A 57,181-nucleotide genomic window follows, 5' to 3' on the forward strand; every position below is an offset into this window, starting at 1 on the left:
GGCTTTGATCTTGTTGAGGTCGTCGGGGTTATCGTTGGTGGGTTTGCCGCCGACGGTGGTCTGGCGGATCAGGGTGCGAGCGACCAGGTAGGGCGCGATGGTGTGCCATGGGGAGGCGTGATCCGCGGCGATGGCGCGGAAGCCGCTGAGCGCGGCGTCGTAGTTGGTGGCGTAGAAGTTGGCCGCCGCTATCTGGTAGGCGCGGTCTTGCTTCAACCATAGGTTTGCGGTTGCAGGGACGGGGTCCGGCATGGAGCCGGTGTTACTGCAGTTGGAGAAGACGGAGTCCTGACCTTGAATCCAGTCGAGGACTTCGGGAGAGGATTTGCCGTAGGCCTGTTGGCGGGCGTTGAGTGTGTTGGCGGCGTTGAGGAAGGCGTCGTCGAGGCAGTTAGTGAAGGATTCGTAGTTCTCGCCGGGAACTTTGCGGTCGGTCGTAAGGGGATTGAGTGTGCCAGGGATTGCAGCTTGATGAGCTTCGATCCATTGGTGCATGCCTGGAGATGGAGGCTGGGGCTCGGATGTGGGCTCGGCGCGATAGTCCTGCCAGTTGATGGCGTGTTCGGCGGCTTCGGCCTGGGACTGCTCTTGCGGCGTGAGGGGACGGCCGTTGAGATAGTCGTAGGCAATGACGAGGTGGCGGGCGCGGAAGGTGGGGAGGATCACGCCGAGTCGTCCAGCGGCATAGGCCTTGTAGGAAGCGTCGGGGCCGTAGAGGTGGACGAAGATGGCCTGGGGATCGCCCGGGCTGCAGCCGTTGCTGGGACGCACGATGAGGCAGAGGAGCAGGATGACGAGGGCGAGGTGTCGGAGGCGCTTCATGGGTGGAGCTCCTGGTGGAGAACGGCGTTGGGCGTGGTGTTGATGGCGGCGATCTGGTGCGCGGTCCAAGGCTGGGGCGCGAAGAGGTAGAGGCGCGAGGCAGCGGTGAGGGTAGGCCAGGACTCGTCGGTGGAGACGCCGGTGCTGGTGCGGCAGAGGGGTTGGCGGAGCCGGTAGTCGGTCTTGTCGGCGGTGGGTTTTGATGTGCCGCCGAGGCGGAAGTACATAGGAACGGCCTCGTCGATGGGCAGGCTGGCGAGCCAGTTGCCGGCAGCGTCGCCGGTGCTGCACCAGCTTACGAGCGCGGTGATCGAGAGAGGCATCGCGGCAGGCATCCGGGGACGAAGCTGATGAAGAATCGCGCTATAGAAGTCACGTTGCGAGCGGGTGGCGTCGAAGTCCACCTGCAGGGCGCGGAGGTTAGGCTGACGGGCAACGGTGGCGAGGGCTTCGGCGGTTGCGGTGCGAAGTGCAGGAGTGTCGCGGAAGGTTGTGGTCGGCTGGATGCGGACCACGGCCATCACACTTGCGCCGGGAGCGACGCGGAGGGGCTGGAAGCGAGGGCGGCGGGTGAGGTGGTCGCTGAGGGTGAGGGTCTCGGCGAGGTAGGCGACGCCGGTGCGGGTGGGATCGAGGGTGGTGAGGTCTTCGGGCTCCTCCCAGGCCCACAGGACGGTGGCGGGCATCGTGGCGGGGAAGTTGCGGGCGAGTTGGGGTGGGGCGAGGTCGTGCGTGGCGTGCGCGTGGATGCGCAGGGCCAGGAGCAGGACTGCGGTCGCGAGTATGAGGACGGTAGCTGGTACCTTCCACTTCATAAGGTGTTCCGGAGACCTGTTGATGTGTCGATGGGCAGCGGATGCTGTCTGTTGCTGCAAGTGTAGGGCATCGGTCAAGAGCCGCGAGGGTGTGGAAATTGGAGGGTTCAGCTACCATCAACAGAAGCCCAATGCAGACACCCACAATGGAACAAGTGCAGTTACCGATCAACCTGGATGACGTCGTCGCCGCGCGGGAGCGGCTGCGAGGGTCGATCTACTACTCGCCTTGTCCGCACTCGCAGGTCCTGTCCGGACTGACGGGGCAGCAGATCTACCTGAAGCTCGAGAACCTGCAGATGACGGGGAGCTTCAAGGAGCGCGGAGCGCTGAACCGCATCGCGCTGCTGACTTCGGAGCAGGCAGCTCGGGGTGTGGTGGCCGCGAGCGCGGGCAATCATGCGCAGGGTGTGGCGTACCACGCGACCAAGCGAGGGATTAAGGCGCTGATCGTGATGCCGCTGGCGACTCCGCTGGTGAAGGTGACGGCGACGCGGGGCTTCGGCGCGGAGGTAGTGCTGCATGGCGCCAACTACGACGAGGCTTACGTCGAGGCGATGCGGCTGTGCGATGCGGCGGGGATGACGTTCATCCATCCGTTCGACGACGCGGTGGTAATGGCAGGGCAAGGGACGATCGGGCTGGAGGTGCTGGAGCAGGTTCCGGAGCTGGAGGCGATCGTCGTGCCGATCGGCGGCGGCGGTCTGATCGGCGGCATAGCGTGCGCGATCAAGGAGTCCAAGCCGCAGGTGAAGGTGATCGGGGTGCAGACCTCGCGGCTGGCCTCGATGCTGGCGGCGAGAGCCGAGGGTCATCCGGTGACGGTCGATCCTTCGACGACGATCGCGGATGGCATCGCGGTACGGCGCGCTGGATCGGTGACGTTCCCGATGGTGGAGCGCTACGTCGACGAACTGGTGACGGTCGACGAGGATGAGATCGCCTCCGCCATTCTGGTGCTGCTGGAGCGGGAGAAGACGCTGGCCGAAGGCGCGGGAGCCGCGGCTCTGGCGGCGGTGTTGCAGGGCAAGAGCTCGGTGCTGACACCGGGATCGCATACCGCTGTGATGGTGTGTGGCGGCAATATCGATGTGACGCTGCTGTCGCGGATCATCGAGCGCGGTCTGGTGCAGGATGGCAGAATGATTCGCCTGCGGATTCACCTGCTGGACAAGCCGGGTGCGCTGGCGGATCTGACGCGGCTGCTGGCGAGCTATCGGGCCAACATCGTCGATACGCTGTATAACCGCGCCTACTATGGCGTGAATCTTGGCAATACGACGATCGATATCACTCTGGAGACGCGTGGCCGGGATCAGGTTGTGGAGTTGCTGGCGGCGCTGACGGCGGAAGGCTACGAGCATAGCCGCGTGCTGTAGGTGCTTGGATTTAAGTGATTCCCGTTTTGAATATTCGAGTGCTCAACGCTCGATTGAGTTCGCTTGATCGCCGCATCGACATGCTTCTTTGATTGAAAATTTGGTTTCACAAACTTGGTGGGGGGTATCGGGGGGAGTACCGGCTGGCTTTTCATCGGCGGTGGAGTGTGGGGGCTCTTAAACTGAGGCTGTATGGCTCTGTGCAAGAAAGTGCGAATTGGGTGGTGGCGGGGTGTGGGTTGCGCCGCGGTAGTCGGGTGCTGCGTGGTGGCGTGGAGCTCTGCGCAGGCCGCGTCGAAGGTGGGTACAAGTTCGAGGACGACGAAGAGTTTGAACCGGCGGGTCGCGTCAACTCCGTGGGAGCTGGCGGAGCGCGGACGGGATACGCTGGAGGCGATTCCTGAGGGGAACCGGATCAAGGCGAACTACACGACTGCGTTGAATGGATTTCGTGCGGTGTATCACGATCATCCGCAGGATGTGCACGCTCCCAACGCGGTCTTTGCCGTGGCGGAGCTGCTGGCCGAACAAGGCCGCGACCTGCGCGATACGAAGAGCCTGAAGGCTGCGGTCGGACAGTATGAGTTTTTGCGGATGCAGTATCCGGGGAGTTCGCTGCGGGTGGCGGCGTTGCTGGCGCAGGGGCAGATCTATGCGAACGATCTCAGCGACGAGGCTTCGGCGCGGGAGCGCTATTCGTTGCTGCTGAAGCAGTTTCCGAAGAGCGAACATGCGGAGGAGGCGCGGGCTGGACTGGAGGCCTTGAGCGCGGGATCGAGGGCGCAGAGCGCAGGGCTGAGGGCTCAGGTTCCAGCGTCCAGGGAGCAGGCGGTGGCGCGTGGCGACGCTTCTGGGGTGAGGCCGCTGGTGAGTTTGCCTGCGACTGCTGCGACGCGTGGGTCTAATGGACCTAATGGGACGAACGGGATTGGGACGGCTGCTTCCGCTGCTGCGCCTTCGGATACTGCAGACAGGAGTGGCACAGCGCGGCCGGTGGATGAGGATCTCGACCGGCAGAGTGCTCCGGCGCAATCTGCGGTTCCGGTGGCTGGTCCGGCCGTCGCAAAGACTGTCGTAAAGCGGTCGGGCAAGCTGGCGTTGGTCTCGGGGATTCGGCACTGGTCGACGCCGACGTATACGCGTGTGGCGATCGATCTTGGCGACGATGTGACCTTCGAGGCGGCTCGTGTGCCTAATCCGGACCGTATCTACTTCGATCTCCATGGGACGCAGTTGGCGCGGGAGCTAGTGGGGAAGAGCTTCGGAGTGACGGACGACGGGTTCCTGAAGAAGATTCGTGCGGCACAGTTCTCGAACGACATGACGCGGGTGGTGCTGGACGTCAACGATGTGACGGAGTACTCGGCGTTTTTGCTGCCGAATCCTTACCGGTTGATCATCGACATTCACGGCGGAGCGAAGACGACGCAGGCAGCCGCTGCGCCCGACTCCATCGCAGCCACGGCTCCGAGTGGCGAGAGCGTATTGCAGGCCCCGGTTCCGACGCAGGTTCCAGCGCCCCGCACGGCTCCGGTGGTAAAGCCCACGCAGGCCCGGCCTGTGCCGAATACGATCTTTACGCGAAGCTCCAGCGCGACGGAGATCGCTGCGTTGAGCGCGCAGCCGGGCAAGGTTGAGGCTACGAGCGTGCCCACCTCGCAGCCGATCGCGGCGGTGGTGGAGAAGCCGGGCTCAGGGTCCCGGGCGCAGGGTCCGGATGGGCAGATCGTCGGGGATGGAACCGCCTCCGCCGGAAATCAAGGTGTGAGCGGGTTGGTGGGCACGGGAGACACGGCGAGCAGTGTGGCTGTGCCGAGTGCTTCGAGCCTGACGAAGAAGGTCCGCAAGGGCAAGGCAGCGCGAGCGGACGACTCCGTTCCGGCGCGGGCGGCGGTGCCGACAGCGGATGGACAGACTTCGCTGGTGCGGGCGCTGGGGTTGAAGATCGGGCGGATCGTCATCGATCCGGGCCATGGCGGGCACGACTCCGGGACGCTGGGCGTCGACGGGATCGAAGAGAAGGATGTGGTGCTGGATGTAGCGTTGCGGCTGGGCAAGGCGCTGCACGACCGGCTCGGCGCGGAGATCATCTACACGCGGTCGGACGATACGTTTATCCCGCTGGAGACGCGGACGGCCATTGCGAACAAGGCGCAGGCGGATCTCTTTCTGAGCATCCACGCCAACTCTTCCAGCGACCCGAGCGCGCGGGGCGTGGAGACCTACTACCTCAACTTCACCTCATCGCCCGATGCATTGGAGACTGCGGCGAGAGAGAACGCGGTGTCGGATCAGTCGATCCATCAGTTGAGCGATCTGGTGAAGAAGATCGCGCTGAAGGACAAGATCTCGGAGTCGCGGGAGTTCGCGGGCGACGTCGAAGAGAGCCTGTACGGCGGGTTGCAGCGCGGCAATGCGGGTCTGAAGGATCGTGGCGTGAAGAAGGCTCCGTTCGTGGTGCTGATTGGAGCGAACATGCCTTCCATCCTGGCGGAGATCTCCTTTGTTACGAATCCGAAGGACGCAAGCCAGTTGCAGCAGCCGGACTATCGGCAGCGCGTCGCGGAGAGCCTCTATAAAGGTGTGGCGAAGTATGCCGGTGGGCTGAGCGGTGTGAGGTCGCCCACGGAGCGGGCCAGCGCGAAGTAGATCTACTGCTCCTCGTAGAGACGCGACCGTGGATCTTCACGGGATTTCGCCGAGGTATGGCCTCGCTTACGGATTCGCGGTGGTGTAGTCTGACCATTGATATGGGCAGGTTTCACATGGCCGGATTTAACTTCGAGTTTCGTGGGTTTCATTGGATGGGCCGGGTGGCCGTTGCGCTGATGTTGATGGGGGCCGCGGCGGGTGGTTTCGCGCAAGAGGTAAAGACCACGGTGGTGGTTCCTCCGGCTCCGCTGCTGCCGGTAAAGTTCGGGCCGTGGGAGCAATCCGGAGCTCCGACGACCGGCAACGATGGCGCTCAGGTAGATGCAGCGAACGCCGCTGCCTTGAAGGAGTTTGGGATCGAGCGGTTCTCCGTGGCGAAGTATGCTCCAGCACATGGAGCCGGGACCGTTGAGGTAAAGGCGTTGCAGTTTGGCGATGCGACTGGCGCTGCCGCTGCCTTTTCGTTCTACCGGAGACCGGAGCTGCACGGGCTTTCGGCAGGACAGAAGCTGGGAGCGAACGCAGCCGTCACAGGCAATGAGGCGTTGTTCTGGTCGGGATCCACGGTGGTGATGACGAGGTCCGAGCAGGGGCGTGCTGCGCTGGTGAACGAGCTTAAAGAGCTGGAGATCGCGCTGCCGAAGATTGGCGGACCGAAGGGCTCCGCACCGTTGCTTCCGACGTTGGTTCCGGCCAAAGGGCTGGAGGCCGGAAGCGTGCGGTATGCGCTGGGTCCAGAGAGCTACAAGGCCGAGGGCGGGATTCTGCCGCCGGATCTGCTGGCCTGGGATAAGAGCGCCGAGGTGGTGACGGCCAAGTACGCTGGTGGCGGAGTGCTGACGTTGCTGCTGTATCCGACGCCGCAGATCGCGGGCGACCGTGGCCGGGCGATCGAGGCGAATATCAACGCCAACCGTAGTGCGTTCGGGACCGTGAAGCTGCGGCGGGAGGGACCGATGGTGCTGCTGGCAACCGGAGGCTTCTCGGCGATGCAGGAGAAGGAACTGGTCGAGCAGATTCATCTCCCGGTGCAGGTGACCTGGGACAAGAAGATGCCGCTGGAGTTCCATGCGGAAGTCGGCAAGACCTATAGCCTGTTGACGAGCATTGCCACCTTCTGCGCCGTCGGAGCGCTCGCGGCGGTCATCCTGGGACTGTTCCTGGGCGGTGGCCGGGCGGCGATTCGGGTGTTGCAGGGCAAGCCGGCGGCGAGCGAACCAGAATTTTTACGGATCGATCTGCGGGGTACCGCCTCGCCGATTCACACCGAGAGCCCGGGAACCGGGCAGCAAACCTGACGTTTTGGCTGCTGATTTCTGCACCTGTGGTGGTGCAGGCTCCGAGGTAAGCCTCTCATTTGAGGAAGCTTTGAAAACTGCTCGCCGCGGTTCAGGCGAAGCTTAGGCGAAGACTGCGCGGGTGTTATCTGGTTTGCTACTCCCGTAACTAACTCCTAAATAATGAGTTATGGAGGGCAAGTTTAGTCCTTGACACCTGTTTGGGCCAAACTTAGTATTTCGCCAGAAAGTTCTGATGGCTTTGCCTCCGTTGGAACTATTCTCCCTAAAGAAGAGGCCACCTTGTTGCCGGGTGGCCTCTTCGTCTTTTCGGACGCATTTTTAGAGAGGATCGGGACCGAAGGGTCAATGCCACTTTGGTGGAGGTCATCGCGGTGTCGAGCTGTCCTCTGAACGGGCTTCCCAAGCCGCAGGAGACCGCTCCTGCCTTTAGCGACGCGTGTCTGTCTCCGTGGGTCCTCGGCCTGCGTATTGGCCTCTCAGCGAGGCTCGAACCAGATTCGACATCCGCAAGGGGCGCCTTGCCGGGAGTGACCGTCCTCCGCTCCTTGTGCTAGTTTGGCTGGGCAGGTTGAGGAGGTCGGACCAATGGCATTCAGTCGAAGGCGGATGTGTGGTTGGGGCGGGGCAGCCCTCTTGTCTCTGGCAGGGCTGATGGCGCAGAGCCAGGACACACGCCAGGTGACGGAGCCGAAGATTCCCGCAGCGTGCGTACAACTGGCTTCCAAGCTGACGGCAGTAGGGAACAAGCTGGCAGAGGCCGACGAGCATAAGCTCGATACGGCAAGGATTCAGGAGGAGCTCGATAAGTGCAAGCCAGGCATGGCGGTGGAGTTGAAGGCCGATGCGGGACACAATGCCTTCCTGACCGGGCCGCTGGGGCTGCGCAGCGGAGTGACGCTGCTGATCGACCGCGGCGTAACGCTCTTCGGCTCGCGGGACGCCGCCGTGTACGACATGGTGGCCAGGCCGGACGAGGAGCCGATGACTCCCGGCCTGTGCGGCACGATCGCAAAGACTGAGCCGGCGGTCTTTCCCGCTCCTCCGCGGGCAGCTACGGCGCGAGGCGGATGTAGGCCACTGCTCTCGGCGGTGAACGTGAAGGACGCGGCGGTGATGGGCGATGGTGTGATCGACGGGCGCGGCTACGCGACGATCCTGGGCAAGGACTACAGTTGGTGGCAGATGGCCCGGAAGGCCGAGCCTAAGAACGAGAAGTACTACAGCACACGGCTGTTGGTGGCGAACAAGGCGGACGGTCTGATCCTGTATCGGATCACGCTGCACAACTCGCCCAACTTCCACGTAAGCGTCAACGGCACAAACGGATTTACCGCATGGGGCGTTCATCTGGTGACGCCGACGGATAAGAGCATCGATGCTCGGAATACCGATGGCATCGACCCAGGCAGCTCCACGAATATCACCGTGGCCCATAGCTGGATCGACAACGGCGACGACAATATCGCGATCAAGACCGGCGTCTCGCACATGAGTGTGCTGGACAACCACTTCTACAGCGGGCACGGCATGTCGATCGGAAGCGAGACCTACACGGGCCAGAGCTTCCTGCTGGTGGACGGCCTCACGGAGGACCACACCACCAGCGGCATCCGCATCAAGAGCAGCGTGACGCGGGGCGGGCCGGTCCACGACCTGGTGTACCGCAACATCTGCATGCGCGGAGTGGCGAATCCTATCGCCATCTCGCCCTACTACACCAACCAGACGACCGAGGGCTTCGAGGATCCGAAGTACACGGGCGACCGCATTCCGGACTACAAGCGCATCACGATTGAGAACGTCATCAGCATGACGCCGGGCGATGTCCTGATCGCGGGGCTGGATGAGGAGCATCGCACCGAGGTGACGCTGCAGAACGTCATCGTCAAAGGGATAAAGCCAACCCAGGTCCACGCGGCCTTCGCGGGCATCACTACCATCTCGCCCGGGACGAACCTCGACTTTGGGCACGGCAATAACGTCATCGTCGCGGAGAAGAGTCAGGCCACTGCCGCCTCAAAGAGGACCCCGGGAGCATGCGAGAGGGCCTTTGTGCCGATGCGGTAGAGATTCTGAAGGAAGATTTTGCTAGATGGCTCCTCAGACACTAGAATGGGTGAGGCAGGCCGATGTAGCTCAGTTGGTAGAGCAACTGATTCGTAATCAGTAGGTCAGCGGTTCAACTCCGCTCATCGGCTCCATTTTATCTCCCCGTCTTCCTCCCCAAACATCCCATCCTCTGAAACCGCGTCTCTCTCGATGGCGATCTGTTACGCGAGGTCTCAGTTGAACTCGCCGGAACGGAAATCTAATCCGCGGAAGCGAGAGGGAACACCGAAACGACTCCCCATCTGATAGACTTTATCTTGTCGTTGGGCTGATAGATTTGGTGTCCAGGAAAGCCCGTTTGAGTCCAAATCAACGACAAGATAGATCTGAGCTGGAGACAACTCCGCTCATTCTATGGGACATCATCATCCGAATTGTTGAAGAAACAATCTGGGGACGTAGCTCAGTTGGTTAGAGCGCTGCCCTGTCACGGCAGAGGTCGCGGGTTCGAGCCCCGTCGTCCCCGCCATACATTCTAAGAACTTAGAAGTTATGGCAACCCAAAGTGACAATCCATCTAACATTACGAAAAAATAAATGGATTACGGGTTTTTACCTGTATGTGCCCATTGTTAGCGTGCCGTAAAAGCAGGTGCCTCTGTTCGGTCATCGCTTCTGTTTCGCTCGCCAACGCTTAAAGTCTGCCACCGTCTTTTCTTCGGAAACACCTTCGGCATCAAGGATCGCTTGCCAGCGCGCAGAGGCTTCCTTCAAAGCCGCCCGCTCTGTTTCGCTCCGCTTGCGGCTAGCAGCAATGAAGTAGCTGATGGTATCGCCGTGGTGGGTAATCGCTGCGGGGGCGCCCGATTCGAGCAAGTAGGTCGCCAATTTTTCGCGAAACTTTCTCGTGCCGATCTTCAGGGGCTTCATAGCAGGTCCTTGCGTGTACGCAAGTTTACCTCTCTTGCCCGAGTTGCATGAACAGGACAGCGGCGGATTACTTCACCGATCCCAGCAACGCGCCTTCGATCAGATTCTTGGCCATCACCAACTCCTCGTGGCTGACCGTATGGCCGCGGCCCTCGTAGCGTCGCGTCGTCACCGAGGCTCTCATCTCGCCGAGTATCCTCGCCGACTCCTCTACCCGCTGCCACGGCACATGCGGATCGGGATCGCCCGAGCCGAGGAAAGCCGGCATCCCCGCCAGATCACCGCTATGCTTCAGGTCGGAGCCGGGCGGACCGATCAAGCCACCCGTAAGGGCGATCAGCCCACCATACCGCAGCGGATAGCTGGCGACGAACTCCGTCGCCAGGCATGCTCCCTGCGAAAAGCCTCCCACCACAATCCGCTCGGACGGAATCCCCGCGTCCTGCGCCATCTGCACTGTGGTCTTCACCTTCTGCAGAGCAGACGAGAGCCAAGGCTCATTCTGCTCCAAAGGAGCAAGGAACGAGTACGGATACCACGCGTTGCCCGCCGCCTGCGGAGCGAGATAGGCAAACTGCGGAAGACCCATCGCCTCTGCGAGCGAGAGAATATCCTCCGCCGATGCGCCGCGTCCATGCAGAAGAACGACAGCGCCCGCCGCGCCCTCCAGAGATCTGCCCCAGTGGCGTACAGGTCCATCGCGATGCGGATCGCTGCTCATACGGTCTTCCCCGCTGCAGTCTGCAACTCAATCGGTGGCATGCTCTTGTGAAGCGTGATGGGGAGGATTCGCTTCTCGATCGCCTCGCGCCGTGGCTCCAGCCACTCAGGGATTCGCAGCTCCTCTCCCAGTGACTCAACCGGCTCATCGAGCGTGAAGCCCGGCGGATCCGTCGCCAGCTCAAACAGCACTCCACCCGGCTCGCGGAAGTAGATCGATTGAAAGTAAGTGCGGTCGAGAACCGGCGTCACATCCAGATGCTTGGCGATCTCTTCACGCCACTCCAACTGCGCGGCATCGTCGCTGGCTCGAAACGCGATGTGGTGCACGGTGCCCGCTCCGGAGCGTCCATAGGCGCCATTGGCATCGATCAGCAGATCGATATGATTGCCCAGCGCGCTCCCCTCTGAGGCAAAGCGCAGCCGGTTGCCCTCCTCTGCGATCTGCTTGAATCCCATCACATTCAGAATCGCAGCCGTAGCGTCGGCGCTCTTCTCGTACAAGGTCACACCGAAGAAGCCGCGAATCGCATGATCCGGCGGCACCGCCGCAAAGCGCGGAGCATTCGCCGCTCCAGCGTCCGCGTGTCCTACGATCTCGATCTTCATCCCATCCGGATCGGCGAAGGTCAACACCTCTTCCTCGAATCGCTTCCCTGTCCGCTCCACCGGCACACTTAGCTCGCTTAGCCGCTGCTCCCAATAGGCCAGCGACGACAGCGGCACACTGAAGGCGGTCTTCGTCACCTCGCCCACTCCGGTCTGACCGCGTGAAGCGCGAGGCCACGGAAAGAACGTAAGAATCGTTCCCGGTGCGCCGCCGTCATCGCCAAAGTAGAAGTGATAGGTGCCGGGGTCGTCGAAGTTCACAGTACGTTTCACGAAACGAAGTCCAAGCACCTCGGTATAGAAATCAAGGTTCCGTTGCGGATCGGATGCGATGGCAGTGACGTGGTGAAGTCCGACGATGGGACTCGGCATAGTGGCGTCCTTTCAAGACTCAAGGTTCAGGCGTCCCGGCGAAAACTTACCGGTACGGTTTAAAGATTATCCTCTGGCCCCCAGTGGCAGACATGGATCACAGCGCGCTCACCACCTGGCCCGCTCCCGGAGTATGACATAGCTTTGTGCACCGCACAGCGCGGCCAGCATGCTAAGACTCGCCACCAACGGCAGAAACAGTCCTAAGCAGAGACAGATCAGCACAACGTGGACAGCGAAGAGGCACGCCGTAACATTCAGCCAGCGGTCGAGTCTTAAGGAGAGCAGCATTGCGGTGAATTTATTCCGGAGGAACAGCGCCGTAACGCCGAGCAATCCATGAGGAAGCGAAAGGAAGACTCGATGCATTCTCTGAGAGTAGGGTTTTGCGCTCGCCGGAACCACCTCCTCCGGGGGCATCTCATTGCCCCCCTTTTGGGGGGAGAATTTCTAGGGGCAGCGTGCTATCTTCTTCCTTGCAGCGGTGCGACTCCCCAGGCCCATCTTCCGCATGCACCAAATACGTTTACAGATTTTCACAAAAGGATCGGCAAGCAACGGGTAGCCCCGTAAGCCATCCTGTTACGTTGATTCACCTTGGTTTATAAGCAGATTCGCCCTTGCGCGGCGGCCTCCTGACTCCTACCCCATTGAGGGGAGAGACTGCCCACGACTTAGGTTTCCGGCTACCGGCGACCAGCGCAAACTAACTCTGGATCCAAAGACGATTGGTTGCCATACTGGCAACGCTTCCCAAGGAGATGGAATGGGAGATAGCCTACAATCCGCAAATTTTTCTGCAGCAGCCCTCGACACGAGCATCACGTCTTCGTCACTCGATCTCGGAACGAGCTTCGATTCGATTCACGCGGCACTGCTGGAACAGATTCAGCTTCTCGAAGAAGAAAAGAACTCCCTCTGCCAACTCATAGCGGAGTTGCTCTTCAAAAATCAGATCCTTAGACAAGGAAACTGTCCCCCGGCCGCCTCGGAGAGCAACCTGCGGGCGGCCGTGCAGGGCAGGTCTTTCAAAGCATCTCAGCTTAGAACTATGGCTTCACCGTCACCATCACCACACCGTGGCTAGGCACCTCAGCCGAGTAGCTCCCCGTCTTCGAGCCAACGTCCTTATGAGCCCAAAGATCGCGCACCGACGCGTTTAGCTTCGACGGATAACCGAGATCCTGCCAGTCCGCCGAGATCGTCGCCGGCTTCTCACTGCGGTTCAGCAGCGCGACAGCGCGGCCGCCATCCGCCAGTTGCTTCGACCACACCTCGAGATCGCCCATCTTCTTCACACGATGTCCCTGAACCCCCATCGCGTCCTGGTCGATGGCGATCACTTCCTTGTTCATCAGAATCGCCTTCGTCTCAGGACTCATATTCCCGAGATCGTTCCCCGCCAGCAACGGAGCAGAGAACAGCGCCCACATGCTGAAGTGCGCACGGCTCTCCGTCGTGTTGAGCCCACCGTTCCCAACCTCCAACATATCCGGATCGTTCCAATGCCCCGGCCCTGAGTACGATTCGATTCCATTCATCAGATCCAGAATCTGCACCACACCATTCCCGCCCCAGTCCTTCTTGCAGTTCCAGCAGTCCTGGATGTCGCCCGTAGCCCGCCACATGTTGCCTATCGAACCCGCCCATAGCCACGGCTTGTTCGAACCCCACTCGCAGATGCTGAACAGGATCGGCCTGCCCGTCTCCGCCAGCGCATTGCGCATCAGCGTGTAGGAGGACTCCGCGTTCTGCCCCGGCAGCGTATTGCACCAGTCTTCTTTCAGATAGTCGACGCCCCACGCGGCATACTGCCTTGCATCCTGGTACTCATGCCCGATGCTCCCCGGCCGTTTCGCGCACGTCATCGTGCCGACGTCCGTATAGATCCCGAACTTCAGACCCTTGCTGTGGACATAGTCCGCCAGCGCCTTGATGCCCCCCGGAAACTTCTCCGCATCGACGACGATATTCCCCACCGCATCGCGCCCCGTCTGCCAACAGTCGTCGATCACGACGTACTGGTATCCGGCATCCTTCATGCCGCTCGAAGCCATCTGGTCCGCGGCCTCGCGCACGACCTTCTCGTTGATGCCCTTACAGGCAAACTTGTTCCAGCTATTCCAACCCATGGGCGGCGTACGCGCCACGCCATTGTCCAGAGAGTGCGCCGGCACTCCACCCAATGCCACCATAACCGCAGCTACGAAACCGCTTACAAACACACCACGCAAATTCATGATCTTTCGCCTCCGGGCACAAATATTCTCTTGTCGCCCCTTCGGCAAACATCATACGCGAGACCTCGCGTCACGAATTACAGCTCGAACATCAACTCATCCACGTAGCACCAGTACCAGTCCTCGCCTGGCTCTATCGATTGCACGACCGGATGCTTCACCGCATGGAAGTGCTTGGTCGCATGCTTGCCGATGGACGAGTCGCAGCACCCAACATGCCCGCACTCCTTACAGAGCCGCAGATGAACCCACGACTGTCCCAGCTTCAGACACTCCTCGCACCCGCGTGTATGTGGCTTTACCTGATGAATCGTATCGAGATGGCTGCACGTAGATCCCATGCGAGTCAGTTTACTCTCCAAGTCGCGGTCGGCAAAGCCACCACCCCGCCTCTACATAATCCGGAACCGCTCCTGCATCAGCCGTTGGAAACGAGGCTTCCAGATCAGGTCGTAGGCCAGCTCCTTGCCCGGAAACATCGACAGCGCGGCTTTGCGGCTGTCCGCGATCATCTGCGAAGCATCCTCGATGCTAAGGCTCCTGTCCTGGGCGATCACTTGCATGACCATGTTCATCATCATCTGCAGCCGGCGAATGAGCTTCTGCTCCTCTGCCTGTTCCGCTGCGCTCATTGCTGCGTCGGTCTTGTCGGAATCCGCTGACGGCGTAAGGTCCATTCCAGAGCCTCCACTGATCCACAAAATACACCTTAAACCACGCGGCTTCCAGCTTTGCTCAACGAAGGTCCTCTCCCCCGACAACCTCGCGAATCCCTCCATCCCGGTCCAGCAGAAAGGTCGTCAAGCCAAACTCATCCGTCCGGTAGAGCCTCGTATGCCCCTCGGCGATCCTCTCGATCACCTCCCCTCGCGGATGCCCAAAGGTATTCGCCCGCCCCACCGAGATCACCGCATCCGTCGGCCGTAGCGCCGCAAAGAACTCCGGCGTCGTCGAGGTCCGGCTGCCATGATGTCCCACCTTCAGCAGCGTCACCGGCGACAGTCCGCTCGCCACCATCGCCCGTTCACTCGGCGCCTCCGCGTCCCCTTCCATCAACACCGAAGCCTTGCCATATCGCAGACGCATCACCAACGAGTCATCGTTCTTCGGCTCCCCCGGATTCCCATATCCAACCGCTGGTGAAAGCACCTCGATTCCAACCCCACTCCACTCGACGCGATCGCCTGCATGGTAATGCCGCACCACCACACCCAGCTCAGCCGCCTCCTCCAGCAACGCACGATAGACCTGCGAGTCCGCATCCACCGAAACCCACAGCTCTCGTGGACGAAAGCTCCGCATCACCGCCGCCATCCCGCCCATGTGGTCGCTGTGCGCATGGCTCAGCGCGATCACATCCAGTCTGCGCATCCGCCGCGACCACAGATACGGCGAAACCACCTCCTCGCCCACATCGAACGCGCTCTGCGCCTCGGCACTCTCCTTCAGGCTCCCCACCGGACCACCCGCATCCACCAGCATCGTCTGCCCCTGCGGACTCACCACCAGCAGCGAGTCGCCCTGCCCCACATCTACCGCCGTCACCTCCAGCATCCCCGGAGACACCACCGCCGCCTCCGGCCAAAGCACCAGCACCGCGACCGCCGGCAACACCACCACCGCAACCCAGGCCCACCCCTTCTCCCGCCGCCGCACCGCCCAGCAACAAAACACCCAGGCCACCAACGCAATCGCCACCACCCAACCCGCAGGCCCAGGCACCCGCACATCGGCGACCCGCACCCGGCTCATCGCACTCACCGTACCCGTCACCCCATGCAGCAGCAGAGCCGTCGTAGCCCCTGGCAGAGCCGCCACCCAGGGGCTTACCAGGCTTCCCACAAACGTCAGCACCCCCATCGGCGCAAGCACCGCCACCATCGGCACGCTCAACATATTCGCAGGCAGTGCAAACGGCGTCGCCCGATGAAAGTACACCGCCATCGGCAACACCATCACCGCCTCGACCACCAACCCCAGCATCGCCAGCTCCGCAGCCCAAAGCACCACCCGCACGAATAAAGCTGGCACACCATAAGCCCACTCACCCAATACGCTGACCAACGCCTCGCCCCACACCCGCAGCATCACGCGAAACTGCGCCACCCGCGGCCTTAGCCGGAGATCAATCCACTCCTCCCTCAGCTTCCGCGCCGCCCGCGCATAGGGCACAACGCTGCGTTCGCCCAGTGGCACCGCAATCCCTCCAATCGCCATCACCGCCAGAAACGTCATCTGGAAGCTCGCCTCAAAGAGACTCCCCGGCGACCACACCAGCACCCCCAACGCGGCCGCGCCGAGCCCGTTCAACACATTGCGGTCCCGCGCCAGCAACCGCGCCACCAGGAAGATCGCCGTCATCCACAGCGCCCGCTGCACCGGCGCTCCAAACCCCGTCAGCACCGCATACGCACTCGCCAACCCCACCGTCAACAGCGTCGCGATCCACTCCCGCAGCCGCATCCGTCGCGCCATCCAGAACACCGCCGCCGCCAGCAGCGTCACATGCATCCCCGACACCACGAACAGATGAAACGACCCCGTTCGCTGAAAGCCGATCCGCTGCGGCTGCGTCAAACCCGCACGGTCACCAAACAGCATCGCCTTCAACATCCCCGCGCCACCTTCGCTTAGCCGCAACAGCGACGGCAGCCGACGGTTCACCGCCGAGCGCACATACCCATCCAGCCGCGCCACCGCCCAACTCTGCGCCGCGTAGATTTTGCACTGAACGCTCCCCGTACCCTCGCCAAGCTTCTTGAACCGCCCCGCCCGCACGCTGGCATGCGCCCCGATACCCTCCGTCAGCAGATAATCCGCATACTGCCATGCCCCCGGATCGCGATACCGCTCCGGCACACGAAGCTGCATCGGAGCCGCCACCCAATCGCCGCACTTCAAACTCGGCAGCGCATCTCCACGCGAAGTCACCGTCACCCGCAGCCCGCCCTCCATCGGCACCATCCGCGAGACATCCGGCGTCACCTCTTCAACCGCCTCCACCTGCACATCGACCGACATCGCCCCCGGAGGCTCCGCCTCATGCCACTCCGTCCCATCTGCGTCTTCATCCGCAGCCTTGCGCGGCGCAAGCATCCTTACCCGAACCACCCTGCCCCGCACCGCCCGGCTCAGACCATCCGCATACCGCAGCAAAGACCTCTGCTGTTGCGGAACCGGCTGCACCTCCGCCGCAGCCATCCCTACCACCATCCACACCGCCGCCAGCGGCACCAGCACCACCCTCAGATGCCCCCGCAGCACCACCACCGTTAACCCCGCCAGCAGACCCAGCGCCACCAGCAGCATCACCATCGGACGCCAGCTCCGCGCCATCACCTCGCCCACCGCAAACCACACCGCCGCGGCCAGCAAAGGCGCGCGCCGAAACTCCAACGCCTGCACCGGCGTACTCCCGCGCTCCCAAAGCTCCGGAGGCGGTATCTTCCCAAATTCGGTCGTCGAAGCTCTCCCTGCGGACCGCATCTGCCGTTATTTCACCACAGCCCTATTAAGTAAGCGCCACTAAGCTCCACGCCTCAAAACCACTACCGTCTCCTGGTGAAACGTCTGCGGAAACATATCCACTAGATGCAGCTCCACCAGCGCGTATCCGCCATCTACCAGCACCTTCAGATCCCGCGCCAGCGTAACCGGATCGCACGAGACATACACCAGCTCCGCCGCCTTCAACCGCACCAGCAACTCACAGACATCCGCCCCCAGCCCCGCACGCGGAGGATCCATCACCACCACCTCCGGCCGCTCCCGCTGAATCACCGTATGGCGCAAAAAATCCACCGTAGAGGCGCAGATCGCCTGCGTCCTCGGCCCCTTCAGCGTTCCGGCCAGATCCGCCGCCGCCGTCTCGCTACCCTCAACTCCCACCACCCTCTCAAACGCCTTCGCCAGCGCCTTTGAGAACAAACCCACACCCGCATAAAGATCCCACGCCAGCCGCCCCTCACGCCCCTCTGTCACCAGCCGCACCATCGTATCGATCAAAAAGCGATTCACCTGGAAGAACCCACCCCGGCTCACCCAGTAGTCGGCCCCTGCCGCACGATACAACAATCCCTCCGCCCCCCAGCTAGCCCCCGCAGCAGGCCGCTCCGTACGCCGGCTCCGCAGCGCCGACTCCTTTGCCAGAATCGAAACTCCCGCCCCCACCAGCTCCGGCACCACCACTCGCAGCCGCTCACACAACCCCTTCAGATCAGCCGACAACGCTCCCCGCACAAACAGCGTCATCTGCAGCTTCGTCTCATCGCCATTGGAGAAGAACTCAATCTCCACCGCACCCCGCAGCCACCGCTCAGCTCCCTTGTCCGTCTCCGCCAGCTTCAACAACGCACTCGCAGCCCGCCACAGCAGCGGAGCCGCAATCGGACACTCCTGTATCGGCAGAAACTCATTGCTCCCCCGCCGGTTGTATCCCAGCCGCAACGCCCCATCCATCTCCGCAATCCGCAGCCGTATCCTGTTCCGATACCCCCAGAACGCATCTCCATGCGACTGCACCTCAGGCAGCTCGACTAGCCCCACCCGCTCCAAACTCTCCCGCAGAATCCCCGCCTTCATCCGCATCTGCGCCGAATACTCTGCATGCTGCAACTGGCATCCACCGCACGCACCAAAGTGAACGCACCCCGGCGCAACGCGGTCGCTGGAAGCCTCAATCACCCGCACCAGCTCCGCCCCACCATAGGCATCCTTCTCTACCGAAAGCTCCGCCTCGACGATCTCCCCCGGCAGCGTGAAAGGCACAAAGACAGCCTTGCCAGCCTCCGCCTGGTGAGCCAGCCCAGCGCCCCCATAGACCACCTTTTCTATCTGTAACCTCATGAGTGGCTCATATAAAACAGGCTAAGCCGAGGCAGCTTGCGAGTCTCCAGAATCCTTTTCTGCAAAAACTGCTGCTGCACCTGCTTGATCTGCGTCGCCTGCATCTTGCCCCGGTACGGCGCAAGCTCCCGCGCCGCCTGCTCCCGCAACGCCACCAACTCTTCCTCCGGAGCCGAAGTAATCAGCGCGGCGAAGATCTTCTCCTCCAGCACCGTCAGCGTCCTGTCCAAATCCTCCAGCGATCCCGCCGGCTCCAGCCGTATCCCCATCGCCAGCGCCCGCAGCCGCGCCACCACCTCAGCCGCCACGCCATCCGCAGGCGACACAAGCTGCACACCCTCGATCCTCCCCGCGTTCTCCTCCAGATAAGCCGCCACCCGCTCCGACTCAAACCCGCTCTCTACCGGCTCCGCATCCACGACAGGCGCAGATCCAATCGCCGCCTCGCGCATCTGCTCCACCGTCTCCATCACGCTCTGCGCACACCATGCCAGCCCGTTCACCTTGCGAACCTTGCCCTTCGCTCGCAGCGCCTTCGCATCATGCTTATCGAACGCCGAGTCGATCCCGCGCAGCACTGCCTCCAGCGGAACACCTGCCTCACGCCATGTCTCAATCAGCGCCCAGTCCAGCGTCGAGAGCATCAGCAACGAACCGCGCCTCTGCTGAAAGCGCTCCTCGATCTCCGTAAAATAATTGAAATAATTCTGCATTCCCAGCGGTCCCTATTCATCGCCTCCAGCCCGTCAAGCCGCCATCTTCAGGCAGCTTCGGACATCTACCTCAGGCGCTCCGCCTTCTGCTGCGCTCCAGGGTGCGCTCATAGATAATCCGCAGCCCCGTCAACGTCAACATCTCATCCACCGCGCCGATGTACTTCGATCCACCGGCAATCAGCTTCGCCAGACCACCCGTAGCCACCGTCTTCGTCCCCGGCCCCATCTCTGCAATCATCCGTTCTAGAATCCCATCCACCAGCCCGATGTATCCGTAGTACAAGCCGATCTGAATATTATCGATCGTCCCCGTCCCAATCACCTTGCCCGGCTTTCGCACCTCGATCCGCGGCAACCGCGCCGCCTGCGAAAACAGCGCCTCCGCCGAGATCTCCAGCCCCGGAGCGATCGCCCCACCCACAAACTCGCCCTTCTTCGAGACCACGTCAAACGTCGTCGCAGTCCCCATATCGACGATGATCGTCGGCCCGCCATACTTCTCAAACGCCGCGACACAGTTCACGATCCGGTCCGCCCCCACCTCGCACGGATTGTCCGTCAGAATCGGCAGCCCCGTCCGCACCCCCGGTTCGATAAACAGCGGCTTCACATGAAAATAGAGCTCGAACACCTTGCGCAGCATCGAGTCCAGCGGAGGCACCACCGACGAGACCGCCACTCCCTTCACGATGCACATCTCCAGCCCGCGCAGCGCAAACAGATTCCGCAGCAGCACGCCGAACTCGTCCGCCGTCTGCTCCTTTGGAGTCGTGATGCGCCAGTTCGCAGTCAGCTCCGCTTCGGCCTCTTCGCCGGCCGCCCCATCGCCCGCCAGCCGGTAAAGCCCCATCACCGTGTTGGTATTACCCACATCGATCGCCAGAAACATAGTCGTGCCCACCTTCTATCGTGCCGCTTCCAACTCCCGCACCCCACCGGAGAGCACAGTGCGCTGCGTCCCATCCTCAGCCGCCACCAGCAAAAAGCCGTCCCCGTTGAGCCCATCCGTCACGCCAGTATAGCCGCCACCCTCATCCACCCTCACGCGCTTTCCTCGCACCCATGTGGAAGCCTCCGCAAACCGCGCCAGCAGCCCCGGTCCATCGTCCATCCCACGATGCCCTCGAACCAGCCGCCGCATCTCCTCGTCGATCCCCCGCAGCAGCGCCGCCAGCACCGCCTCCCGCGAGACCGCCGCGCCCCCCTCGAGCCGCAGCGAAGTCGCCACCGCCCGCACCTCCGCAGGAAACGCCTCATGGTTCAGATTGATCCCCACCCCAATCACCGCATACCGCAGCATCGCCGGCACACCCCTCTCCGCCGGAGCCACCGCCGTCTCCACCAGAATCCCCCCACACTTCCGCTTATTCAGAATCAAGTCATTCGGCCACCGGATATCCACCTCCAGCCCGCAGGCCTCCGCAATCGCCGCCTGCGCCGCCAGCCCCGTAGCCAGCGAGATCTGCAACGCCGTAGCCATCGGCAGCGTCGGAGTCACCAGCGCGCTCACATACAACCCATCCCCCGCCGCCGAGTGCCACGCATGCCCTCCGCGCCCGCGCCCCGCGCCCTGCTCATCCGCCACCCAGACGCCGCTCCGCGCCCCACGCTGCGCCGCCTCCAGCGCCACCGTATTCGTGGAGCCGACAAAAGGGAGGTGCAGCACCCGGCCCGCAAACTCCGTAGCCGCCACCCCCTCCTCGACCGCCTTCAAGTCGAAGCTCACTCCGGATTGCACTTAATAAATATCCGCCGTAATCCGCATACTCAAATCCACCGCCACCGCCGAGTGCGTCAGCGCGCCCACCGAGACAAAATCCACCCCCGCCAGCGCATACGCCCGCACCGTCTTCAAGCTCATATTCCCCGAAGCCTCAATCGGCACCGTCGGCAACGCCGCCCGAATCAGCTTCACCGCCTTCTTCACCTGCGACGGAGTCATATTATCCAGCAGAATCGACTCCGCCCCGCCCGCAATCGCCTGCTCCAACTCCGCATCCGACCGCACCTCCACCTGCACCACCTGCCCCGCCTTGCGGCCATGCAGTGCATGCTCCAGCGCAGCCGGGAGCCCGCCTCCCAGCGAGATATGGTTGTTCTTGATCAAGATCCCATCCTGCAGGTCCAGCCGATGGTTCACCCCGCCCCCGCAGCACACGGCGTACTTGTCCAGCACCCGCAGCCCCGGAATCGTCTTCCTCGTATCCAGCACCTTCGTCTTGGTCCCCGCCACAGCCTTTACAAACTCATTCGTCAGCGTCGCAATTCCGCTCATCCGCTGCATCAGGTTCAGAATCACCCGCTCGCAGGAGAGGATCGCCCGCGCATTATGCCGGATCACGGCCAGCGTCTGCCCCTTCTTCACCTTCACCCCGTCGAAGATCTCCGGATGGCTCACCACCTCAAACCGCCCCATCGGAGTGCTGCTCATCTTCCCAAACGTCTCCAGAAAGATCGGAATGCACCCTATCCCCGCCACCACGCAAGCCTGCTTCGCCACAATCGTCCCCGAGGCCCGCAGCCCCGCCGGAATCGTCAGTGCGGTAGTTACATCGTTCGCTGCCTTGTCCTCTGCCAGTGCCGCTTCAAGAATGGTTCGAATCCGTTTGCTTTTCCAGTCCATCCCCTCATCCTAAACCCGCGAGTTGCATCCTACATTGCAGATCTTCGTGATCCCTTATGCTGATGTCTCTCTCCCGACAGATCGCCTATCTCTTCCTGCTCGCCATCCCCATCGCCTGCGTCGCCTGGACCATCACCCACGAAGAGGTCTTCCGCGAACCCCGCGAGTGGTGCAAAGACCGAAGCCAGAACTGCAAACCCCTCGTCGCCCGAAAATTCTTCTACCTCTTCACCTGCGAGTACTGCTTCAGCCACTACGTCGCGGCCTTCTTCCTGCTCATCACCCAGTTCCAGATGCTCTACGAGGGCTGGCGCGGCTACGTCATCGCCTGGTTCGCCCTCATCTGGATGGCGAACATCTATATGAGCTTTTTCAACCGCCTCCGCCTCGACATCAAACACGAGAACGTAGAAATCGCCATAGAACAAACCAAAGTCCCAAACAACAAATAGGGCCGCAGATCTCCTTATCCATCACGCCTGCCACAGCATCTCTCACGCCCATCACAGCCTTAGGTCCCGCCACCAAAGCGGGTGCCCCACTCTTTTTGCAGTCTCATCGCAAATAGGGTGGGGTATCGTGCGAAGCACGACCGCACTCCTTCCCCGCCCCACAAAGCCCAACCGTCCTCTTTCCCAACCCCACAAAGCCCAACCGTCTTCCTTCCCCAGCCCCACAAAGCCCGGGTGCCCCATCCTTCGCGCCCTTGCGAAGGGTGGGACGTAAACTTTTCCACGATCCTTTGTATCCGCACCTAACTACTCAGGCGGCAAAGCCTCCAACCCAGCCTTCGTCTTCTCGTAAAGCACCCGAGTCTCCGCCGCCTGCTTCCGCAACCCTTCAACAATATGCGCCGGAGCCTTCCCCATAAACGCATCGTTTCCAAGTTGCTTCTCAGCAGCCATCAAACCCTTCTCATACTTCGCCAAATCCTTCGTCAACCGCTCCCGCTCCGCGGGAACATCGATCTGTCGCTCATACACCACAGCCACATCGAACTCCGCCGAACTCCGCGCACCTTCACCATGCAGCGCAGCCCCGGCAAACTCCACCTCACTCACCCGAGCCAGCTTCCGCAGCAGATCCACATTCCCCCCCGCAAGCGTAGTAACCGACTCACTCGCAAACACCCGCACCGGAGCAAACTCCTTCTCCGGAACACTCATCTCCTTACGCAGCCCGCGCACGGTGACGATCATCTGCTGCATCAACTCCATCGCGGTCACGCTGGCAGCATCCGCAGCCATATCCTCTGCCCTTGGAAACCGCGTCAACGCAATCGACTTCGCCGGCACCGCGTCGTCATAAAACGCATGCCAGATCTCCTCCGTGATAAACGGCATAAACGGACTCAGCATCCGCAGCGCCGCCTCAAACACCGCCAGCAGCGTCGTCAACGCAGCCTTGCCAGCAACTAGATCGGCACCCTCGCCAAACTCCAGCCGCAGCTTCACGATCTCGATATACCAGTCGCAGAAGTCGCCCCAGAAGAACTGGTACACCGCGTTCGCAGCCTCATCGAACCGATACTGCGCCAGCGCCGCATCCACTGCACCCGACGTAGCACTCAGCTTCGCCAGAATCCACCGCGTCTCCAGCGGAGCGCCGTCAATCTCCTTCAGCGCCTCCCCCAGGCTGCTCAGGTCGACCGCAACGCCAGCCTCCTTCGCCCGCTCCACATTCATAAACAGGAACCGCGCCGCATTCCATATCTTGTTCGCAAACGCCCGATACCCATCCGTGCGCTCTTCGCTGAACGCAATATCCGTCCCCGGCGAAGCCATGCTCGCCAGCGTGAACCGCACCGCATCCGTCCCAAACTTATTGATGATGTCGATCGGGTCGATCACATTGCCCTTGGTCTTCGACATCTTCTGCCGGTCCGCATCCCGCACCAGCGCATGGATGTAAACCTCACGGAACGGCACCGCATCCGCCAGCGTCCGAGCCGAACCATCCGGCATCGGCACATCCAACATGAAGTGGCAGCCCAGCATGATCATCCGCGCCACCCAGAAGAACAGAATGTCGAAGCCCGTTACTAGCACCTGCGTCGGATAGAACGCCGCCAGATCCGGCGTAGGCAAGCCGTCCGCAGAAGGCCACCCGAACACGGTGAAGGGAAGCAGCCCCGACGAGAACCATGTGTCCAGCACATCCGTCTCCTGCACAATCTCCGCCGAGCCACAGCTTCCGCAAGCCGTAGGAGTCTCCCGCGCCACCGTAATCTCAGCGCACGCACCACAGTGCCACGCCGGAATTCGGTGCCCCCACCACAACTGCCGCGAGATACACCAGTCATGGATGTTCTTCATCCACTCGTCGTACGTCTTGCGATACTGCTCCGGCGTGAACTTGATGTAGCCCTTATCGACCGCCTCAATCGCCTTGTCCGCCAGCGGCTGTATCTTCACGAACCACTGCTTCGAAAGCCTCGGCTCAATCACCACGCCCGTCCGCTGGCTCAGCCCAATCGCCAGCGTATGGTCCTTTACCTCCACCAGAAGCCCCAGCTCACGCAGGTCTTCGACGATCTTCTCCCGCGCCACATACCGGTCCAGCCCGTTGTATGGTGAGCCCGCCAGCAGCACCTGCGCCGACTCATCCAGAATCGTCAGGCTCGGCAGGTTATGCCGCTGCCCAATCGCAAAGTCGTTCGGATCATGCGCCGGAGTCACCTTTACCGCGCCCGTGCCAAACTCCGGCTTCGCCCAGTCATCCGTCACAATCGGAATCTCGCGATCCACCCCGCCATCCACGCCGCTCAAAGGCAGCCGCAGCCTCTTTCCATGCAGAGCCGTATACCGCTCATCCGCCGGATTCACCGCCACCGCCACGTCGCCCAGCATCGTCTCCGGCCGCGTCGTGGCAATCACAATCGAGCCGCTCCCATCCGCCAGCGGATAGCGTATGTGATAGATCTTCCCCACCCGCTCCTCGTGCGTCACCTCCAGATCGCTCACCGCCGTCCGCAGCACCGGATCCCAGTTCACGATGTACGCCCCGCGATAGATCAGCCCCTGCTCATGTAGCCGGACGAACGCCTCCTTCACCGCCACGCTCAACCGCTCGTCCATGGTGAAGTACTCGCGGCTCCAGTCCACGCTCGCGCCCAGCCGCTTCATCTGGTCCAGAATCGCGCCGCCATACACACCCTTCCACTCCCAAACCCGCTCCACAAATGCGCTGCGGCCCAGCTCCTGCCGAGTCTTGCCCTCGCCCGCAAGCTGCCGCTCCACCATCATCTGCGTGGCGATCCCCGCATGGTCCGTCCCCGGAACCCACAACGAAACCTCACCCGACATCCTGTGCCACCGCGTCAGAATGTCCATCTCCGTCTGGTTCAGCATGTGCCCCATATGCAGCCGCCCGGTCACATTCGGCGGAGGCAGCAACTGCGTGAACCTCTTCACGTCACCAGCCGCACCAGACGAAGCAGCATCAGGGGAAACAACATCGAAAAGACGCTCACGGACCCAGTACTCGGCCCAGCGTTCTTCGATAACGGACGGATCATATGCTTTTGGAAGTTCGTGGCTCATCGGTCTTTAAGCGTAGCATCCACAACGCAAACTCCCGCCTGTTGCCGTTGATGTTGTAGCCATTGCCGTTTTTTTGTGCCGTCATTCTGAGCGAAACGAAGAACCCCTGTATTTCGCTCTCACCGCCGCTTCTTGCCCCGGAGATCCACGACGCGAGAGCTTCAAAGGAATAAGCCCCTAAACAGAAGCCTCCAACCCACCGCCTGCAGTATAGTTATCCCCAAGAGGCGACCAGCCACCGAGGCCAATCATGACCCCGAAAGCCCCATCCCCCACCCCAACCCTGATCGCCACCCTCCTCCTGCTTCTGCTATCCGTCACCAGCGCCCAGGCAAAGTCCTCCGACGACCACGTCAGCGTAGGCAACACTATCATCGTCGCCGAGGACGAGACCGCCGGGGACATCGCCTGCGCCTTCTGCTCCGTCCAGATCCACGGTGACGTGCGAGGCGACGTCGCAGTAGCCTTCGGCAGCGTGATAGTCGATTCAGGCCGCGGCATCTCCGGCGACGTAGCCATCCTGGGCGGCAGCCTCAACCTCGCCGAGGACACCCACGTAGGCGGCGACGTAGCCATAGCCGCCGGCGACCTGAACGCCGCCTCGAGCGCCATCATCCGCGGCAGCCGCGCGATCCTCCCTGGCCACTTCTGGCTGCTGGTGCCTCTGGCCCCGATCCTCATCCTGATCGGCGTCATCTGGCTCATCATTCACCTGGTCCGCCGCAACCGCTACCAGTTCCCCGCCTACCCCAACGGCCGCCGAACATAAGAATCAAGCAAAAGAAAAGAGGCGCAGCCATATCAGGCCGCGCCTCGAATCAAATCCAAAATAAAGCCTATAGAAGCACCCAATACCTGAGGAAAGCCCCAACCAAATCGGTGTCATCCGCCTGATCGGTGTTAAGCCTTCCTGAACCTAGCACCGTCTAGAAGGGGTTCAGCTTCTTCAAACCCTTCTTCTTCTTATGCGTGCTGGAAGACTCATCGCCCTTATCGAACTCCGGCTTACCCTTCTTGCCATTGGCATTCGGAGTCTGAGCCGCAGGAGCAGCGCCCGCAGGAATATCGTTCACCGCATCCGGAGCAACTCCCGGCTTCTCGACCGGCGGCAAAGGCGCCGCGGCATTCGACGGCCCAACCGCCTTCAGCCCGCCCGTATCGGCTGGCGTGGCTGGCGTCGCCGTTGCTCCAGGAGAGAGAATCTCCACTCCTACCGCGTTCCCCCGTGCTCCCGCAGGAGCCGAGTCAGGAGCGCTGGTCATCGTCGAAGCGCCGCTTCCACTGCCGCTGTCCGCTCCCGCAGCCGGCACATCCTGGAAGGCCAGCGGAGCAGCCGGAACAGCCGGCGCAGTCGTCGTATCCGCAGCCGGTGCAGCCGCAGCATCAGGCGTCGTAGCCGCAGTCGTTGTAGCCGCCGGAGCCGGAGCATTCGGATTGACCGCCCCATTGAAGTCCTTAACGATCTGGTTGTAGACCTGCGGAGCCAGCGTCGGCTTGGCGTCCACCAGTGGTGGCTCACCCGTCGTCGCGGCCTGCACCACATCCGGCTTATGCAGAATCAGCAAGCTCAAGCGGTCCTGCAAACGATACTGCCGCCGGCTGTTCTCCAGCGCCGCGCTGGCCGCCATCTGATCAGGCGTAGGAGCCGGAATCGGCATATTCATCGCCGCCAGCCGGTCACGCGCATCCTCGACGTGAGGCGAAGCAGCATGCTCCAGAACGACCCTGCGATAAGCCGCGGCCGCCAGGTCGTCGTAATTCTTCTCCAGCCGAGCCTTCCCAGCCTCGGGCAGCTTCAAGGTGCGAACATAGCGCGCCTCAGCCTCATACGCATCGCCCAACCCAACCAGCGTGTCGTCCATATGGCTGAACTGCGGATAGCTATCGACCACCGTCTGGTAGCGTGCAATCGTCGCCGGCCAGTTGGAGTGCGTCGAATAGAACGCCCCAATCTCACTCTCACGAGTCGCCAGCACCTCCTGAACCTCGCGCAGCCGCTGTCGCGCCATCGGCACCAGCGTCGACTCCGGATAGTCCGTCAACATGCGGCGATACTCCTCCTCCGCATGGACGGCCTTCGCATAGTCGCGGTCGGGCTTATCCATCTGCCGGAAGTAGATATCGCCGATACGCATCTGCGCCTCGGCAGCCTCCGGAGCATTCGGGAAGAACACGCGGAAGTCGGCATACTCCGCCTCAGCCTGCGTCAGAGCCGCCGTTCCGCCCTCTTTGTACCAGCTATCTGCGATCGCCAGCTTCGCGCGCATCTGGTACTGCGAGTCCGGATAGGTGTTCAGCATGGTCTGCAGGTCCAGCCGGGCGACGTCATAGTGGCCCTTCTTCACCTGCTCCATCGCCTTGTCATAGAGCTGCTTATCCGGCAGCTTCGAGTCCACACCCACCAGCGGATCGGTCTTCTTGGTCTTCCTCAACTGCTGCTTGGTGTCCTTGGACTGAACGACCTTCTCTTCCTTCTGCTTCCGCGTCTTGCCCTGCGGCGTGGAGCTCATTGTCACGCTCTGCTGCGACTGGCTATTGGCATCGGCTCCGCTCGCATCAGGAGCAGCAGCCGCAGGCGTGGCAGGAGCAGTCGTCTGCTGCGGATCAGCGGCCTGGGCAGCGGCTTGCATCGGCAACACGGATAGCACGGACGCCATCACGAGAGCGGCTACGGAAACTCCGGCTCGTCGGCCGGCCTTCAGACTCGGAAAAAAGGAACGCTCAATCATCTACTGGTAACCCCATCTGCCCCGGGCGCGCACACTCGCCGCTCGCCTCCGGAACCTCGCTTTATTCTAAACTTCCTGCTCGTTCCGTGCCGCTTCCGCCGCCCGAGCCAACTTCAGGAATTCGACCGCGTTCTGCTCCGTCTTACCCGGACTGAAGATCGCCGAACCCGCAACCAGCATATCCGCTCCTGCTTCGACCACCTGCGCCACCGTGTCGTGAGCAACGCCTCCATCGACCTCGATCCGGAAGTTCAACCCCATCTCATGCCGTAACTCGGCCAGGTACGCGATCTTCTCCAGCGCCAGCGGCAGAAACTTCTGCCCTCCAAACCCCGGATTCACGCTCATTACCAGCACATAATGCACCATCGGAAGCACTTCGATCAGCATATCCACCGGCGTCGCGGGATTGATCACCACGCCCGGCAGACATCCATGCAGCTCGATCTGCTGCAGCGTCCGGTGCAGATGCCTGCAAGCCTCCTGCTGCACGCTGATCATCGTCGCTCCCGCCTCCGCAAACGCCGGGATAAACGCATCCGGATCCTCGATCATCAGGTGGCAGTCCAGCGGCAGCTTCGTCACCGGACGCAGCGCCTTCACCATCGGCGGCCCAAAGGTGATATTTGGCACAAAATGCCCATCCATCACGTCCACATGGACGATCGTGCCCCCGCCGCGCTCCGCCGTCGCAACCTCATCCGCAAGATGCGCGAAGTCCGAAGCCAGAATAGAAAATGCCAGTTCAACCATGTCTGAAAGTCTACCAGCGCCCACCCTTCAAAACGCCACTCCGGGTGTCCACCCCTTTGCCGTCTCCAGCCATCGCTATCAGAAAGCACGACTCCCTTTTCTTTCCCGACCCAACCCCAACCGCCCGGGTGCCCCATCCTTCGCGCTTTTGCGAAGGGTGGGACCACAAACACTCCCAGCCCAACCTTACCGTCCATTTCAGCCACAAAAGCGGGTGCCCCATCCTTTCGCGCACTTTGCGATAGGGTGGGGTATTCGCGCGAAGCGCGAACCAGCAAATCTTCCATTGCAAACCAAACTTCGAGGCCAAACCCAATCAAAATGAGGCTACGAGAGCCCATCCCCCAAAGGAACCTTCTTCCCACCCCGCCTCTTCACCACCGGAACCACTCTCTCCACACCCTCCCGCCCCTCATGCAGAATCCTCACCTTAGCCTCCGCCACAGCATCCCGCTGCGTCTCGGCCATCACCCCGGGCTCTCCAATAGCCATCCGCGCCGCCCCGCGCAAAATCCGCCGCACCGGCCAGCCCCCATCCAGATTCGGCAGAAACACCTCGCCACTCCGCTGCTTCTCCGGCCTGTAATACCAACGCCGCAACAACGAAAGATGGTCGCTCAACAAGGCCGTATCGGCCGCCTCGCCAATCTTCTCCCCCAGCCGCCCAATCGCCGCCTTCGCCCGTTCCTCCGGCGAGTCCTTCACCACTCCTGTTGAATCCTCCAGCGGCACCGCCTGCAGCATCAGCGGCTGCGCAAACAAGCTGCTCCCCACACTGGTCTGCTCCTTCACCGCCCTCACCCCTAACGTCGAAAGCCGCTCCGGCCCCGCCAGGCAGCCACCCTCCAGCAGAAACACCGCCGCCTCCTGAGCATCCACATGCTCCGAGGCCTCGATCTTCGCCGCCTCCTGCACAATCACCGCCCGCAGCTTCGGAACCGGCTGCACCAGCTCATCCGCCAGCGAGGTCGCGGCCTTCACCTTGTGCCACTGCGCATGCAGCGCCGCCGCCTTCTCGAACTCCATCGCAGCAGCAGCCTCCTCGCGCTCCAGGCCAATCGCGTCGATCATGCTTCCGCCATGCGTATCGAAGAACCGCTTCACCGCTTCTGCCTCGGCGGCATACTGCTCCGGTGTACAAGCCTCCTTACAAGGCTCCAGGCACTTCTTCATCTCCCCGTACAGACACCCCGGATGCTCCGGATACGGAGCCAGATCCTCATGGCACCGCCGCAGCTTGAACAGGTCCAACACCGCATCGCAGTACCGTTCCGCCGCCGCCCGAGAAGGAAACGGCCCATACATACTCCCGAGCGCTCGCCTGCTCAGCCGATTCGTCACATACACCCGCGGATGCGCATTCTCCACCGTCATCCGCACAAAGTAAGGCGTATGCAGCTTCAGCCGCCGCCGCGCCTGCGCATACCCAAACAGCGCCACCGCCGCGTGATACAGCACCAGCGAAGACTCGAACTCCGAGCCCGTCACGCAGTACTCGATCCGCGCCACCCTCTCCCGCAGATTCAGCCGCTTCGACTGCGCCTCCGGAGGGTCCAGCAACCGCCGCATCCTCCGCCGCATATCCGCCGTCCGCGTCAGATAAGGCTCATCGCCCTCCCGCGCCCCACACAGCGCAAACACCCCCGGCACAGCAGGCACCGCCCGCAGAATCTCCTGCGCCCGCTCCGGCTCAAACGCAACCACCACATCGAATTGGAAGCGAGCCGCCACTCTCAGAATTGTAGCCGCGCCACCTTTAAAGTGCCTTCCAGGGATTTAAAACCGCCACACCAGTGGACACGAAGTCCTCGACATTCCGAGTCACCACCGTCATCCCATGGACGAGCGCCGTAGCCGCAATTAGCCCATCCTCAACCGGGTGCGGATCGGGTACGTGAAGCTGAGCGCTCCGCAAAGCGACCGCAGTATCGATGGCAAGTATCCTTCCGTCGAATGTCGTCAACACATGGTTCTCAAACCAGGACCGAAGAACAGCACCCTGTCTCGCATCGTGGCGCTCAAGACGCCGAATGCCGAGTTCTAGCTCATGAACGGTGATCGCTGACAGATACAAATCGGACGGTTTCACCGTGCTGGCCCAGGACGCAACATTAGGGTCAGCTTGTCCCGTTCTGATCTTGCGAATCTCAGACACAACATTCGTATCCAGCAAAAACATCATGAGAAGTCAGCCACCCGCGGCAACTCCGTTCTTGGCGGAATCTCCAGTTCAATGTCCTCGGCTCCCGGCATGTAAAGCAAATCTGCAATGCTCGGCTCCGTCCCTTTCATCCGCTCATAGGCCTCAATCGTTAGCAAGACATGGGCGGGCCGGCCCCGGTCCGTGATAATGACCGGTCCATGGACAGCCGCCTTCTTCGCTCTGCCCGTATCCTGATTAAACTCCCGGCTAGAAATTGTAGTGATCGCCATTCATCGCCTCCAGGTGGCCATAGCAACGTAGATCCAAGCTACCTTAACAATTGTAGCAACATTTCTACAGCTTCTCTAAAAGCCGATTCACCGATACTCAGCCCCAACGCCCGGGTGCCCCATCCTTTGCAGTCTCATCGCAAAGGGTGGGATCCTCGCTCTCTCCCGCTCGGACGAAGCGCCTCAGTCTAGAAGTCAAGCTAAACTCAAACACTCCAATGATCTACAAATAAAAAAAGCAAATCCTACAGCAAAATCCTATGTCAAGTCCCAAAACAACCTAATCCATCCCAAATGAACAACATCCAAGTGGCACTTTAGTTTGGCTAAGCCTCGTAAAATAGAAGAAGAGTAAAAGAAGTAAGACCACCGCTCAGCGCGGCAGTACAAGTTCTTTGCAAATCTGGCAGTCGAAACCAACCCAGGCAGGGTCGAAGAGAGTTAAAAAGTCCAAGCCTAACGCAGGACAAATCAGGATTTGTCCCCAATCAAGGGGGGAGGGGGTGGGCCTAAGCTCCGGCGATCATCATACCCTCGACCCGCAACGTCGGAGCAGCACTCGCCCCACGGAACACCAGGTCGTTCCCAATCGCGACGATGTTCTTGTACATGTCCTTCAGGTTCCCGGCGATCGTAATCTCCTCCACCGGATAGGCCAGCTCGCCATTCTCGATCCACAGGCCGCTGGCGCCCTGCGAGTAGTCGCCCGTCACCATGTTCACGCCGAAGCCCATCACCTCGGTGACGTACAGGCCGTTCTTCACGTCGCCGATGATCTGCTCCGGAGTCAGCGTCCCCGGCTCCAGGAAGAAGTTACCCGCCCCAGTCCCAGGGTTCCCGGCCAGTCCGCGCGAGGCGTTCCCGGTCGACTTCATCCCCAGCTTCCGAGCCGTGTAGGTATTCATCACATAGTTCTTAAGCACGCCACGTTCGACGATCACCGTGCGCCGCGTCGGCAGCCCCTCGCCATCGAAGGGCGAAGTCCCAAACCCGCCGATCCGCACCGGCCCATCGCTTCCCACCTCGTCGAAGACCATCGTCCCGTCGTCGACGACCGTGATGTTCTCCCCGGCGACCATCTCCCCCAACTGCCCGGAGAAGAAGCTCGCATTCCGGTAGATCGAATCTCCCTCGGCGGCGCTGAAGATATTGCCCATAATGCCCTTGGCGATCTCCGGCGAAAACACCACCGGAGCCTTCTGCGTCTTCACCTGCCGAGCTCCCAGCCGCTTCAGCGTTCTTCGCGCAGCCTCATGCCCAATCTCTTCGGGCGATGCAAGCCTCCGCGTCGTCCGCGAGCTGGAGAACCAATAGTTCCGCTGCATTCCGCCCTTCTCGTCCACCGCAATCGGCGCAGCCGAGAAGCCGCAGTAGCTTCGCCTGTACTCGCCCACGAAACCCCGCGAGTTCACCAGGATCTTGTGCGAAGTAGCTGTATCGAAGTCTCCGCCACCCGAGTTCTGAATTCGAGTATCGTAGGCCATCGCCGCCGCCTCGCAGCGCCGCGCAATCTCGATCCGTTCCGCGGGAGGCTGCTCGTTCACATCCTCGAAGTACAATTTCAGGTCGCCCGGAATCTGGCCAAACTCCTCCGCCTCCGGCAGCCCTGCGAACGGGTCCTCGCTGGTGATCTTCGCCAGCGTAATCGCCCCATCCACCAGCCGCTGAATCGACTCCGTTGAAAAGTCCGACGAAGAGGTGCTCGCCGTCCGTTGCCCGATAAAAACCCGCAGCCCAACCGCTCGCGAACCCGACTCCTTCAGCGTCTCTACCTGACCCAGCCGCACCAGCGCCGAGAACTCATCGCCCTCATAGACGACCGCCTCGGCGTCCGTAGCGCCAGCCTTCAAGGCCTTGGCCAGCACATCGGACGCAAGCTGTTTCAGATTCGAAGGACTCAGTTTCACTTCAGCAGTTGCCATGGAATTCATCACTCAATCCGGGTTGGACCCGCCAGCTCTAGCGAACCGGCGTCTGCGACATGCGCGACTCGCGCCCGTCCGTAGCCTTCAGGAAGTACATTCCCGAAAGACAATACTCCGAGTCGCTCTTCAGCTTGTGCTCGATGTGCGGCGGTGGAGCGCCCTCTGTATGCCGCCGGAACAGCTTCACCGCGCCGCCGCAGTCCTTGCAGCGAAACTCGGTGTCGTTGTCGACCAGCGCCTCGGCGATCAGCTTCACCTTCCAGAACGGCTCATAGCCGCCCGTCGCACGAACTCGCTTGCGCTTCACTTCACACTCGTAGAACTTTTCGCGTTCGACTGCCATGGTTCACCTCGGTCTTCTTGGTGCGGTTAGGCATTCTAGGGTTCGCAACGCGGCCGGACAGCATCCATCCAGCCCATTGCAGGACGTACGAAACTTAGGGGTCCTACTCGACCGGATGCTCGGAGGCCTTCGGCTCACGGCCATCGGTGGCCTTCTTGAACAGCATCCCACCCGCGCAGTACTCGGAGTCGGCGTTCAGCTTGTGCTCCACATAGGGTGGAGCTCCGGCCTTGCTGTTGCGGCCCAGCAGCTTCACCTGGCCTCCGCAGTCCTTGCAGCGGAACTCGGTATCACTATCGCTCAGCGCAGTAGCGACGTTCTTCACCTTCCAGAACGGCTCATACCCTCCGCCTTCCTTTACCCGGCGACGCTTCACTTCTACTTCGTAGATCTTCTCGCGTTCGACGGCCATTATTGTCCTGTTCCCCCGACCGTCATGCGGTCGAGCTTTACCGTCGGCATCCCGACTCCTACCGGCACGCTCTGACCGGCCTTGCCACAGGTTCCGATGCCTTCATCGAGCGCCAGATCGTTGCCGACCATTGACACATACTTCAGCGCCTCCGGTCCATTTCCGATCAACGTCGCGCCCTTCACCGGACGAGTCACCTTACCGTCTTCGATCAGGTAAGCCTCGCTCGCCGAGAACACAAACTTGCCGTTCGTAATATCCACCTGACCGCCGCCGAAGTTCACCGCATACAAGCCGCGCTTCACGCTCTTGATGATGTCTTCCGGCATATCGTCGCCGTTCAGCATGTAGGTATTCGTCATGCGAGGCATAGGAATGTGGTGATAGCTCTCCCGCCGTCCGCTGCCCGTATTCGGCGTGCCCATCAGCCGAGAGCTGAGCTTGTCCGAGAGGTATCCCTTCAGGATTCCGTTCTCGATCAGAACCGTCTCCTGCGTCGGATTGCCCTCATCGTCCATGTTGATCGAGCCGCGCCGGTTCGGCATCAGACCGTTGTCCACGACCGTTACCTTGCTGCTCGCGACCTGCTGCCCGATCATCCCTGCAAACGCCGAGGTCCCCTTACGGTTGAAATCCGCCTCCAGGCCATGCCCAACCGCCTCATGCAGCAGGACTCCAGGCCAGCCCGGACCCAGCACCACAGGCATCTCGCCTGCAGGAGCATCGATAGCACCCAATTGCAGGATCGCCGTCCGCGCCGCCTCCCGCGCAAAGTGCTCGGGACTCTTGTCGCCCTCGAAGAAGTCCAGCGTCACGCGTCCGCCTCCGCCGCTCGTCCCGCGAGCCGTGCTCAAGGCATCCTTCGCGATGACAAAGACATTCAGCCGAGCCAGCGGCTGCGTATCGCTTGCAAACGTCCCATCCGAGGCAGCCACCAGAATCCGGCGCAGCTCGTCGTTGAATCCAGCCCGCACCTGGGTGATCCGGGTGTCATACGCCCGCGCCGCAGCGTCCGCTCGTTGGATCAGCTTCAGCTTCTCGGCGATCTCGGCATCGTTCGTCGCACCAGCCACCGGATAGAGCGACTTTGGTGTCTCCGCATGGCGAAATCCGCTCATCAGCTCCTTCGCCGGTCCGCTGGCGATCAAGGCAGCTGTTCGAGCCGCCCGCAGCAGCCGGTCGCTCGAAAGGTCGTCTGTATACGCGTATCCCGTGCGTTCACCGGACACCACTCGAATCCCGCAGCCAACGCTGATTCCCTGGCTCGCCGACTTCACCAGCGACTCGTCGATCCCTAAAGAGGTAGACGTAACTGACTCAAAATAAAGGTCTGCGTAATCCCCACCCGCGGAGAGCGCCTCCCCCAGGCAGCGCTCCATCAATCGTTCCGAAAGACCAAGTTTCTCGATAAAATAGCGTTTATGGTCCGGTGCGGGTATTGTCATCAGTTATGATTCTAGGCCCTCCGGGGAGCCGCGGCAAATGACCGGCCTTTCTGCGCCCCGATTTCAGCGGCCATGCGATGGGTCCGGCGAACTCGCCACGCTCAGATCCAGATGCATCCCCGGCAGCTCCGGCAGGTAGCAATTGCCATCTGCGGCATAGGTCTTGGCACACGCAGCGGTGTTCTCTTTGCGCCGCGGCGACTGCGCGTACTGCCATACCGCCGCCTCAGGAGTAGCGCTGGCGCCCAACGCCGGAGGCTGCAGCGTGCACCCGTTCGAAGGCGGACAAGCATCGTCATACACCCACAACGTCACCGTGTGCAGATGCTTGCTCGCCACCTGCTCTTGGATGTTCCGCGCCGTGGTGATCGTCTGGCCGTGCCCCTCGCTCACCGTCTGCCCGCTCACATAGGCACCCGGCTTATAGACCGAGCGCGCGACCCCCTCCGTCCACCCCAACAGGTAGTCAGCCTGCTCCGGTAGCAGCCGTCCGCCCTCCTCCTGGTCCAGAAACAAGACCGTGCCGGCAGGGAAGTGCTCCCTCTGGGCCGCGCTCACCGCGTCGGCGGCGTCGCGCTGGCCAATCGCCGTAGCCGATCCTCGCCCCGCCTTCATCGCCTTCAAAATCTCGGCATCTTCTTTGCCGTTCGCCAGCACCAAAAAGCCGAAGCCCTGCTTCAACAACACGTCGCGCTTGCCTAGCCAGCTATTGCTCTGCTCCCCAGGAGGATTGGTCAGCCAATATCCCGCAAAGGCGAAGTGCCTCCTCAGCGCAGGCAGCGCGGCGTCGCCAGGGTAGTCATTGCGGTCGAACCCCAAATTCTGCACAGCAGCCAGGCTCGGCGTTGCACTCTTCTGTGCTCGTGCGAAGGGAGAAGAGACCGATAAGCCAAAGACTATCAATGCCATCGCGGCCGTCGAAAGTCGCATTCCCACCTCAAGTTCCGGAATCAAAAACGAAGAATTGTGAATAAAGCTGTGCTACCTTGCTGATCAGAGTCTAAAGGAAAGTGCGTTGCGTCTACCCCTGCTATGTCCGACCTCGATCTCGATCTCGACCCCTGCTACCCGATAGGTGCATTCGCGCCGCCCGAGACCATCTCGAAGGAATTTCTTCTGGGCGCCATCGCCACCCTCGCCGATCTGCCCGGCGAACTCCGTAACGCCGTCCAGGGCCTGGACTACGAACAACTAAGCGCCCCCTATCGCGAAGGTGGGTGGATGCTCCGTCAGGTCGTTCACCATGTGGCGGATAGCCACATGAACGCCTTCATCCGCGTTCGCCTTGCCCTCACGGAAGACTGGCCGACCATCAAGCCCTACAACGAGGCCGCGTGGGCCGTCCTTCAGGACGTCAACGCTCCCGTCGAGTGGTCCCTCGAACTCGTCGAGAGCCTGCACGCCCGCTGGGTCATGATGCTGCAGTCCCTGGACGAAGTTCAGTGGCAGCGTGGCTTCCATCATCCCGAGTACGGGCCGCAGACCATTGAGGTCGCTACGCTTTACTACGACTGGCACAGCCGTCACCACGTCGCTCATATTAACCATCTGCGAGCACGCAAAGGCTGGTAACAAACCCAAACATGAAATCTACTCCGCCCCGAGCAGCCTCCGCGGATCCTGAACAGACTCCCAGTCAGATCGCCCTCACCCTCGAGTCCTTCCTGGCCGAGAACCCTGCCTCTGTCCTCCTCGAAGACGGCAAGGTTCTCTTCGACCTGCGCTCCACCAAATACTCCCTCGCCACCGAGCACGGTCGCTGCACCTTGCATCTCTGGTCCGAGGATCGCAACCTCGTCCGCCGCATTACCTCTACGACCCTCCGGAACGGCGTCCTCCGCCTCGCCAGCCAGCGCTTCGGCCAGACCAAGCCTCAGACGCTGGAGCTCTCCCCCGACAAGGACCGTCGAACCCCCTCGACTCGCGAAGCCCCTCGCACCCGCTACCTCCGCGTCCTGCAGCGAGTCCTGGAACGCAACTTCCGCGATTGGAAGCCTGACGCCTTCCGCACCGCCATGGATCTCGAGAAGAGCTTCGGCCCAGCCTACGCTCGCGGCTCTCTGATCCAGGGCCAGAAGGCCTGGGCCGTAATCGCGATCAACCCGGACGAGTCTCCCTCCACCATCGACGGCATCCTCACCCTCGGTATCCTCTGGCTGCACCACTGCCGCGAGTCCGGCGACGGCCGGCGCCTCTACCAGGGCCTCAAACTCATCGTTCCCCGCGGCATGGGCACCCTGACTCTCTCCCGCCTCGCCTGGCTCAACCCCGCCGCCGCCCAATGGGAGCTCTACGAGCTCAACTCCACCACTGAAGAGCTAGAGCAACGCGAGGCCGCCGACCATGGCAACCTCACCACCCGCCTCCTCCGCGCACCCAACCAGCAGGCCGCCCGCGAACGCTTCAGCGGAGCCGCCGCCCGCGTCATGGCTCTGATCCCACCAGCCATGCACGAGGTGGTAGAGCAGAAGATCCGCTCCGCCTCTGAACTGGCCTTCCTCCTCCACGGCCTGGAGTTCGCCCGCATCCGCACCGGCTACTCCGGCAACTCCTTCCATCAGGCCCACGAGATCAGCTTCGGCGCAGGAGCCAACGAGACCCCCCTCACGGAAGAGAACACCTCCGAACTCCGCGAGCTTACCGCCCGCCTCTTCGCCCGCCGCACTGCCACCGGAGACAAGCGCGACCCCCTCTACCGCCTCCAGCCCGAGCGCTGGCTCGAGTCCGTCCTTCGCCGCAACGTAGAGCCACTCGACCCTCATCTCGATCCAACCCACGTCTACACCCAGGTCCCCGCCTTCGCCGCCGCCGACAGAGGCATGCTCGACCTCCTAGGCGTCACCTCCGACGGTCGCCTCGCCGTCATCGAACTCAAAGCCGACGACGACCTCCACCTCGCCCTCCAGGGCCTCGACTACTGGATCCGCGTCCGCTGGCACCACCTCCAGACCAGCGACTCCGCCAACACCTCAGCCTTCGGCCTCAACGAATTCCAACGTCACGGCTACTTCCCCCAACTTCGCCTCTCCCCCGAGGCCCCGCGTCTCTACCTCGTAGCCCCCGCCCTCCGCATCCACCCCGCCACTGAAACCGTCCTCCGCTACCTCTCCCCTCACGTCGATTGGACCCTCCTCGCCCTCGACGAACGCTGGCGCAAGCAAGTCAAAGTCGTTTGGCGCAAGCGCAGCGCAGACTTGAAAAAGTAAATACGTTGTACATACAATAAAGGGAGATGAAGTGTTTGATTGGGATGCCAACAATATCAGTCACATTGGAAGACACAATGTAACTCCGGAAGAAGCAGAGCAAGCACTCTCCATCTTTCCGGTGGACGTCACGCGCCAATACCAGGAAGGAGAAGAACGGTTTCTGCAGATTGGCGCTACTTCAGGATTGCGGGTTCTAGTAGTCGTAACTACGTGGCGAGGGGACCTGCTGCGAGTGGTTAGAGCCTATAACGCCCCGACGGCACTGCAGAAGTTCTATTGGGAAGAGAGGAAAGAATTCGATGGCAACTGACGAAATCAAAGCGCCACCCCACTTCAGCAGCGAGCGCGAAGAGGCTGAATGGTGGGACAACAATCCTGACTTCATCTTGCAGGAGCTAAGACGAGCCAAGGCGGAAGGCCGTCTCGGACATGGCACCGCCGTAAGGAGAGCAACGGAGAAGCAAGCTGCTAAAAGCACCACCATCCGCCTCGACGAAGGCGACCTGAACCTTGCAAGAACCCAGGCTGAGCGCAAAGGTCTCCGCTATCAGACCTACCTCAAGATGCTGATCCACGAAGCTCTAGGTCGCGAAGAAGCCGCAGCAGGGAAGCAATAGGCCTCAGTTAGAGGACAGCCTCTTGCAGCTCCTGCGTCAACAAAAGCTCGTCCTGCCGCTGCGCAAAGAACCCCTCCACCGCGTCCAGCACCGCTCCACCATTCTTCGACTCGAAGATCTGTTTCCGCAGCGTAGAGCCACCCGGCACGCCATGCGTGAACCAGCTCGCGAACTGCTTCATCTTCCCTACACAATCGCGGTTCCGGCTCTCCCGGGCCAACTGCCCGGCAGCCGTCAACGCGGCAGCCCGCGCCGATTCAGCCGCCTCTTCGAGCGCGATCTCATCCACCAGCATCTGGAAGTACGTCCGAATCATCCGGTATCGGTCCTGATCCGTAGGTTGGTCATACGAGCCAATACCCGTAGCCTCCTTCGAAGCCGTGTACTGCGCAATCTGCCGGAAGATCCAGGGATTGCTCGGAGCCGCCCGCCCAATCATCACCGCATCGCAGCCCGTCGCATCCACCATCGCCGCAGCGTCCTCGGGAGTCCGCACATCCCCATTCCCGATCACCGGAATCCGCACCGCATCCTTCACTGCCGCGATGTACTCCCACCGCGCCTGCCCGGTGTAACCGTCCTCGCGCGTCCGCGCATGCAGCGCCACGGCGTTCAAACCGCAGTCCTCCGCCAGCTTGGCCAACTCCACACAGACGATATGCGCGTCATTCCAGCCCATCCGAAACTTGACGGTGAAGGGAATCGAAACCGAAGCCCGCACCGCCTTGAAGATCGTCTCGATCAGAGGAAGATCCCGCAGCAGCCCCGACCCACCATTGCAGGCCACCACCCGCTTCGCCGGACACCCCAGGTTCAAATCCACCACGTCGAACCCTGCATCCTCCACAATCCGCGCCGAGTCCGCCAGCGTCTCCGGATTCGACCCAAACAACTGCGCCGAAATCGGATGCTCATCGTCGTAGTACGTCAGATACCGCTTCCGCTTCGTCTCCCGCATCCGCGAGAGCCCATCCGCCGAAGTAAACTCCGTCATAATCAGCCCGCACCCCGACTGCTGATTCGAAGTAGCCTGCTCCACACCCAAACCATCCGTGCCGGCACTGGAAAACTGGCTGGCGTTCTTGATAAACCGCCGAAACACCGTATCCGTCACCCCAGCCATGGGAGCGAGCACCGTCGCAGGCGCAATCCGCACCTTCCCAATCGAGAACTCCGCAGGCACCCGCGCATGCGCCGGCATGGCGTGCTCCGCCGGATCGTCCCAGCGCTTCTGTTCGAGGGTGTATCGCTTCTTCATAAAATCCTTGTCAGGCGCGGATCTCCCAATCGGCTTCGTGCTGGTGAACGTATTCGTCCGCAAGTTTGGCGATCTTGGCGCGGAAGCGTTCTGGCTTCAATCTATATTCCACACTAGGTTCTTCTTCACTGACATGAAGGAGGCCGATTCTGCCAATGCCATCCGGGGAACGGAGTCTTTCGAGCAGAGGATAGGAATCTACCCGAAATTGTGCGATCCAGCGGCTGTTGTCGGAGGTGGCGATGTATTCAGGGTCAACTGCGGCAATGTATTTGTAGTTCGCGGCAATGGATGAAAATCGGTCGAGCAGAACGCCTACCTGCTCATCCTGCTGTTGAAGATCAAGTCGGCCATCCTGAAAATATGGGCGCAAGAAGAGCAACACTGCATGCACATCGCCAACGCCATCACGATTGATGGCAAGCACGTCGATATGATGGCCGTCCCAGTCGGCATCAATGTAGATTTTTGGAACGGAGAGGCGTTGTTCCAAAAAAGACAAAACCGCATTCTTGGCACGTCCAAGCTGCTGTTCTTCATTAATCGCCATCTTGCCAGCCCTCTATGTTGAGTAACACCCCAATTTTATCGGCCCACTTCGCGAACCGCTCCGCTTTCGTGAAGAGTGTTTCATAATCCGTATGTTCGAGTCGCCGATCACCGTATGCCACAAGATGCTTCTTTGAAAGCATGTATCGAAAGTGCCCTAGACCCGTCTGATCGTCCAACTTGTTAGAAGGCAATAGTTTTTGGAGCGCATCCGCTGCTTTTTGATGGTTGTCAGCCGACAGCCTTTCGTCACCCAGGCCTACGCGAAGTGCATCGCTATAAGAAAGAGCCGAATGGATGGCAAGAAGTGCCGAAGAGTTCCAACAGGGTTCATCGGTACGCGCTGATAATTTCATTCCTTCGAGAAAATCCATAGCTCGCCGGATGTGGTGCTGCACTTTGACGGCTGACATGAGTACATTCTTCCAGCTCTTTCAAAACAAAAGGCCCCCGCACCATGCGGAGGCCTTTTGAGGTTTTTCTCGCTCCGCTTACTTCGCGACCGTCTCCGCGGTAGCTGCCTTGCCGGCATCCGACTTGGCAAACTTGCGGCGGAACCGCTCGACGCGGCCTGCGGTATCGATCAGCTTCTGCTTGCCGGTAAAGAACGGGTGGCAGGCAGCGCAGATTTCCAGGTTGATATCGCCCTTATGCGTGGAGCGGGTCTCAAAGCTCGAGCCGCAGGCGCATTTGACGGTAATCATCTCGTACTTCGGGTGAATTCCTTCTTTTGGCATCTCAGTTTCCTTTTGTCCCAGCGGTTGGCTGGTGACGAATCGTTAGTGCCCTCGTCGGCTCGCGGATCGCTTGCAACGGTTAAACTCACGTCACATCGAATAGCCTGTCGCGCCGCCCATCGTGCTCCGGTTCAAGGAGCATTCAGACACTTTGGTCAGTTTATCGTGTATTCCCACACACAGCAATTGGATTCCCACACCACCCGCTTCGATTCATCCCCCTCAACGCCGCCCATATCCTGCGATACTTGAGTCTGTGCCCGACATCTGCCCCATCTGCAACGACTCCGGCCTCCATATCGTCCAGAAGGACGGCCGTCAGTACGCTGAGCCCTGCTCCTGCCGCATCCAGCGCCGGGCCGACCGTCGCGTCGCCCAGGCCCACATCCCCCGTCGCTACGAGCACTGCTCCCTCGACAACTACGACACCCACTTCCCCTCCTCCCACCGCAGCCTTCCCGCCGCCCTCCTCCGTGCCCGCAAGTTCGTCGAAAGCTACCCCCTGGAGACCGCCGGCACCGGTCTACTCATCACAGGCTCCATCGGAGTCGGCAAGACCCACCTCGCCGTCGGAATCCTCCAGACCCTCGTCGCCGAGCGCGGCGCCATCGGCCTCTTCTACGACTACCGCGATCTCCTCAAGCAGGTCCAGAACAGCTACAACCATCAGGTCTCCGCCACCGAGCTCGAGATCCTAAAACCCGTCTTCGACGCCGAAGTCCTCGTGCTCGACGAGCTCGGAGCCTCCAAGCCCACCGACTGGGTCTGGGACACCGTCGCCCACATCCTCAACACCCGTTACAACGACCGCCGCACCACCATCATCACCACCAACTACGCCAACCTCGCCCCCCTGGGCCTGGAATCCAACGGAAGCAACGGAAACGCCGCCCGCTCCGCCATGCGTGAAGAGACCCTCGGAGACCGCATCGGCGAACGCATGCGCTCACGCCTCCAGGAGATGTGCGTCGTAGTCGAGATGCAAGGCGAAGACTTCCGCCAGAAAGTAAAAAGGGCCAGCTTCGCCTGAAGCCGGCCCGTCCCACACCGCGAAAATTGGTCCTACGTAGAGGTTAAAGCGTCGTCACCAAGAGAAACAGCGCTGCCGTCGCCGCAGCGATTCCATACATCACCTCAGCCACCATGATCCGGCGGCCGTCATCTCCCACGCGGCGACCTTTATTATTCGCGCCCCGGATCTCTCTTATACGTCGTTCTTCGGCCGCACTCCCACTACTCCCCGCATAAATCTCATTCGCAGCCGCTTTATTAAATCGGAAGAAATGAATCATCGGTTCGCCCCCCTGGGGCAGGGTTCCTGTTACCAGCTCTTGGACAGAAGGTGCATCCTGTACTGCACCGGTGGCTGTTTGCGTTAGCGTTAAAGTCGTCATGACCAATTAACAAGGGAGTGATCGTAATATTCTGATATTCCGAAAATACATCGTGAAAAAATAAAGACCGCTTCTATCGCTTTCTATTGCTGACGATTTACTTGATCAGATATCCGCCGACTGGGCACGGATGCAATAAGGTATAAAATCTCCGCTTATGAGCGATCCACAGACAGGGACCGTCCCCACCCAGAACTCCTCCGCTGGCCCAGCTCTCTTCGCCCCCAAGCGGCCCGAGAGCGGCGGCATCCCCATGGCCGCCTGGGCCATCGCCGGAGTCGTCGTTCTGGTCGTCGTCGGAGTCCTGCTCTATATGGGTCGCAGCAAATCCTCCGGAGCGGCAAACGCCATCCTGCCCGCCGACCCCTACGCCGCCACTCTCCCGCTCTCCGGCCTCGCCATGAGCGAGTCCGCCAACATCTCCGGCGGCAAGTACACCTACATCGATGGCCACGTCCGCAACACCGGCTCCCAGACCGTCACCGCCGCCACCGTCCAAGTCCTCTTCCGCAACGAGGAGCAGATGCCGCCCCAGGTCGAGACCCTTCCCCTCGCCCTCATCCGCACCCACGAGCCCTACATCGACACCCAGCCCATCTCCGCCGCCCCGCTCAAACCCGGCGACGACCGCGAGTTCCGCCTCATCTTCGAGACCATCCCCGGAAACTGGAACTACCAGATGCCCGAGATCCACGTCACGCGAGTCCAAACCCGGTAGCAGCAGTAGATGGTCTGTCCACCAATACCTTTAGAGATGGGTCCCAAGCCATCCGGCAAAGCAAGACCAAATCGGTTCCATCCGCCTTAATCGGTGTTAAGCAGTCCTAAACCCACCCCAAATCCATCCCAAATCAACGCTAACTCCCCGTGGCTCCCACCAGAAGCGACCGGCAGTTTCTACCTGTCATCCGGAAGAATGTTCTGCAACAGACATTCTTACCACTTGTTGAAAAATCTCCGTATCCCCCATAACTCATTCAATCTAGAACTCTTGTGTATTTCCAAAAGTTTGGCGCGCCAGTTGCTATAACAAAATCCGTAACCAGCAGCAGCTATGGAACACGAACAGAGCAATACCGATCGCAACAGTTTGAGGAGTGAAGCAACTATGACAAACATCACAAAATCACGAAATGCGCTTGGTCTCTCGGTCTTCGTTTTAGGTAGCGCCATGGGCGTATCCGCCCTTGCACAGACGTCGGCTCCTGCGAGCCAATCTTCTCAGGCCGACCCCGCCGCTGCTTCCAGCAGCACGATGAACCCGGACGACAAGGCCACCTACGCCACCGGCAAGCCCTTGGAGATGCAGTCTAAGGAAGGCTTTTGGGGCCGTCTGAACCCCTTAGCCCGTAAAAAGTGGGTCAATCGCCAGACCGCTCCGCTCAAGGATCGCGCCAACGAACTCGACCAGCTCCAAGCCAAGAATGCAAATGATATCCGCGATGTAGACGGACGCGCCCAGGCCGGCATTAAGAACGCCATGGAAGCGGCCAACACCGCCGATCAGCACGCGCAGGATGCAGCAACCCGTGCAAGCGCCGCCAACCAGCTCGCCGGCAACGCCAGCGACCGCACCACAGCCTTGAACGGAACCGTAGCGAACCTCGACCAGTACCAGCCTGTCGTCTCTGAGTCCGTGCCCTTCGCATCCGGCCGCACAACCCTTGGCAAGACGGCCAAGGCCGATCTTGACTCGGTGGCCGACAAGCTCGCAGGCGAGAAGGGTTACATCATCGAAGTGCAGGGTTACAGCCGCGCTGGTGTTCAGACCTCGCAGGCCATGGCCGACTCCGTCGTCCGATACCTTGTCACCGAGCATCAGGTTCCTGTCTACCGCATCTACCGCACCGGTCTCGGCAAGAACACCGCCAAGGCGACGGACGGCGAGAAGGTCATCGTGAACGGCGTTCGCGTGACGCTGCTCCACAACAGCTTGGCAACGATGGGCACCACCACCGCCAGCAACAACCCATCCTCGATGCCAGCAACCTCCTCCGCGACGACCGGAGTGAGCGCACCACCGGCTAATCAATAGCCCTCCCCAGGGCGGCATCACTGACTCATTACGTCATGCCGCCCGAAAGTTTGCCGGGATCGCGACTCTAGATCGCACCCGCAAAACCCTCTCCTAACCAGAGAGAACCAAGGCAGATTGGCCCCTCCAAAAGAGGGGCCGTTTTTTTTAACACAACAGAGTAAAAAAACTGAACAGAGCACGCCACACCCACAACAGGCCAAAATCCATCCGCTCTTATCCAGCACTTATCCCAGTAATCACCGTTACGCCTTAAATCCGTCCAAGCCGCGAATCCGCGGTCGCCCGCCACATCTACTGCACAGCAGCATGCACAGCCAGCAACTGCTCCAGGACACCCTTCAGCCGGTCCAGATGCAGAGCATTCGCCCCATCCGACTTCGCCTCCGCCGGATTGTCATGCACCTCCAGAAACACCCCATCCACCCCAGCAGCCACGGCGGCCCGCGTCAATACCGGGATAAACTCCGGCTGCCCTCCACTCACTCCATTGCCCGCGCTGGGCGTCTGCACGGAGTGCGTCCCATCGAAGACCACCGGCGCAAACCCACGCATGATTGGTAGCGCCCGCATATCCACCACCAGGTTGTTATACCCAAAGCTCGCGCCCCGCTCACACAACGACACCCGCTCATTCCCGCTCTCACGAATCTTCTCCACCGCATGCTTCATATCCCACGGTGAGACGAACTGCCCCTTCTTCACATTGATTGCCCGCCCGGTCTCCGCGGCGGCGATCAACAGATCCGTCTGGCGGCAGAGAAACGCCGGAATCTGCAACACATCCACCGCCTCAGCCACTATCGGACAGTCCACCGCCGTATGCACATCGGTCAGCACCGGCAACCCGTTGCTTTCTCCGATGGCCCGCAGAATCCGGCAGCCCTCCACCAGCCCCGGCCCGCGAAAGCTCTTGATCGAGGTCCGGTTCGCCTTGTCGTAACTCGCCTTGAAGATGTAGGGAACCCCAAGATCGCTGGTGATCCGCTGAATCGCATCCGCCATCTTCCGCGCATGCGCCTCACTCTCGATCACACAAGGCCCACCAATCAGAAACAACCTGCCCCGTCCCACGGCGACGCCACTAATATCGAATCCAAACGAAGAAGTCACCCCTCCATTTGACCACGCAAACCACCAACACTAAAACGAAGCGCCACAAAAGCGGGTGCCCCATCCTTTTTGCAGTCTCACCGCAAATAGGGTGGGTATCGGGCGCAAGCCCGACCGCCTTCCTTTCCCAACCACCACCTAGGGAACGGAGAACAACCTCCCCTCCATCCAGCCATAAAAGCCCGGGTGCCCCATCCTTCGCGCCTTTGTCTCTAGCGAAGGGTGGGAAGTAGAACTCACCCACCGCCTTCTTTCTGTCCCAAACGGTGCCACATCCTGAGGACGCCTGATCGTCCGATGGTTGGGAAACACAACCCTCAGAAGCCTGGGTTCAACCGTCTCCCCACTAAACCATGTCAAGCCCCAGAGTCCGCAATCTTCAACTTAACAGTATAGAAACAAACAAGATAAAACTTTCCGAAAAGTGGCACTTTAGTTATGTCCAACCTCATAAAATAGAAGCAACAGAAACAAAAGGGCTGCACGGCAACGCCGCTGCAGCCCTTTTCACTTAAACATGAACCATCAAGGAGGAAAAGAGACGGTAACTCAAAGCTAGTCACGAATTTGGGCACAAGCCCCATAGAATCAGCGGCTTAGCGTAGGTTTCGTGCCGTAACCGAATGATTTCAAACGAGTTATAGCCAAATACCCCCAGGGGGAGGGTGCCACCAACTACCGCTTCAAAGACCGCCCCAGGCTACCCAGGATCAAGGTCATCAGCGAAAACCCACGCCGGCCATCCTCGCTCGTGGCCCGCTTGAAGAGCTGCCACATGCTCGGCGGAGTCCTCTCCTCCTCATGGGTACGCGCGGCCTCGGCCATGGAGTGAGTAAGCCGCTCCAGCACCTCTGGATCGAGCAGCGTGATCATCTTCGCCGCCTCCAGCAGGTTGCGGATGGCGGCGATGCCCTCCGGAAGCTTGGCATACTCTGCCAGCTTCCCGGTGATCGCGTCCTTGGAGTCGATCATCCCCTGGAGCGCATCCAGCAAGCCTTTGTCGTGGGCCGACTGCAACACGTCCCACGCCACCAGCAACGCCTCGGCATGCTCTACCGGAGCGGCATCGACGCGCTTCTGCAGCTCCTTCTTCGGATCGATCGGTGCCGGTTTGAAGACAATCGGATTCGCCATATAGGTTCTCTTTCGTTTTGGTGAAGCTCTAAACCGTGATCGAAGTAATCTGCACCAGCTTGTCAGAGGCTTGCGAGCCAGGAACGTGGTAGTCAGCCCGCGCCCACTTCCGCTCCACCTCGACACCTGTCTGCGGAGTGCGTGTGCCGTTGCGGAAGTTGTTTCGTGGAATCGGATTCTTCCCTTGCTCCGGAAGCAAAGTCAGACTCACCGCAGTCTCCTTGAAGGCAGGCGTATGCGTAAAGCGATCCGTATGGCTGCTGGTTAGGCGGTTCACCGGCTCCTCGATAGAGTTCAGTGGCATGTAGAGCTGCTTGCCCTTCACGCGGTCCGAGACCACCACCTGGACTCGCAGCCTGCCGTAAGGCGAGGTGATCTGCACATGCCGTCCCGAGGTGATGCCTCGCTCTGCAGCCAGCTCCGGCGAGACCTCTACAAAGGTCGTCGGCGTCATCGCCTTGATCCCCGGTGTGCGATAGGTCATGCTGCCTTGCTCGAAGTGCTCCAGCAAACGGCCGTTGTTGAGGTGCAGGTCGTATATCTCGCTCGCCTCTTCCGAAGCAGGAATGTACGAGACAGGGAAGAACCGCGCTTTCTTGTCTGGGAAGGGGAAGCCATCGGTGAACAGCAGCGGCGTGTCCGTGCCGTCCGCATTCACCGGCCACTGTTGGCTGTTGAAGCCCTCCAGGCGGTCGTAGCTCACTCCGGCGAAGAGCGGCGTGAGCCGCGCTACTTCGTCCATCACATCCGACGGATGGCTGTACTTCCAGTTTCCACCCATCCGGTTCGCGATAAGCTGGATGATCTCCCAGTCGGCCTTGCCCTCGCCCAACGGCTCAATCGCCTTATAGAGCCGCTGAATCCGCCGCTCGGTGCTGGTGAAGGTTCCGTCCTTCTCGAGCGAAGGAACAGCAGGAAGGACCACGTCGGCATACGCCGCCGTCTCCGAGAAGTTGATGTCCTGCACGATGAGGAAGTCGACCTTGCGCAGCGCGGTAGCTACAAAGTTCGCATTGGAGTCCGAGGTGATCGTGTCCTCGCCCTTGATGTAAAGGGCCTTCAACGATCCTTCCAGGATCGCATCGATCATCTGGTGATTGTCCTTGCCGACGCTGGTCGGCAGAGTCACTCCCCAGTCGGCCTCGAACTTGGCACGAACCTCGTCGTCATCCACCTTCTGGTAGCCCGAGTAGACGTTCGGCATGGAGCCGAAGTCGCTCGCGCCCTGCACATTGTTGTGTCCACGCAGCGGATACGCTCCCGCGCCGGGCCGCATGTAGTTGCCGGTCAGCAGCAGCAGGTTGGAGAGCGCGGTCGCCGTGTCCGATCCACCGCAGTGCTGCGTCACTCCCATGGCGAAGAGGATGCAAACGCCATCCGCGGCGGCGATCTCATGCGCAACGGTCGTCAACGTAGCCGCCGGAATGCCTGTGACCTTCTCCGCGTACTCCAGCGTGTAAGGCTCCAGCGACTTCTCGAACTCCTCGAAGTGGTTGACCCACTGGTTCACGAAGTCCATATTCGCCAAGCCGCTGTCCAGAATGTACTTCGACACCGCGCACATCCATACGGAATCGGTCGAGGGATTGGGACGCATGAAGATGTCTGCTCGCTCCGCCATCTCGTGCTTGCGAAGATCGGCGACGATCAGCCGCTGCCCACGGAACTTGTGCGACCGCTTCACACGCGTGGCCAGCACCGGATGGTTCTCGGCAGGATTCGCGCCGACGATAAGCACCAGGCCAGCCTTCTCGATATCCGAGATCGATCCCGAGTCGCCGCCGTAGCCTACGGTTCGCTGCAGCCCCATCGTCGCGGGGTTCTGGCAGTAGCGAGCGCAGTTGTCGACGTTGTTGGTGCCGATCACCGCCCGCGCCAGCTTCTGCATCAGGAAGCTCTCTTCATTGGTGCACTTGGAAGAGGCAATGAATGCCAGCGCGTCGGGTCCATGTTCCTTGAGGATCTCTCTGAACTTGTTCTCGATCACATCGAGCGCCTCTTCCCAGGTCGCTTCGCGGAAGACATCTCCATTGCGCAGCAACGGCACCGTCAAGCGGTCGTCGGAGTTGATGTGTCCCCAGGCGAACTTGCCCTTTATGCAGGTAGAGATTCCGTTCGCCGGTCCATGCGTCGGTTCGATCTTCAGGATGTGGCGATCGCGCGTCCAGACCTCAAAACTGCAACCGACAGCGCAGTAGGTGCAGACTGTTTTGGTCCGCTTTACGCGGGACTTGCGCATCTCGGACTCAATCTCCGAGAGCGCCAGAATCGGACCATATCCGATCGGTGGTTCAATCCCTTTGACCACATCGATCATGTCGTCCAACACCTTGTCGGGCGTGTTCGTCAGGTATCCAGCGTGGCCGAGCATGGACTTCTCCATCAACGCATTGCAAGGACAGACCGTTACGCAATGCCCGCAAGAGACGCAGCTCGAACCGTCGATCTTCTCGCCGCCATCCCAAAGTACCCGGGGATGCGCGCTCTCCCAGTTGATCGTCAGGGTCTCGTTCACCTGCACGCTCTGGCAAGCCTCTACGCAGCGTCCACACAGGATGCATTGGCCCGGATCGTAGCGGTAGAAGGCATTCGACATATCCTTCTCGTAAGGCTTTGGCGTAAATGGCCTGGATTGATGCTTCACATCCAGCAGTGCCGTCGTGTTGTGGACTGTGCAGTTCTGGTTGTTGTTGTCGCAGACGGTGCAATACAACATATGATTCTGCAGGATGCGGTCGAACGCCTCGCGCTGCGCCACGTCCACCGCTTCGCCCTCGGTAAACACCTGCATTCCCGCTGTTACCGGAGTCGCGCAAGCCCGCACCAGTGCCCCGTTTACCTGGACCATGCAGGTATCGCAGCTTTGGATGGGTCCCATCTGCGGCAAATAACAGACTTGGGGAACCTCCTTCATCGCGTGGGCCTTGCTGTGGCGATTCAACGCCTCAACCAGCAGTTCCCCGATGTGCGCAGGGACTGGAATTCCGTTTACGTTCAACTCTGTGTTCGGGGTGGTATCGGGCGGCGTATTGAGGAGGGATTTTTTCACTGCCATAGCTTCCTCTGATGCCCAGCGCATCTCAGAGGATTCCTTTCTTCGACCCTGTGTCCGCCCAAGTCCACGGCTGGAGCTGCAAATCCTGCTGCTTTAGCTTCTACACCAACACGATTATCACTCGATCAAATTTGTCGGCCACGCACGACCGATGCTGGCGGAAGATTCCCGGCTATCGTTCCACTTGCCGTAGCGGTCTAACGCTCGTTGCGGGCCGTTGCTGTACCAGGCATATCCGTTCCTGCGCTCCGGCGAGAGATCGCTCACCGTATCGTGGATGGTCTTGTCCCTGTCGCCGAAGATCGGACGCTCCGTAACCATGCTGTAGTAGCGAGCCCAGATCGGGCCTGCGCCGGGCTTAGCCGCCAGATGCCTTCCCTCTACCGTGCCCTTGCCGCCTACCCACTCCTGCTCGCGAATCGCCGCGTGTTGCAGCCACGCCACGCCATCCTCGACCGCCTCTCGCACCTCGGCGGAAGGATGCGGCAATTGCATCAAGTAGATCAGGATATCCGCGCTCTCTCCGGTCGCAAGGGACGCAGGCTCATAGTTTCGGCCCGCCACAGGAGCCAGCGTCACCGCATCGTGCTGTTGCGCCCAGATCGTTCTTCGATCCTCTACCTTTACCTGCGTCGCCAGGATGCAGGCAACCGCCCGCTTCGCGCTCACCGCCGCCTGCGCTCTCAGCTCTATCGGAACAAAGCGATAGTCGCCTTTCCCGTCCGCCACGTCGCTCAGGACGTTCGCGGATTCAGTGACGGCATTATCGTTGTACGTGATCGCATCGTGGTATCCACCCTCCAACGGCCACACCTGCGGCCATCCGCCGTTCGGAAACTGAGCTGCCAGCAGATACCGCAGACCCTTCAGGAAGCTGGCCCGGTAGGCCTCTCCTGCAGCTCCTGGCGTTCGATCTGAGACCTTCGCCAGAAATCGCAGCTCGGTGTTCGTCGAGTCGTTGTCCAGTGTCCCCACATAGTTCCACGCGGGATCTTTCGGCGTATCGAAGTCCTCCGGCGAAGGATGCTTGGAGAGGTTATCCGGTGCATAGCTCTGCCCGCGGACTCGCAACGGCCCGCTCATGTCGAGATTTTTGCTCCACCCTCCGGCTGGCGTCTGGAAGCTCACGATCACATCCGCGATGTGCCGGGCCTCCGCCGAACCGTACCAACTCGCCTCTCGCGTCAGAGGGATGCTGCGTGCGGCAGAGCTCTCTTTGGGCAGCTCGGGAGTAACTGCCATTCCTTTGCGCTCCGCTGCCAGCGTTGCGTGGTCCGTGGCTCGCTGCCGCTCCGACCGGTCCAGGTACGCCGTCCACGCTGTCCGCTCCGCTGCCGGGAGGGAAGCGATACGCTCCCGCGAGATAGCCTGCGCCGGTTCGCTCTTTCCAATGGCCGCCGCGCCAGCCGACACTCCTTGCGCGAGACAAAGAGTCACAATGCAACAAAATAGTTTGACCACGAAGATCTCAACTCCTCAGTACGCGGAAGGATAGCAGGCCTCGCACCCATCTCGTCAGGCCATCCCTCCTCCGAAGCTAAAACTGCATCGAACACCTACGCCACGGTACCTAGCATCCCTGTTTTGAGGATGTTTGAAGACCAGCCGGAAGAATAGAAGCAACTCTAGGAGAGACTCATGCAGCACGCCAATCCCGACCCGCGCGACCTGTTTCCCAAGCCACCCTTCAAGGAGCAGAAACAATCGCACCCCGGCTCAGTCCACGCGCTCGAGCCGCCCGCCGACCACGGCGAGAAGAGTTACATCGGCAGCGGCCGCCTGCTCGACCGCGTCGCCATCATCACCGGCGCCGACAGCGGCATCGGCCGGGCGGTAGCCATCGCCTTCGCCAGGGAGGGCGCGGACATCGTCATGAGCTACCTCCCGGAGGAGGAGTCAGACGCCAAAGAGGTCGCGGAGATCATCGAAGGAGCAGGACGCAAGGCGCTTCTCTGCCCGGGCGACATCGGCGAGCCCAGCTATGCCCGCAGCCTGGTCTCCAGCGCCACGGGCCGTCTCGGACGCCTCGATATAGTCGTCAACAACGCAGGCTTCCAGATGCAGCGCGAGTCCATCGAAGACGTCAGCCCCGAAGAGCTTGAACACACCTTCCGCACTAACGTCTTTGGCACCTTCTTCCTCACCCAGGCCGCGCTGCCGGTCCTGCGTCCCGGAGCCAGCATCATCAACACCACGTCTATCCAGACCTTCGAGCCCAGCGAAGGCCTGCTCGCCTACGCCGCTACGAAGGCCGCCGTGGCCAGCCTCACCAAGAGCCTCGCCAAGCTATCCAAGGACAAAGGCATACGAGTCAACGGAGTCGCTCCCGGCCCCGTCTGGACTCCGCTCATCCCCGCCACCATGCCTGTAGAGAAGGTCAAGAAGTTCGGCGAGAACACGGTCTTCGGCCGTCCCGCGCAGCCCGTCGAGCTGGCCCACCTCTACGTCTTTCTCGCCTCCGAGCAGTCCAGCTACTGCTCCGGCGAGATCTTCGGAGCCACCGGCGGCAGAACCCCCCTCTAGATCATGGCCGCACGAAAAAAGGCTCAGAGCTCCCAGTCCGACATCCCAACGAAGACCGCGACTCTCCCGCGCGTCCGAATCGGCATCTCCGGCTGGCGCTATGCGGGTTGGCGCGGAGTCTTCTACCCCGAAGGCCTCGCCCAACGCCGCGAGCTGGAGTTCGCCTCCCGCCAGTTCGAGACCATCGAGATCAACGGAACCTTCTACTCTCTTCAGCACCTGAAGAGCTTCCAGCAGTGGGCCCGCGAGACTCCGGACGACTTCGTCTTCTCCCTCAAAGGCTCGCGCTACATCACCCACATGCTCAAGCTTCGTGGGATCGAAGCCGCCCTCGCCAACTACTTCGGCAGTGGGATGCTCACCCTCGGCCCGAAGTGCGGTCCTATCCTCTGGCAGTTTGCCCCGCAGATGCGCTTCGACCGCGGCCGCTTCGAGACCTTCTTCCGCCTCCTGCCCCGCACCGTGAAACAAGCCGCCTCCTTCGCTCGCCGTCACGCCACACGCCTTGCAGACCCAAGCGCGATCAAAGTCCCCTCTGGAAGCGACGCTCCGATTCGCCACTGCGTCGAGATCCGCCACGAGAGCTTCGTCACACCGGAGTTCATCGACCTGCTCCGTGAGCACAACATCGGTCTCGTCCCGGCAGATACCGTGGAGTGGCCCTTGCTCCTCGACGTCACCAGCGACTTCGTCTACTGCCGCCTGCACGGCTCCGAGCAGCTCTACTTCAGCGGATACGATCCCCCCGCCCTGGACCTCTGGGCCAGCCGCATTCAAACCTGGGCTAACGGTGGAACGCCGAACCCCGATCCCACCACCAAACCCGAAGCCCGCCTCGCCAGCCCCATCCTGGCATCCAGTCAACCCCGCGACGTCTTCGTCTACTTTGACAACGACGCCAAGGTCCGCGCCCCGTTCGACGCGCAGGACCTTCGCAGCCGAGTCCAGAAGCGACTACTCTGATTCGAGAATCTGCTCCGCAACCCTCAATCCAGAGCGCATCGCACCATGGACCGTCCCCCAATGGGCGGTCACGTCGGTGTGCTCTCCAGCAAAGTAGAGCGTCTCCTCTACCGGCTCCGCCATAGTAGCGGATGCCCCTAGGCCGCCTACCCCGACGTAGCTGTAGGCCCCCAGAGCAAACTCGTCGGCAGACCAGTCGTGGGTATAGCACCCCACCACCTCCGCCTGAACCACCGTCGTATCCAGACCCATAATCTCAGCCAGTCGCTCCGTCGCCACGCACCTCAACTCTGCAGGTGCCATTCCCAGTAGCTCTCCCGCCCGCGGACCTCCGGCCCAACCCGTCAAGGTATTGCTCTCTTCAGGATGCGACGTCCACCAGGCTCGCGGCACCATGCCGAACGCAAATAGAAAGCTCAGGCTCCGCATCTCCGGCTGTGGCTCCAGCTCCTCCCAGAAGCGCCTTCGGAAGACCATCGTAAGCCGGCACACCTGCCCCATCCGCATCAACTCCGCGGCCTCCAGAACCCGGCTGACGGCCGGCGTAAATGTCACGGATTCACGCTGCAACACCCCCAGCGGCAGTGTCACCACTGCTCGAGGCGCAGTGAAGGTCCCCTGCTTGGTCACAATCTCGACGCGCCCCTTCCGCCAACGAACCTCTTGCACCCGATGCCCCAGCAGCACACTCCCGCCAAGCTCCACTACCTTGTCCGCCAGATACTCGGGCAACTGGTCATACCCACCCTTCACCCGAGAGAGCAGATCTCCCTCCGTCGACCGCTCCGCCTTCTGCTGCGCCCCCAGGGAAGCCGCGCTGATCACACGGTGATCCGCGGCGTTGAAGCCCTCGACGTTCCCCACAATCTCCTGACGCTGCTCTCCCTCTATGTCTTTGCGGTCGAGATACTCGGCGAAGCTGCAGTCCGGCCCGGTCCAATCTTCCAGGTCGTCGAGCGTTCCGAATACCTCCTCCATCTCTTTGGAGATAGGCTTCAGCGCCCCACCCTCCAAACCCACCTGAGATCCATCCAACTCAAAGGTCTCGACTCCGGTCTCCCTCATCTCGTCGATCAAGGCCCAGAGTTCCGGTGGCCGCCCATGGACAAACTCCGCCCCCAGCTCGATCGCCTCCGAGCCCACCCGCTGCGTCATAATCCGCCCGCCCACCTGCTCGCGGGCTTCCAGGACGCACACTCGCAGTCCACCCTCACCCAGCGCGCGAGCCGCCGTTAGCCCCGCCATTCCTGCACCTACGACGATCACATCAAGATTTCTCTGCTCAGCCATTGCAGTTAGATGCTCCTATCTGGCCTTCCGAACCGCTCCTGAATCATTGACATCGCCTCCTCCTCCGTCCGGACGGCGCCCTCCAACTGCGCATCCTCCGCCGCCTCCAGCATCGCCTTGAACTCTGGTCCTGGCCGGTATCCCGCCGCAATCAGATCTCTTCCGCTCACCAGCAACGGAGGACGATGCTCCTCCATCGGAACTGCCTCATATCGTTCTTTAGCATATCCATACAGCCTTAGATCTCCATGGCACGAGCTCGCATCCAGCCAATGCAGCGCCAGATGCTCGGGGAAGTTCGGCAGCCGGAAGAAGCGCTTCAGCGTCGACTCCCGCATCCCCATCACATCGCCGAAGCGCATATGGTTCTTCACCAGCGCCACGATCTGCGCCGTATCGTCGTTCGAGAACCGCAGCCGCGCCAGAATCTCCTCGGCGATCCGCACTCCTACCTCGACGTGTCCGTTGAAGCGAATCCGGTCGCCCGGCATCGCCGGGTCCGGGGCGCGAAACGTGGCCGGCTTGCCGATATCGTGCAGCAGCGCCCCCCAGGCCAGCGTAGGCGTCACCGGAGCAGGCGCAATCGGGAGCTGTGACAGTAGCAGCATCGTGTGCACCCAGACATCGCCCTCCGGATGAAACTCCGGCGGCTGAGCGACTCCGCGCATCTTCACCGCCTCGGGCATCACCTGCTCCAGCAGACCCAGCCGATACAGCAGCTCAAACCCCTCCGCTGCGCCACCCTCCGTCAGAATCCGCGTCAGCTCCTCGCGAATCCTCTCGCAGCTCACCTGCCCAACCTGCGGAGCCAATCTCTTGATCGCCTCGGCAGTCGCGACGTCGATCCTAAAGTCCAGCCGCGCCGCAAACCGCACCGCCCGCAGCATGCGCAGCTTATCTTCTTCGAAGCGCCGCTCCGGCTCGCCGATGGCCCGCACGATACCCGCTGCCAGATCCTCACGTCCGCCGACATAATCCAGCGTGGCAGCGCCGGCGTCTTCGGTCTCCTCGTAGATCATCGGGTCCAGCAGCATTCCGTTGATGGTGAAGTCCCGCCGCAGTACATCCTCTCGCGCATCCGTCGAGAACTGCACCGCATCGGGCCGCCGCCCATCGCTGTAAGCGCCATCGTTGCGAAATGTAGCGACTTCGGTTGCAATCTCATTTTCGTTTGGTCCACCGGAGCAGACCAACACCACCCCAAAGTGCGCTCCCACCGAGAATGTCTTTGCGAACAGTCCCATGACGACATCGGGAGTCGCGCTCGTGGCCACATCGAAGTCCTTCGCCTCCAGCCCCAGCAGCAGATCCCGCACGCATCCACCTGCGAAGTAAGCCTGATGCCCGGCAGCTCGTAATGCGGCCACAATCTTCCGTGCAGCGACATACCTCGGGTTGTCCGTCAAAGGCCCAGCCATACGCGTCTCAAATATCCCTTCTGTCTAATATAGAGAGATGTACGAAAGCGGCAGCACCGGGCAGGACCAGAGGCAGGGCAGCGGCCTGATCCTCGGCATCGAATCCTCCTGCGACGAGACCGCCGCCGCCGTCGTCCGCTCCGGCTCCCATGCCCTCTCCAACGTCGTCGCTTCGCAGATGGCCCTGCACGCCAACTATGGAGGCGTCGTCCCGGAGCTCGCCTCCCGCGA

At 61.2% G+C, this 57,181-nt stretch carries 54 protein-coding genes and 2 tRNA genes (2 of these 56 running past the window's edge); 18 read left to right on the plus strand and 38 right to left on the minus strand.

Annotated elements, in window-relative coordinates; all coding sequences use genetic code 11:
- Both HB393_RS03620 and HB393_RS03625 read right to left on the minus strand, forming a co-directional pair.
- Positions 1–822: the beginning of a hypothetical protein gene (locus tag HB393_RS03620; protein ID WP_213803796.1), read on the minus strand. The gene continues 1,659 nt to the left of window position 1, outside the view; the window shows 822 of its 2,481 coding nt (coding positions 1–822); it begins with the start codon at positions 820–822; the stop codon falls past the left edge of the window.
- Positions 819–1,637 carry a DUF3142 domain-containing protein gene (locus tag HB393_RS03625; protein ID WP_213803797.1) on the minus strand — a complete coding sequence of 273 codons (819 nt, stop codon included), beginning with the start codon at positions 1,635–1,637 and terminating at the stop codon, positions 819–821. The genes HB393_RS03620 and HB393_RS03625 overlap by 4 nt, the downstream gene beginning before the upstream one ends.
- Before the next feature lie 131 nt (positions 1,638–1,768).
- Here HB393_RS03625 and HB393_RS03630 point away from each other — a divergent pair, with 131 nt between their 5' ends.
- The 6 genes from HB393_RS03630 (at position 1,769) to HB393_RS03655 (ending at position 9,547) form a co-directional block, all read left to right on the plus strand.
- Positions 1,769–3,016, plus strand: a complete 1,248-nt coding sequence (locus tag HB393_RS03630; RefSeq protein ID WP_255550771.1) for a threonine ammonia-lyase — start codon at positions 1,769–1,771, stop codon at positions 3,014–3,016.
- Between the two features lie 192 nt (positions 3,017–3,208).
- Positions 3,209–5,665, plus strand: a complete 2,457-nt coding sequence (locus HB393_RS03635; protein WP_213803798.1) for an N-acetylmuramoyl-L-alanine amidase — start codon at positions 3,209–3,211, stop codon at positions 5,663–5,665.
- A 116-nt stretch (positions 5,666–5,781) separates the two neighbouring features.
- Entirely contained in the window at positions 5,782–6,966 is a 1,185-nt protein-coding gene (locus HB393_RS03640; RefSeq protein WP_213803799.1) for a DUF6599 family protein, read from the plus strand.
- A gap of 588 nt (positions 6,967–7,554) precedes the next feature.
- Positions 7,555–9,036 carry a glycosyl hydrolase family 28 protein gene (locus HB393_RS03645; protein ID WP_255550772.1) on the plus strand — a complete coding sequence of 494 codons (1,482 nt, stop codon included), beginning with the start codon at positions 7,555–7,557 and terminating at the stop codon, positions 9,034–9,036.
- Positions 9,037–9,094: 58 nt separating this feature from the next.
- Positions 9,095–9,170 (plus strand) — tRNA-Thr (locus tag HB393_RS03650).
- A 300-nt stretch (positions 9,171–9,470) separates the two neighbouring features.
- Positions 9,471–9,547, plus strand: a tRNA-Asp gene (locus HB393_RS03655).
- A 137-nt stretch (positions 9,548–9,684) separates the two neighbouring features.
- On the opposite strand, the gene HB393_RS03660 is transcribed toward HB393_RS03655, so the two are convergent.
- The 14 genes from HB393_RS03660 to nadC form a co-directional block, all read right to left on the minus strand.
- Positions 9,685–9,948: a prevent-host-death protein gene (locus HB393_RS03660; RefSeq protein WP_213803800.1), complete on the minus strand. Its 264-nt coding sequence runs from the start codon at positions 9,946–9,948 to the stop codon at positions 9,685–9,687.
- 67 nt (positions 9,949–10,015) lie between these two features.
- Positions 10,016–10,669, minus strand: coding sequence for a phospholipase (locus tag HB393_RS03665; RefSeq protein ID WP_213803801.1), 654 nt, complete (start codon positions 10,667–10,669; stop codon positions 10,016–10,018).
- Positions 10,666–11,649, minus strand: coding sequence for a ring-cleaving dioxygenase (locus tag HB393_RS03670; protein ID WP_213803802.1), 984 nt, complete (start codon positions 11,647–11,649; stop codon positions 10,666–10,668). Before HB393_RS03670 ends, HB393_RS03665 begins: the two co-directional genes overlap by 4 nt.
- A 108-nt stretch (positions 11,650–11,757) precedes the next feature.
- Positions 11,758–12,069, minus strand: a complete 312-nt coding sequence (locus HB393_RS03675; RefSeq protein ID WP_213803803.1) for a hypothetical protein — start codon at positions 12,067–12,069, stop codon at positions 11,758–11,760.
- A gap of 412 nt (positions 12,070–12,481) precedes the next feature.
- On the minus strand, positions 12,482–12,616 hold the full coding sequence (locus HB393_RS25040) for a hypothetical protein (protein ID WP_255550773.1): 135 nt from the start codon (positions 12,614–12,616) through the stop codon (positions 12,482–12,484).
- Positions 12,617–12,698: 82 nt separating this feature from the next.
- Positions 12,699–13,889: a glycoside hydrolase family 27 protein gene (locus HB393_RS03680; RefSeq protein WP_255550774.1), complete on the minus strand. Its 1,191-nt coding sequence runs from the start codon at positions 13,887–13,889 to the stop codon at positions 12,699–12,701.
- 77 nt (positions 13,890–13,966) lie between these two features.
- Positions 13,967–14,230, minus strand: a complete 264-nt coding sequence (locus tag HB393_RS03685) for a UBP-type zinc finger domain-containing protein (protein WP_213803804.1) — start codon at positions 14,228–14,230, stop codon at positions 13,967–13,969.
- Between the two features lie 51 nt (positions 14,231–14,281).
- Entirely contained in the window at positions 14,282–14,521 is a 240-nt protein-coding gene (locus HB393_RS03690) for a hypothetical protein (RefSeq protein WP_213804103.1), read from the minus strand.
- A 103-nt stretch (positions 14,522–14,624) separates the two neighbouring features.
- Positions 14,625–17,375: a ComEC/Rec2 family competence protein gene (locus tag HB393_RS03695; RefSeq protein ID WP_213803805.1), complete on the minus strand. Its 2,751-nt coding sequence runs from the start codon at positions 17,373–17,375 to the stop codon at positions 14,625–14,627.
- Positions 17,376–17,414: 39 nt separating this feature from the next.
- Positions 17,415–18,734: a 23S rRNA (uracil(1939)-C(5))-methyltransferase RlmD gene (rlmD, locus tag HB393_RS03700; protein ID WP_213803806.1), complete on the minus strand. Its 1,320-nt coding sequence runs from the start codon at positions 18,732–18,734 to the stop codon at positions 17,415–17,417.
- Positions 18,731–19,447, minus strand: a complete 717-nt coding sequence (locus HB393_RS03705; RefSeq protein ID WP_213803807.1) for a hypothetical protein — start codon at positions 19,445–19,447, stop codon at positions 18,731–18,733. Before HB393_RS03705 ends, rlmD begins: the two co-directional genes overlap by 4 nt.
- 70 nt (positions 19,448–19,517) lie before the next feature.
- Positions 19,518–20,339, minus strand: coding sequence for a type III pantothenate kinase (locus HB393_RS03710; RefSeq protein WP_213804104.1), 822 nt, complete (start codon positions 20,337–20,339; stop codon positions 19,518–19,520).
- Between the two features lie 15 nt (positions 20,340–20,354).
- Entirely contained in the window at positions 20,355–21,188 is an 834-nt protein-coding gene (locus HB393_RS03715; RefSeq protein WP_213803808.1) for a biotin--[acetyl-CoA-carboxylase] ligase, read from the minus strand.
- Entirely contained in the window at positions 21,189–22,073 is an 885-nt protein-coding gene (nadC, locus tag HB393_RS03720) for a carboxylating nicotinate-nucleotide diphosphorylase (protein WP_213803809.1), read from the minus strand. It lies immediately after the preceding gene.
- A gap of 62 nt (positions 22,074–22,135) precedes the next feature.
- Between nadC and HB393_RS03725 the strand changes: the two genes are divergently transcribed.
- Positions 22,136–22,525, plus strand: a complete 390-nt coding sequence (locus HB393_RS03725; protein WP_213803810.1) for a hypothetical protein — start codon at positions 22,136–22,138, stop codon at positions 22,523–22,525.
- A gap of 306 nt (positions 22,526–22,831) precedes the next feature.
- Here the strand turns inward: HB393_RS03725 and HB393_RS03730 are convergent, their stop codons facing one another.
- Positions 22,832–25,615 (minus strand): valine--tRNA ligase, encoded by a 2,784-nt coding sequence (locus HB393_RS03730; RefSeq protein WP_213803811.1) that lies wholly within the window; start codon positions 25,613–25,615, stop codon positions 22,832–22,834.
- 250 nt (positions 25,616–25,865) lie between these two features.
- On the opposite strand from HB393_RS03730, the gene HB393_RS03735 reads away from it, so the two are divergent.
- Positions 25,866–26,384 carry a hypothetical protein gene (locus HB393_RS03735; protein WP_213803812.1) on the plus strand — a complete coding sequence of 173 codons (519 nt, stop codon included), beginning with the start codon at positions 25,866–25,868 and terminating at the stop codon, positions 26,382–26,384.
- Between the two features lie 157 nt (positions 26,385–26,541).
- Here the strand turns inward: HB393_RS03735 and bamD are convergent, their stop codons facing one another.
- The 10 genes from bamD to HB393_RS03785 all read right to left on the minus strand — a co-directional run bounded on the left by bamD (position 26,542) and on the right by HB393_RS03785 (position 36,585).
- Complete coding sequence (bamD, locus tag HB393_RS03740) at positions 26,542–28,344, minus strand: outer membrane protein assembly factor BamD (RefSeq protein ID WP_213803813.1); 1,803 nt, start codon at positions 28,342–28,344, stop codon at positions 26,542–26,544.
- 66 nt (positions 28,345–28,410) lie between these two features.
- Positions 28,411–29,097 (minus strand): ribulose-phosphate 3-epimerase, encoded by a 687-nt coding sequence (gene rpe, locus HB393_RS03745; RefSeq protein WP_213803814.1) that lies wholly within the window; start codon positions 29,095–29,097, stop codon positions 28,411–28,413.
- 327 nt (positions 29,098–29,424) lie between these two features.
- Complete coding sequence (locus tag HB393_RS03750) at positions 29,425–30,828, minus strand: excinuclease ABC subunit C (RefSeq protein WP_213803815.1); 1,404 nt, start codon at positions 30,826–30,828, stop codon at positions 29,425–29,427.
- Between the two features lie 25 nt (positions 30,829–30,853).
- Positions 30,854–31,279, minus strand: a complete 426-nt coding sequence (locus HB393_RS03755; RefSeq protein WP_345945014.1) for a type II toxin-antitoxin system VapC family toxin — start codon at positions 31,277–31,279, stop codon at positions 30,854–30,856.
- On the minus strand, positions 31,276–31,530 hold the full coding sequence (locus HB393_RS03760) for a type II toxin-antitoxin system Phd/YefM family antitoxin (RefSeq protein ID WP_213803816.1): 255 nt from the start codon (positions 31,528–31,530) through the stop codon (positions 31,276–31,278). Before HB393_RS03760 ends, HB393_RS03755 begins: the two co-directional genes overlap by 4 nt.
- A 509-nt stretch (positions 31,531–32,039) precedes the next feature.
- The gene (locus tag HB393_RS03765; protein ID WP_213803817.1) at positions 32,040–33,452 is read right to left on the minus strand and encodes a TldD/PmbA family protein; all 1,413 of its coding nucleotides are present in this window, start codon (positions 33,450–33,452) and stop codon (positions 32,040–32,042) included.
- Between the two features lie 37 nt (positions 33,453–33,489).
- Positions 33,490–33,798, minus strand: a complete 309-nt coding sequence (locus HB393_RS03770) for a hypothetical protein (RefSeq protein WP_213803818.1) — start codon at positions 33,796–33,798, stop codon at positions 33,490–33,492.
- Between the two features lie 103 nt (positions 33,799–33,901).
- Entirely contained in the window at positions 33,902–34,210 is a 309-nt protein-coding gene (locus tag HB393_RS03775; RefSeq protein WP_213803819.1) for a hypothetical protein, read from the minus strand.
- Positions 34,210–35,655: a metalloprotease TldD gene (gene tldD / locus HB393_RS03780; protein ID WP_213803820.1), complete on the minus strand. Its 1,446-nt coding sequence runs from the start codon at positions 35,653–35,655 to the stop codon at positions 34,210–34,212. Before tldD ends, HB393_RS03775 begins: the two co-directional genes overlap by 1 nt.
- Before the next feature lie 63 nt (positions 35,656–35,718).
- A complete protein-coding gene (locus HB393_RS03785; RefSeq protein WP_213803821.1) occupies positions 35,719–36,585 on the minus strand; it encodes a glycoside hydrolase domain-containing protein in 867 nt (288 codons plus the stop codon).
- Between the two features lie 102 nt (positions 36,586–36,687).
- On the opposite strand from HB393_RS03785, the gene HB393_RS03790 reads away from it, so the two are divergent.
- From HB393_RS03790 to HB393_RS03805, 4 genes are read left to right on the plus strand one after another with little or no spacing between them, the layout of a single operon-like run.
- Entirely contained in the window at positions 36,688–37,227 is a 540-nt protein-coding gene (locus HB393_RS03790) for a YfiT family bacillithiol transferase (RefSeq protein ID WP_213803822.1), read from the plus strand.
- Positions 37,228–37,238: 11 nt separating this feature from the next.
- On the plus strand, positions 37,239–38,861 hold the full coding sequence (locus HB393_RS03795; RefSeq protein WP_213803823.1) for a hypothetical protein: 1,623 nt from the start codon (positions 37,239–37,241) through the stop codon (positions 38,859–38,861).
- A 31-nt stretch (positions 38,862–38,892) separates the two neighbouring features.
- Positions 38,893–39,174: a BrnT family toxin gene (locus tag HB393_RS03800; protein ID WP_213803824.1), complete on the plus strand. Its 282-nt coding sequence runs from the start codon at positions 38,893–38,895 to the stop codon at positions 39,172–39,174.
- Entirely contained in the window at positions 39,164–39,481 is a 318-nt protein-coding gene (locus tag HB393_RS03805) for a BrnA antitoxin family protein (RefSeq protein ID WP_213803825.1), read from the plus strand. The genes HB393_RS03800 and HB393_RS03805 overlap by 11 nt, the downstream gene beginning before the upstream one ends.
- A gap of 7 nt (positions 39,482–39,488) precedes the next feature.
- Here the strand turns inward: HB393_RS03805 and dusB are convergent, their stop codons facing one another.
- From dusB to rpmE, 4 genes are all read right to left on the minus strand, one after another.
- Positions 39,489–40,739 carry a tRNA dihydrouridine synthase DusB gene (gene dusB, locus HB393_RS03810; RefSeq protein WP_213803826.1) on the minus strand — a complete coding sequence of 417 codons (1,251 nt, stop codon included), beginning with the start codon at positions 40,737–40,739 and terminating at the stop codon, positions 39,489–39,491.
- Positions 40,740–40,749: 10 nt separating this feature from the next.
- On the minus strand, positions 40,750–41,289 hold the full coding sequence (locus HB393_RS03815) for a hypothetical protein (protein ID WP_213803827.1): 540 nt from the start codon (positions 41,287–41,289) through the stop codon (positions 40,750–40,752).
- Positions 41,279–41,701 (minus strand): hypothetical protein, encoded by a 423-nt coding sequence (locus HB393_RS03820; protein ID WP_213803828.1) that lies wholly within the window; start codon positions 41,699–41,701, stop codon positions 41,279–41,281. Before HB393_RS03820 ends, HB393_RS03815 begins: the two co-directional genes overlap by 11 nt.
- A 78-nt stretch (positions 41,702–41,779) precedes the next feature.
- Positions 41,780–42,025, minus strand: a complete 246-nt coding sequence (gene rpmE / locus HB393_RS03825) for a 50S ribosomal protein L31 (RefSeq protein ID WP_213803829.1) — start codon at positions 42,023–42,025, stop codon at positions 41,780–41,782.
- Positions 42,026–42,281: 256 nt separating this feature from the next.
- On the opposite strand from rpmE, the gene HB393_RS03830 reads away from it, so the two are divergent.
- A complete protein-coding gene (locus tag HB393_RS03830; protein ID WP_213803830.1) occupies positions 42,282–43,055 on the plus strand; it encodes an ATP-binding protein in 774 nt (257 codons plus the stop codon).
- Between the two features lie 43 nt (positions 43,056–43,098).
- Here the strand turns inward: HB393_RS03830 and HB393_RS03835 are convergent, their stop codons facing one another.
- Positions 43,099–43,317, minus strand: a complete 219-nt coding sequence (locus HB393_RS03835; RefSeq protein ID WP_213803831.1) for a hypothetical protein — start codon at positions 43,315–43,317, stop codon at positions 43,099–43,101.
- Positions 43,318–43,576: 259 nt separating this feature from the next.
- Between HB393_RS03835 and HB393_RS03840 the strand changes: the two genes are divergently transcribed.
- A complete protein-coding gene (locus HB393_RS03840; protein ID WP_213803832.1) occupies positions 43,577–44,137 on the plus strand; it encodes a DUF2393 family protein in 561 nt (186 codons plus the stop codon).
- Positions 44,138–44,527: 390 nt separating this feature from the next.
- Entirely contained in the window at positions 44,528–45,454 is a 927-nt protein-coding gene (locus HB393_RS03845; RefSeq protein ID WP_213803833.1) for an OmpA family protein, read from the plus strand.
- A gap of 294 nt (positions 45,455–45,748) precedes the next feature.
- Here HB393_RS03845 and kdsA read toward each other — a convergent pair whose 3' ends face one another.
- The 4 genes from kdsA to pelA all read right to left on the minus strand — a co-directional run bounded on the left by kdsA (position 45,749) and on the right by pelA (position 52,217).
- Positions 45,749–46,567 (minus strand): 3-deoxy-8-phosphooctulonate synthase, encoded by an 819-nt coding sequence (gene kdsA / locus HB393_RS03850; RefSeq protein WP_345945015.1) that lies wholly within the window; start codon positions 46,565–46,567, stop codon positions 45,749–45,751.
- Between the two features lie 675 nt (positions 46,568–47,242).
- The gene (locus tag HB393_RS03855) at positions 47,243–47,701 is read right to left on the minus strand and encodes a DUF1641 domain-containing protein (protein WP_213803834.1); all 459 of its coding nucleotides are present in this window, start codon (positions 47,699–47,701) and stop codon (positions 47,243–47,245) included.
- A 28-nt stretch (positions 47,702–47,729) separates the two neighbouring features.
- The gene (gene fdhF, locus HB393_RS03860) at positions 47,730–50,756 is read right to left on the minus strand and encodes a formate dehydrogenase subunit alpha (RefSeq protein ID WP_213803835.1); all 3,027 of its coding nucleotides are present in this window, start codon (positions 50,754–50,756) and stop codon (positions 47,730–47,732) included.
- Positions 50,757–50,873: 117 nt separating this feature from the next.
- A complete protein-coding gene (gene pelA / locus HB393_RS03865; protein ID WP_213803836.1) occupies positions 50,874–52,217 on the minus strand; it encodes a pectate lyase in 1,344 nt (447 codons plus the stop codon).
- 177 nt (positions 52,218–52,394) lie between these two features.
- On the opposite strand from pelA, the gene HB393_RS03870 reads away from it, so the two are divergent.
- Positions 52,395–53,279: an SDR family oxidoreductase gene (locus tag HB393_RS03870; RefSeq protein ID WP_213803837.1), complete on the plus strand. Its 885-nt coding sequence runs from the start codon at positions 52,395–52,397 to the stop codon at positions 53,277–53,279.
- Positions 53,280–53,282: 3 nt separating this feature from the next.
- Positions 53,283–54,242: a DUF72 domain-containing protein gene (locus tag HB393_RS03875; RefSeq protein ID WP_213803838.1), complete on the plus strand. Its 960-nt coding sequence runs from the start codon at positions 53,283–53,285 to the stop codon at positions 54,240–54,242.
- On the opposite strand, the gene HB393_RS03880 is transcribed toward HB393_RS03875, so the two are convergent.
- Both HB393_RS03880 and HB393_RS03885 read right to left on the minus strand, forming a co-directional pair.
- Positions 54,234–55,532: an NAD(P)/FAD-dependent oxidoreductase gene (locus tag HB393_RS03880; protein ID WP_213803839.1), complete on the minus strand. Its 1,299-nt coding sequence runs from the start codon at positions 55,530–55,532 to the stop codon at positions 54,234–54,236. The two genes, HB393_RS03875 and HB393_RS03880, sit on opposite strands and share 9 nt — an antisense overlap.
- 5 nt (positions 55,533–55,537) lie before the next feature.
- Positions 55,538–56,950 carry a CCA tRNA nucleotidyltransferase gene (locus tag HB393_RS03885; RefSeq protein ID WP_213803840.1) on the minus strand — a complete coding sequence of 471 codons (1,413 nt, stop codon included), beginning with the start codon at positions 56,948–56,950 and terminating at the stop codon, positions 55,538–55,540.
- A 37-nt stretch (positions 56,951–56,987) separates the two neighbouring features.
- Here HB393_RS03885 and tsaD point away from each other — a divergent pair, with 37 nt between their 5' ends.
- On the plus strand, positions 56,988–57,181 hold the start of the coding sequence (tsaD, locus tag HB393_RS03890; RefSeq protein ID WP_213803841.1) for a tRNA (adenosine(37)-N6)-threonylcarbamoyltransferase complex transferase subunit TsaD. 988 nt of this gene lie beyond the right edge of the window; 194 of the gene's 1,182 nt are visible here — the first part of the coding sequence; the start codon lies at positions 56,988–56,990; its stop codon lies beyond the right edge, outside the window.

It is taken from the genome of Granulicella sp. dw_53, assembly GCF_018449545.1.
GTDB lineage: Bacteria > Acidobacteriota > Terriglobia > Terriglobales > Acidobacteriaceae > Edaphobacter.

What these genes read in the sequence shown, in the direction of transcription:
- HB393_RS03625 (WP_213803797.1), bottom strand. Translation starts at nt 1,637, where the DNA reads ATGAAGTGGAAGGTACCAGCTACCGTCCTCATACTCGCGACCGCAGTC.
- HB393_RS03840 (WP_213803832.1), top strand. Translation starts at nt 43,577, where the DNA reads ATGAGCGATCCACAGACAGGGACCGTCCCCACCCAGAACTCCTCCGCT.
- HB393_RS03835 (WP_213803831.1), bottom strand. Translation starts at nt 43,317, where the DNA reads ATGATTCATTTCTTCCGATTTAATAAAGCGGCTGCGAATGAGATTTAT.
- HB393_RS03730 (WP_213803811.1), bottom strand. Translation starts at nt 25,615, where the DNA reads ATGAGCCACGAACTTCCAAAAGCATATGATCCGTCCGTTATCGAAGAA.
- HB393_RS03630 (WP_255550771.1), top strand. Translation starts at nt 1,769, where the DNA reads ATGCAGACACCCACAATGGAACAAGTGCAGTTACCGATCAACCTGGAT.
- HB393_RS03725 (WP_213803810.1), top strand. Translation starts at nt 22,136, where the DNA reads ATGTCTCTCTCCCGACAGATCGCCTATCTCTTCCTGCTCGCCATCCCC.
- HB393_RS03795 (WP_213803823.1), top strand. Translation starts at nt 37,239, where the DNA reads ATGAAATCTACTCCGCCCCGAGCAGCCTCCGCGGATCCTGAACAGACT.
- HB393_RS03690 (WP_213804103.1), bottom strand. Translation starts at nt 14,521, where the DNA reads ATGAGCGCAGCGGAACAGGCAGAGGAGCAGAAGCTCATTCGCCGGCTG.
- HB393_RS03665 (WP_213803801.1), bottom strand. Translation starts at nt 10,669, where the DNA reads ATGAGCAGCGATCCGCATCGCGATGGACCTGTACGCCACTGGGGCAGA.
- HB393_RS03785 (WP_213803821.1), bottom strand. Translation starts at nt 36,585, where the DNA reads ATGCGACTTTCGACGGCCGCGATGGCATTGATAGTCTTTGGCTTATCG.
- rlmD (WP_213803806.1), bottom strand. Translation starts at nt 18,734, where the DNA reads ATGAGGTTACAGATAGAAAAGGTGGTCTATGGGGGCGCTGGGCTGGCT.
- HB393_RS03885 (WP_213803840.1), bottom strand. Translation starts at nt 56,950, where the DNA reads ATGGCTGGGCCTTTGACGGACAACCCGAGGTATGTCGCTGCACGGAAG.
- rpe (WP_213803814.1), bottom strand. Translation starts at nt 29,097, where the DNA reads ATGGTTGAACTGGCATTTTCTATTCTGGCTTCGGACTTCGCGCATCTT.
- HB393_RS03765 (WP_213803817.1), bottom strand. Translation starts at nt 33,452, where the DNA reads ATGGCAACTGCTGAAGTGAAACTGAGTCCTTCGAATCTGAAACAGCTT.
- HB393_RS03660 (WP_213803800.1), bottom strand. Translation starts at nt 9,948, where the DNA reads ATGAAGCCCCTGAAGATCGGCACGAGAAAGTTTCGCGAAAAATTGGCG.
- HB393_RS03820 (WP_213803828.1), bottom strand. Translation starts at nt 41,701, where the DNA reads ATGTCAGCCGTCAAAGTGCAGCACCACATCCGGCGAGCTATGGATTTT.
- HB393_RS03685 (WP_213803804.1), bottom strand. Translation starts at nt 14,230, where the DNA reads ATGGGATCTACGTGCAGCCATCTCGATACGATTCATCAGGTAAAGCCA.
- HB393_RS03805 (WP_213803825.1), top strand. Translation starts at nt 39,164, where the DNA reads ATGGCAACTGACGAAATCAAAGCGCCACCCCACTTCAGCAGCGAGCGC.
- HB393_RS03775 (WP_213803819.1), bottom strand. Translation starts at nt 34,210, where the DNA reads ATGGCCGTCGAACGCGAGAAGATCTACGAAGTAGAAGTGAAGCGTCGC.
- HB393_RS03680 (WP_255550774.1), bottom strand. Translation starts at nt 13,889, where the DNA reads ATGAATTTGCGTGGTGTGTTTGTAAGCGGTTTCGTAGCTGCGGTTATG.
- HB393_RS03705 (WP_213803807.1), bottom strand. Translation starts at nt 19,447, where the DNA reads ATGCAGAATTATTTCAATTATTTTACGGAGATCGAGGAGCGCTTTCAG.
- HB393_RS03870 (WP_213803837.1), top strand. Translation starts at nt 52,395, where the DNA reads ATGCAGCACGCCAATCCCGACCCGCGCGACCTGTTTCCCAAGCCACCC.
- HB393_RS03695 (WP_213803805.1), bottom strand. Translation starts at nt 17,375, where the DNA reads ATGCGGTCCGCAGGGAGAGCTTCGACGACCGAATTTGGGAAGATACCG.
- HB393_RS03645 (WP_255550772.1), top strand. Translation starts at nt 7,555, where the DNA reads ATGGCATTCAGTCGAAGGCGGATGTGTGGTTGGGGCGGGGCAGCCCTC.
- HB393_RS03670 (WP_213803802.1), bottom strand. Translation starts at nt 11,649, where the DNA reads ATGCCGAGTCCCATCGTCGGACTTCACCACGTCACTGCCATCGCATCC.
- HB393_RS03755 (WP_345945014.1), bottom strand. Translation starts at nt 31,279, where the DNA reads ATGATGTTTTTGCTGGATACGAATGTTGTGTCTGAGATTCGCAAGATC.
- rpmE (WP_213803829.1), bottom strand. Translation starts at nt 42,025, where the DNA reads ATGCCAAAAGAAGGAATTCACCCGAAGTACGAGATGATTACCGTCAAA.
- nadC (WP_213803809.1), bottom strand. Translation starts at nt 22,073, where the DNA reads ATGGACTGGAAAAGCAAACGGATTCGAACCATTCTTGAAGCGGCACTG.
- bamD (WP_213803813.1), bottom strand. Translation starts at nt 28,344, where the DNA reads ATGATTGAGCGTTCCTTTTTTCCGAGTCTGAAGGCCGGCCGACGAGCC.
- HB393_RS03735 (WP_213803812.1), top strand. Translation starts at nt 25,866, where the DNA reads ATGACCCCGAAAGCCCCATCCCCCACCCCAACCCTGATCGCCACCCTC.
- HB393_RS03760 (WP_213803816.1), bottom strand. Translation starts at nt 31,530, where the DNA reads ATGGCGATCACTACAATTTCTAGCCGGGAGTTTAATCAGGATACGGGC.
- HB393_RS03815 (WP_213803827.1), bottom strand. Translation starts at nt 41,289, where the DNA reads ATGGCGATTAATGAAGAACAGCAGCTTGGACGTGCCAAGAATGCGGTT.
- HB393_RS03790 (WP_213803822.1), top strand. Translation starts at nt 36,688, where the DNA reads ATGTCCGACCTCGATCTCGATCTCGACCCCTGCTACCCGATAGGTGCA.
- HB393_RS03710 (WP_213804104.1), bottom strand. Translation starts at nt 20,339, where the DNA reads ATGTTTCTGGCGATCGATGTGGGTAATACCAACACGGTGATGGGGCTT.
- HB393_RS03675 (WP_213803803.1), bottom strand. Translation starts at nt 12,069, where the DNA reads ATGCCCCCGGAGGAGGTGGTTCCGGCGAGCGCAAAACCCTACTCTCAG.
- dusB (WP_213803826.1), bottom strand. Translation starts at nt 40,739, where the DNA reads ATGAAGAAGCGATACACCCTCGAACAGAAGCGCTGGGACGATCCGGCG.
- HB393_RS03640 (WP_213803799.1), top strand. Translation starts at nt 5,782, where the DNA reads ATGGCCGGATTTAACTTCGAGTTTCGTGGGTTTCATTGGATGGGCCGG.
- HB393_RS03845 (WP_213803833.1), top strand. Translation starts at nt 44,528, where the DNA reads ATGACAAACATCACAAAATCACGAAATGCGCTTGGTCTCTCGGTCTTC.
- HB393_RS03875 (WP_213803838.1), top strand. Translation starts at nt 53,283, where the DNA reads ATGGCCGCACGAAAAAAGGCTCAGAGCTCCCAGTCCGACATCCCAACG.
- tldD (WP_213803820.1), bottom strand. Translation starts at nt 35,655, where the DNA reads ATGACAATACCCGCACCGGACCATAAACGCTATTTTATCGAGAAACTT.
- fdhF (WP_213803835.1), bottom strand. Translation starts at nt 50,756, where the DNA reads ATGGCAGTGAAAAAATCCCTCCTCAATACGCCGCCCGATACCACCCCG.
- HB393_RS03635 (WP_213803798.1), top strand. Translation starts at nt 3,209, where the DNA reads ATGGCTCTGTGCAAGAAAGTGCGAATTGGGTGGTGGCGGGGTGTGGGT.
- HB393_RS03770 (WP_213803818.1), bottom strand. Translation starts at nt 33,798, where the DNA reads ATGGCAGTCGAACGCGAAAAGTTCTACGAGTGTGAAGTGAAGCGCAAG.
- HB393_RS03855 (WP_213803834.1), bottom strand. Translation starts at nt 47,701, where the DNA reads ATGGCGAATCCGATTGTCTTCAAACCGGCACCGATCGATCCGAAGAAG.
- HB393_RS03880 (WP_213803839.1), bottom strand. Translation starts at nt 55,532, where the DNA reads ATGGCTGAGCAGAGAAATCTTGATGTGATCGTCGTAGGTGCAGGAATG.